The organism is Enterobacter cloacae complex sp. 394F7 (assembly GCF_057320385.1).
The window spans coordinates 1-57,398 of sequence record NZ_JBXWCS010000016.1 but is presented as its reverse complement, the minus strand read 5'-3'; the positions used below and the strand labels follow the sequence as shown (position 1 = coordinate 57,398).

At 55.0% G+C, this 57,398-nt stretch carries 51 protein-coding genes and 1 CRISPR repeat array; of the genes, 31 read left to right on the top strand and 20 right to left on the bottom strand.

The window, feature by feature from the left end:
• Positions 1–83: 83 nt before the first annotated feature.
• The 6 genes from artJ to AC2FAK_RS20095 form a co-directional block, all read right to left on the bottom strand.
• The gene (gene artJ, locus AC2FAK_RS20120; RefSeq protein ID WP_013097364.1) at positions 84–815 is read right to left on the bottom strand and encodes an arginine ABC transporter substrate-binding protein ArtJ; all 732 of its coding nucleotides are present in this window, start codon (positions 813–815) and stop codon (positions 84–86) included.
• Between the two features lie 155 nt (positions 816–970).
• Positions 971–1,639, bottom strand: a complete 669-nt coding sequence (gene artM / locus AC2FAK_RS20115) for an arginine ABC transporter permease ArtM (protein WP_013097363.1) — start codon at positions 1,637–1,639, stop codon at positions 971–973.
• Complete coding sequence (artQ, locus tag AC2FAK_RS20110) at positions 1,639–2,355, bottom strand: arginine ABC transporter permease ArtQ (RefSeq protein ID WP_013097362.1); 717 nt, start codon at positions 2,353–2,355, stop codon at positions 1,639–1,641. Before artQ ends, artM begins: the two co-directional genes overlap by 1 nt.
• A gap of 6 nt (positions 2,356–2,361) precedes the next feature.
• Positions 2,362–3,093: an arginine ABC transporter substrate-binding protein ArtI gene (gene artI, locus AC2FAK_RS20105; RefSeq protein WP_020689903.1), complete on the bottom strand. Its 732-nt coding sequence runs from the start codon at positions 3,091–3,093 to the stop codon at positions 2,362–2,364.
• A 20-nt stretch (positions 3,094–3,113) separates the two neighbouring features.
• Positions 3,114–3,842 carry an arginine ABC transporter ATP-binding protein ArtP gene (artP, locus tag AC2FAK_RS20100; RefSeq protein ID WP_013097360.1) on the bottom strand — a complete coding sequence of 243 codons (729 nt, stop codon included), beginning with the start codon at positions 3,840–3,842 and terminating at the stop codon, positions 3,114–3,116.
• Positions 3,843–4,068: 226 nt separating this feature from the next.
• On the bottom strand, positions 4,069–4,587 hold the full coding sequence (locus AC2FAK_RS20095; RefSeq protein WP_013097359.1) for a lipoprotein: 519 nt from the start codon (positions 4,585–4,587) through the stop codon (positions 4,069–4,071).
• 107 nt (positions 4,588–4,694) lie between these two features.
• On the opposite strand from AC2FAK_RS20095, the gene AC2FAK_RS20090 reads away from it, so the two are divergent.
• The 3 genes from AC2FAK_RS20090 to AC2FAK_RS20080 all read left to right on the top strand — a co-directional run bounded on the left by AC2FAK_RS20090 (position 4,695) and on the right by AC2FAK_RS20080 (position 6,732).
• Positions 4,695–5,018, top strand: coding sequence for a heavy metal-binding domain-containing protein (locus tag AC2FAK_RS20090; protein WP_006174327.1), 324 nt, complete (start codon positions 4,695–4,697; stop codon positions 5,016–5,018).
• Positions 5,015–5,845, top strand: a complete 831-nt coding sequence (locus AC2FAK_RS20085; protein ID WP_095455610.1) for an N-acetylmuramoyl-L-alanine amidase — start codon at positions 5,015–5,017, stop codon at positions 5,843–5,845. Before AC2FAK_RS20090 ends, AC2FAK_RS20085 begins: the two co-directional genes overlap by 4 nt.
• Before the next feature lie 263 nt (positions 5,846–6,108).
• Positions 6,109–6,732 (top strand): helix-turn-helix domain-containing protein, encoded by a 624-nt coding sequence (locus AC2FAK_RS20080; RefSeq protein ID WP_047024618.1) that lies wholly within the window; start codon positions 6,109–6,111, stop codon positions 6,730–6,732.
• Here AC2FAK_RS20080 and AC2FAK_RS20075 read toward each other — a convergent pair.
• Positions 6,729–7,355, bottom strand: a complete 627-nt coding sequence (locus AC2FAK_RS20075; RefSeq protein ID WP_095455609.1) for a hypothetical protein — start codon at positions 7,353–7,355, stop codon at positions 6,729–6,731. The two genes, AC2FAK_RS20080 and AC2FAK_RS20075, sit on opposite strands and share 4 nt — an antisense overlap.
• Complete coding sequence (locus tag AC2FAK_RS20070; protein WP_095455608.1) at positions 7,355–8,908, bottom strand: ExeA family protein; 1,554 nt, start codon at positions 8,906–8,908, stop codon at positions 7,355–7,357. Before AC2FAK_RS20070 ends, AC2FAK_RS20075 begins: the two co-directional genes overlap by 1 nt.
• A 299-nt stretch (positions 8,909–9,207) precedes the next feature.
• Here AC2FAK_RS20070 and gspC point away from each other — a divergent pair, with 299 nt between their 5' ends.
• The 15 genes from gspC to AC2FAK_RS19995 all read left to right on the top strand — a co-directional run bounded on the left by gspC (position 9,208) and on the right by AC2FAK_RS19995 (position 25,462).
• On the top strand, positions 9,208–9,939 hold the full coding sequence (gene gspC, locus AC2FAK_RS20065) for a type II secretion system protein GspC (protein ID WP_029883203.1): 732 nt from the start codon (positions 9,208–9,210) through the stop codon (positions 9,937–9,939).
• Positions 9,940–9,951: 12 nt separating this feature from the next.
• Positions 9,952–11,880, top strand: coding sequence for a type II secretion system secretin GspD (gene gspD, locus AC2FAK_RS20060; protein WP_095455607.1), 1,929 nt, complete (start codon positions 9,952–9,954; stop codon positions 11,878–11,880).
• A gap of 13 nt (positions 11,881–11,893) precedes the next feature.
• Positions 11,894–13,372: a type II secretion system ATPase GspE gene (gene gspE, locus AC2FAK_RS20055; RefSeq protein ID WP_095455606.1), complete on the top strand. Its 1,479-nt coding sequence runs from the start codon at positions 11,894–11,896 to the stop codon at positions 13,370–13,372.
• The gene (gene gspF, locus AC2FAK_RS20050; protein WP_020689910.1) at positions 13,372–14,580 is read left to right on the top strand and encodes a type II secretion system inner membrane protein GspF; all 1,209 of its coding nucleotides are present in this window, start codon (positions 13,372–13,374) and stop codon (positions 14,578–14,580) included. Before gspE ends, gspF begins: the two co-directional genes overlap by 1 nt.
• Positions 14,581–14,582: 2 nt before the next feature.
• Positions 14,583–15,032 (top strand): type II secretion system major pseudopilin GspG, encoded by a 450-nt coding sequence (gene gspG, locus AC2FAK_RS20045; protein ID WP_095455605.1) that lies wholly within the window; start codon positions 14,583–14,585, stop codon positions 15,030–15,032.
• The gene (gene gspH / locus AC2FAK_RS20040) at positions 15,032–15,517 is read left to right on the top strand and encodes a type II secretion system minor pseudopilin GspH (protein ID WP_020689911.1); all 486 of its coding nucleotides are present in this window, start codon (positions 15,032–15,034) and stop codon (positions 15,515–15,517) included. The genes gspG and gspH overlap by 1 nt, the downstream gene beginning before the upstream one ends.
• The gene (gspI, locus tag AC2FAK_RS20035; protein ID WP_014831247.1) at positions 15,510–15,884 is read left to right on the top strand and encodes a type II secretion system minor pseudopilin GspI; all 375 of its coding nucleotides are present in this window, start codon (positions 15,510–15,512) and stop codon (positions 15,882–15,884) included. Before gspH ends, gspI begins: the two co-directional genes overlap by 8 nt.
• Positions 15,881–16,552, top strand: a complete 672-nt coding sequence (gene gspJ, locus AC2FAK_RS20030; protein WP_058681014.1) for a type II secretion system minor pseudopilin GspJ — start codon at positions 15,881–15,883, stop codon at positions 16,550–16,552. The genes gspI and gspJ overlap by 4 nt, the downstream gene beginning before the upstream one ends.
• On the top strand, positions 16,549–17,565 hold the full coding sequence (gene gspK / locus AC2FAK_RS20025; protein WP_095455604.1) for a type II secretion system minor pseudopilin GspK: 1,017 nt from the start codon (positions 16,549–16,551) through the stop codon (positions 17,563–17,565). The genes gspJ and gspK overlap by 4 nt, the downstream gene beginning before the upstream one ends.
• A gap of 15 nt (positions 17,566–17,580) precedes the next feature.
• Positions 17,581–18,711 carry a type II secretion system protein GspL gene (gene gspL / locus AC2FAK_RS20020; protein ID WP_095455603.1) on the top strand — a complete coding sequence of 377 codons (1,131 nt, stop codon included), beginning with the start codon at positions 17,581–17,583 and terminating at the stop codon, positions 18,709–18,711.
• Positions 18,708–19,193 (top strand): type II secretion system protein M, encoded by a 486-nt coding sequence (locus AC2FAK_RS20015; protein WP_095452855.1) that lies wholly within the window; start codon positions 18,708–18,710, stop codon positions 19,191–19,193. The genes gspL and AC2FAK_RS20015 overlap by 4 nt, the downstream gene beginning before the upstream one ends.
• Positions 19,190–19,987 (top strand): prepilin peptidase, encoded by a 798-nt coding sequence (locus tag AC2FAK_RS20010; RefSeq protein ID WP_095455602.1) that lies wholly within the window; start codon positions 19,190–19,192, stop codon positions 19,985–19,987. The genes AC2FAK_RS20015 and AC2FAK_RS20010 overlap by 4 nt, the downstream gene beginning before the upstream one ends.
• Positions 19,988–20,250: 263 nt before the next feature.
• A complete protein-coding gene (locus tag AC2FAK_RS20005) occupies positions 20,251–22,953 on the top strand; it encodes a glycosyl hydrolase family 18 protein (protein WP_038984456.1) in 2,703 nt (900 codons plus the stop codon).
• Positions 22,954–23,091: 138 nt separating this feature from the next.
• Positions 23,092–23,544, top strand: a complete 453-nt coding sequence (gene iagB / locus AC2FAK_RS20000; RefSeq protein WP_013097340.1) for a type III secretion system invasion protein IagB — start codon at positions 23,092–23,094, stop codon at positions 23,542–23,544.
• 136 nt (positions 23,545–23,680) lie between these two features.
• Positions 23,681–25,462 carry a glycoside hydrolase family 19 protein gene (locus AC2FAK_RS19995; RefSeq protein WP_095455601.1) on the top strand — a complete coding sequence of 594 codons (1,782 nt, stop codon included), beginning with the start codon at positions 23,681–23,683 and terminating at the stop codon, positions 25,460–25,462.
• Positions 25,463–25,607: 145 nt separating this feature from the next.
• Here AC2FAK_RS19995 and AC2FAK_RS19990 read toward each other — a convergent pair whose 3' ends face one another.
• The 4 genes from AC2FAK_RS19990 to poxB form a co-directional block, all read right to left on the bottom strand.
• On the bottom strand, positions 25,608–26,621 hold the full coding sequence (locus AC2FAK_RS19990; RefSeq protein ID WP_058682848.1) for an NAD-dependent epimerase/dehydratase family protein: 1,014 nt from the start codon (positions 26,619–26,621) through the stop codon (positions 25,608–25,610).
• 92 nt (positions 26,622–26,713) lie between these two features.
• Positions 26,714–28,150 carry an SDR family oxidoreductase gene (locus tag AC2FAK_RS19985; protein ID WP_095455600.1) on the bottom strand — a complete coding sequence of 479 codons (1,437 nt, stop codon included), beginning with the start codon at positions 28,148–28,150 and terminating at the stop codon, positions 26,714–26,716.
• Positions 28,151–28,160: 10 nt separating this feature from the next.
• Positions 28,161–29,162, bottom strand: coding sequence for a low-specificity L-threonine aldolase (ltaE, locus tag AC2FAK_RS19980; protein WP_020689923.1), 1,002 nt, complete (start codon positions 29,160–29,162; stop codon positions 28,161–28,163).
• Positions 29,163–29,200: 38 nt separating this feature from the next.
• On the bottom strand, positions 29,201–30,919 hold the full coding sequence (poxB, locus tag AC2FAK_RS19975; protein WP_095455599.1) for a ubiquinone-dependent pyruvate dehydrogenase: 1,719 nt from the start codon (positions 30,917–30,919) through the stop codon (positions 29,201–29,203).
• Positions 30,920–31,071: 152 nt separating this feature from the next.
• On the opposite strand from poxB, the gene AC2FAK_RS19970 reads away from it, so the two are divergent.
• A complete protein-coding gene (locus AC2FAK_RS19970; RefSeq protein ID WP_029883004.1) occupies positions 31,072–31,506 on the top strand; it encodes a DoxX family protein in 435 nt (144 codons plus the stop codon).
• Between the two features lie 57 nt (positions 31,507–31,563).
• Here AC2FAK_RS19970 and hcr read toward each other — a convergent pair whose 3' ends face one another.
• The 4 genes from hcr to aqpZ form a co-directional block, all read right to left on the bottom strand.
• Positions 31,564–32,532 carry an NADH oxidoreductase gene (gene hcr / locus AC2FAK_RS19965; protein ID WP_095455598.1) on the bottom strand — a complete coding sequence of 323 codons (969 nt, stop codon included), beginning with the start codon at positions 32,530–32,532 and terminating at the stop codon, positions 31,564–31,566.
• A gap of 10 nt (positions 32,533–32,542) precedes the next feature.
• Positions 32,543–34,195 carry a hydroxylamine reductase gene (hcp, locus tag AC2FAK_RS19960; protein ID WP_095455597.1) on the bottom strand — a complete coding sequence of 551 codons (1,653 nt, stop codon included), beginning with the start codon at positions 34,193–34,195 and terminating at the stop codon, positions 32,543–32,545.
• A 144-nt stretch (positions 34,196–34,339) separates the two neighbouring features.
• Entirely contained in the window at positions 34,340–35,239 is a 900-nt protein-coding gene (locus AC2FAK_RS19955) for a LysO family transporter (protein ID WP_013097331.1), read from the bottom strand.
• A 157-nt stretch (positions 35,240–35,396) separates the two neighbouring features.
• Positions 35,397–36,092 (bottom strand): aquaporin Z, encoded by a 696-nt coding sequence (aqpZ, locus tag AC2FAK_RS19950; protein WP_013097330.1) that lies wholly within the window; start codon positions 36,090–36,092, stop codon positions 35,397–35,399.
• A 371-nt stretch (positions 36,093–36,463) separates the two neighbouring features.
• Here aqpZ and AC2FAK_RS19945 point away from each other — a divergent pair, with 371 nt between their 5' ends.
• Positions 36,464–38,122, top strand: coding sequence for an ATP-dependent endonuclease (locus AC2FAK_RS19945; RefSeq protein WP_013097329.1), 1,659 nt, complete (start codon positions 36,464–36,466; stop codon positions 38,120–38,122).
• Here the strand turns inward: AC2FAK_RS19945 and AC2FAK_RS19940 are convergent.
• Complete coding sequence (locus AC2FAK_RS19940) at positions 38,119–39,075, bottom strand: VirK/YbjX family protein (protein WP_046888142.1); 957 nt, start codon at positions 39,073–39,075, stop codon at positions 38,119–38,121. The two genes, AC2FAK_RS19945 and AC2FAK_RS19940, sit on opposite strands and share 4 nt — an antisense overlap.
• A gap of 159 nt (positions 39,076–39,234) precedes the next feature.
• Between AC2FAK_RS19940 and macA the strand changes: the two genes are divergently transcribed.
• Complete coding sequence (gene macA / locus AC2FAK_RS19935; protein ID WP_014831267.1) at positions 39,235–40,350, top strand: macrolide transporter subunit MacA; 1,116 nt, start codon at positions 39,235–39,237, stop codon at positions 40,348–40,350.
• Entirely contained in the window at positions 40,347–42,287 is a 1,941-nt protein-coding gene (gene macB, locus AC2FAK_RS19930) for a macrolide ABC transporter ATP-binding protein/permease MacB (RefSeq protein ID WP_061771940.1), read from the top strand. Before macA ends, macB begins: the two co-directional genes overlap by 4 nt.
• 70 nt (positions 42,288–42,357) lie before the next feature.
• Here macB and cspD read toward each other — a convergent pair whose 3' ends face one another.
• Positions 42,358–42,579, bottom strand: coding sequence for a cold shock-like protein CspD (gene cspD / locus AC2FAK_RS19925; protein WP_008499993.1), 222 nt, complete (start codon positions 42,577–42,579; stop codon positions 42,358–42,360).
• A gap of 267 nt (positions 42,580–42,846) precedes the next feature.
• Between cspD and clpS the strand changes: the two genes are divergently transcribed.
• The 9 genes from clpS to cas6f all read left to right on the top strand — a co-directional run bounded on the left by clpS (position 42,847) and on the right by cas6f (position 56,169).
• Positions 42,847–43,167, top strand: coding sequence for an ATP-dependent Clp protease adapter ClpS (gene clpS, locus AC2FAK_RS19920; protein WP_006174393.1), 321 nt, complete (start codon positions 42,847–42,849; stop codon positions 43,165–43,167).
• 27 nt (positions 43,168–43,194) lie between these two features.
• On the top strand, positions 43,195–45,474 hold the full coding sequence (clpA, locus tag AC2FAK_RS19915) for an ATP-dependent Clp protease ATP-binding subunit ClpA (RefSeq protein WP_023622164.1): 2,280 nt from the start codon (positions 43,195–43,197) through the stop codon (positions 45,472–45,474).
• A 415-nt stretch (positions 45,475–45,889) separates the two neighbouring features.
• Positions 45,890–46,330 carry a hypothetical protein gene (locus AC2FAK_RS19910; RefSeq protein ID WP_095455596.1) on the top strand — a complete coding sequence of 147 codons (441 nt, stop codon included), beginning with the start codon at positions 45,890–45,892 and terminating at the stop codon, positions 46,328–46,330.
• 175 nt (positions 46,331–46,505) lie between these two features.
• Positions 46,506–47,794: a CRISPR direct-repeat array (repeat unit 28 nt; unit sequence GTTCACTGCCGTACAGGCAGCTTAGAAA).
• A 331-nt stretch (positions 47,795–48,125) separates the two neighbouring features.
• Complete coding sequence (gene cas1f / locus AC2FAK_RS19905; protein WP_095455595.1) at positions 48,126–49,109, top strand: type I-F CRISPR-associated endonuclease Cas1f; 984 nt, start codon at positions 48,126–48,128, stop codon at positions 49,107–49,109.
• Entirely contained in the window at positions 49,106–52,333 is a 3,228-nt protein-coding gene (cas3f, locus tag AC2FAK_RS19900; protein ID WP_095455594.1) for a type I-F CRISPR-associated helicase Cas3f, read from the top strand. Before cas1f ends, cas3f begins: the two co-directional genes overlap by 4 nt.
• Before the next feature lie 16 nt (positions 52,334–52,349).
• Positions 52,350–53,660 carry a type I-F CRISPR-associated protein Csy1 gene (gene csy1 / locus AC2FAK_RS19895; RefSeq protein WP_095455593.1) on the top strand — a complete coding sequence of 437 codons (1,311 nt, stop codon included), beginning with the start codon at positions 52,350–52,352 and terminating at the stop codon, positions 53,658–53,660.
• A complete protein-coding gene (gene csy2 / locus AC2FAK_RS19890; RefSeq protein WP_095455592.1) occupies positions 53,657–54,592 on the top strand; it encodes a type I-F CRISPR-associated protein Csy2 in 936 nt (311 codons plus the stop codon). The genes csy1 and csy2 overlap by 4 nt, the downstream gene beginning before the upstream one ends.
• Positions 54,593–54,605: 13 nt before the next feature.
• Positions 54,606–55,604, top strand: coding sequence for a type I-F CRISPR-associated protein Csy3 (gene csy3, locus AC2FAK_RS19885; protein WP_095455591.1), 999 nt, complete (start codon positions 54,606–54,608; stop codon positions 55,602–55,604).
• A 10-nt stretch (positions 55,605–55,614) separates the two neighbouring features.
• Entirely contained in the window at positions 55,615–56,169 is a 555-nt protein-coding gene (cas6f, locus tag AC2FAK_RS19880) for a type I-F CRISPR-associated endoribonuclease Cas6/Csy4 (RefSeq protein ID WP_095455590.1), read from the top strand.
• 22 nt (positions 56,170–56,191) lie between these two features.
• Here cas6f and AC2FAK_RS19875 read toward each other — a convergent pair whose 3' ends face one another.
• A complete protein-coding gene (locus AC2FAK_RS19875) occupies positions 56,192–56,665 on the bottom strand; it encodes an RES family NAD+ phosphorylase (RefSeq protein WP_040022898.1) in 474 nt (157 codons plus the stop codon).
• Positions 56,662–57,105 carry a type II RES/Xre toxin-antitoxin system antitoxin gene (gene parS, locus AC2FAK_RS19870; protein WP_038981400.1) on the bottom strand — a complete coding sequence of 148 codons (444 nt, stop codon included), beginning with the start codon at positions 57,103–57,105 and terminating at the stop codon, positions 56,662–56,664. The genes AC2FAK_RS19875 and parS overlap by 4 nt, the downstream gene beginning before the upstream one ends.
• Between the last annotated feature and the right edge of the window lie 293 nt (positions 57,106–57,398).

The window sequence follows — 57,398 nt, the reverse complement described above, 5'->3', positions numbered from 1 at the left end:
GAGTGCCGGGTGGCGCTGCGCTTACCCGGCCTACAACTCCCCCCGTAGGCCGGGTAAGGCGAAGCCGTCACCCGGCAAAAAAGTTACTGCGGGAACCACTGGTCGCTGATTTTCTGATACGTACCGTCAGCTTTAATCGCCTTCAGCGCGCCGTTCAGTTTTGCCAGCAACGCTTTGTTATCCGGACGCACCGCAATGCCCAGACCCGTACCGAAGTACTGCGGATCGGTCACTTTTTCGGTTGCCGTACCGAGCTGCGGGTTGGTTTTCAGCCATTCGTTGACGACCGCGGTGTCACCAAATACGCCATCGATACGGCCATTTTTCAGGTCGATAATCGCGTTCTGATAGCTGTCATACGCCACGGTTTTCACTTCAGGATGTTTGTCCTGCAGGTATTTCTGGTGCGTGGTGCCGTTTTCCATCCCGATGCGTTTGCCTTTCAGCTCATCAAAGGATTTATAAGCCCCTTTCTTCGCAATGACCACCGCCGAGTTGGCGTAGTACGGGTCGGTGAAGGCCACCTGCTTGCTACGCTCTGGCGTGATGTCCATACCGGAGATCACCGCGTCGTATTTTTTAAATTTCAGAGACGGGATCAGGCTATCAAAGGCATGGTTGGTAAAGGTGCAGTCGGCCTGCATCTGTTTGCACAGCGCTTTCGCCAGATCGATATCAAAACCCACGATCTGGTTGCTGGCATCCAGCGATTCAAATGGTGGATACGTGGCAGAAACGCCGAAATTGATTTTATCGGCAGCCGTTGCGCCTGCGGCAAACGTTGCCAGTAATGCGGCCAGAACTAACTTTTTCATTGTAATACTCCCGTCTGTAGGTCTTATGAAAGTACAATGCCATTTAATGAATTTATATTCAATATAAATGATTAAATATTTATTATGGAATAAAAAAAAGCGGATAACCCATCAGGTTACCCGCTTTATCAATACCGTTTTATGCATTAACGTGATTAATTTCTGCGCTCAAATGCCAGCGCTTTACGCTCGATCAGGCGCATCATCAGCGTCAACAGTCCGTTAACTACCAGATACACCACGCCTGCCGCGCCAAACACCATCACATCGTAGGTGCGTCCATACAGCAGTTGCCCGTGGCCCATCACTTCCATCAGGGTGATGGTGTAGGCCAGCGAGGTACTCTTGAACACCAGCACCACTTCGTTGGAGTAAGAGGAGAGGGCACGCTTAAAGGCGTACGGCAGCAAAATGGCCAGCGTATCTTTTTTGCTCATGCCGAGCGCGCCGCAGGACTGCCATTGTCCTTCCGGAATGGCGCGGATCGCTCCGTAGAACAGCTGAGTGGTGTAGGCAGCGCTGTTCAGTGAAAGGGCGATCAGGGCACACAACCACGGCTCAGAGAGCAGATGCCAGATAACCGGATACTCCTGCAGCGACGGGAACTGGCCCGGGCCGTAGTAAATCAGGAAGATCTGCACCAGCAGCGGCGTACCGGTAAAAAGGGTGATATAGCCGCGCACAATCCACACCAGCACCGGCGTTTTCAGCGTCAGGATGATGGTAAAGATCAGCGCCAGGATCAGCGCCACGATGATGGACGCCACGGTCAACGTCAGGCTGGTGTGCAGCCCTTTCATCAGCTCGGGTAAATAGTCCAGCATCAGCCTGGTCTCCGTTCAAAGCGCGTCGCACGCAGGTCAATACGCTTAAGGATGTACTGACTCAGCAACGTGATCACCAGGTAGATAGCCGCCGCCACAATGTACCAGGTAAACGGCTCCTGGGTGCGGGTAGCGATGCTTTTGGTTTGCAGCATTAAATCGTTAACGCTTATCAGGCTCACCAGCGCGGTATCTTTCAGCAGCACCAGCCACTGGTTCCCTAAACCCGGCAGGGCATGACGCCACATCTGCGGCATCACCAGACGGAAGAAGATCGCCGCTTTCGACATCCCCAGCGCCTGGCCAGATTCCCATTGTCCTTGCGGTACCGCTTTCAGCGCACCGCGCAGGGTTTGCGACGCGTACGCAGAATAGAGCAGGGAAAGGGCAATGACGCCACAGAGGAACGGGCTGACGTCGAAGTTTTCAATCTGCATCTGCACCGGGATCTGCACGACGCCAAGATTGAGGGTAAAGCCGTCCGACAGCGTGAGCAGCAGCTGTGAGGAACCGAAATAGATAAACAGGACCACCAGAATCTCCGGTAGCCCACGCAGCACGGTGACCAGCGCGGAGCCGGTCCAGGCGACAGGGAACCACTTTGCAGATTCCCATACCGCAAAGAACATCGCCAGCACCAGGCCGATAATCAGTGCGCAAACGGCAAGGCCGACGGTCATCCCGGCGGCGCTTGCTAAAGGAAGAATTTCATTCATCAGGAATTACTTCTGGAACCATTTTTTATAGATGGTTTCGTAGGTGCCGTCTTTCTTCACTTTTTCCAGCGCAGCGTTGAATTTCTGCTGCAGCTCAGTGTTGCCCTGACGAACGGCAATCCCCAGACCTGTGCCGAAGTAGTCCTTATCGGTCACTTTGTCGCCCACTGGCGCGAGTTTATCGTTGGCTTTCAGCCATTCGGTTACTACCGCGGTGTCACCAAACACGCCATCGATACGGCCGTTCTGCAGATCCAGCTTCGCGTTCTGGTAGCTGTCGTAAGGCACGGTGGTGATTTCCGGATGTTTATCCATGATGAATTTCTGGTGCGTGGTGCCGTTCTGTACGCCCACTTTTTTGCCTTTCAGCTGGTCAACAGAGGTAAATTTCCCTTTCTGACCAATAAACAGGGCGGAGTTGTCATAGTACGGCGTGGTGAACAGCACCTGCTTTTCACGCTCTGGCGTGATGTCCATACCGGCCATCACGGCGTCGATACGGCGGAACTTCAGGCTTGGGATCAGGCTGTCAAACGCCTGGTTGCTGAAGGTACAGGTCGCGTCGATCTCTTTACACAGCGCGTTAGCCAGATCGACATCGAAGCCCACAATCTTGTTGTTGGCGTCGATAGATTCAAACGGAGGATAGGACGCTTCGGTGGCGAAACGGATGGTCTGGGCTGCGGTAGCGGAAAGGCTGACGCTAGCGAGCAGCGCGGCAATCAATACTTTTTTCATTATCATTTTCCCTGGCACTCTCAGTGAGATAAGTAGTTTTTGAAGGCATCGGTTTGCGGGTTGGTAAAGCAACTCGCATCACCTTGCTCAACGATATACCCGTTTTCCATGTAGACCACACGGCTGGCGGTTTTACGCGCCACTTCCACTTCATGGGTGACGATGACCTGAGTAATGTTGGTTTCCGCCAGCTCACGAATGATGCTCACGATCTGGGCGGTGATTTCCGGGTCCAGCGCGGCGGTTGGCTCATCAAACAGCAGTACCGCTGGCTCCATCATCAGCGCACGGGCAATCGCCACACGCTGTTGCTGACCCCCGGAGAGGTGCAGCGGATAACGATCGCTGTAGGGCTTAAGGCGCAGACGCTCCAGCAGCTTTTCAGCACGCGCCATCGCCTGATCCTTGCTCAAACCGAGAACGCGGCAGGGCGCTTCAATCAGGTTTTGCAGGACGGTCAGATGCGGCCAGAGGTTGTATTGCTGGAAGACCATGCCAACGTTTTGACGCAGTTCACGAATCGCTTTATCGGACGGCGTTTTCGCAAAATCAAAGTGGTTACCGGCGATAGCCAGCGTTCCTGAACGGGGCATTTCAAGCAGATTAAGGACACGCAAAAGAGAACTTTTACCCGCGCCACTTGGACCAAGCAAAACCAGCGTTTCGCCTTCCGGGCACTCCAGCGTGATGTCGAACAGCGCCTGGTGTGCGCCGTAGAAGCAGTTAATGCCGTTTAGTTTAATACTCATCGGGGCAGTCTTTACTCATCCAGGCAATCTATAGCAATTGAGGCCGCAGATAGTACCGTTGACAGAATAGTTATGCAATATTTCTGCGTTAAAAGTTAAATATAACCCGTAATACCCCTTAAACATAGCACAAAATAGCGAAGCCCAAGGTCGGCGAGTATAAATGTCGGCATTCCGCATGAAATGCCGCACATTTTTCGGGGTTTACAATTCTGAAACAGTGAGTTTAGCGATTCTCAATCGACTGGCGCAGCGTGCCTGCCGGGGCATGAACGCTCCCGCCGATATAGCGTACGTCATCCACCGCCCAGCACTGGCCTTCGCGGATCATCAGCACTTCATCCTGCCAGGTTTGGGTGCCCTGGGTCAGCTTCACGCGCAGGGGGATGTTACGCGCATCGGTGTTCGGAATGGTCGAGGCGCTGGCCACTTCGGCACTGTCCGGCAACGTCGTGCGGCTGGAGAACGGATCGGATTTCAGCAGCGCGTTGTGCTGCGGATCGCGCGTGGCATCGTTCAGCAGTTTTGCCAGCCCATCGCTCAGATACGGACGCAGGCCGGTGAGATCGTTGCTGCGGTGTTGAATGCGATAATCATAGAACTGTTGCGCCACGGTATCCGGGCCGCCCTCTATACAGGGGCCGCTGCGGGTACCGATATCCTTAAAGGCTGGCGTGACCGTGGTGGTACACGCGCTGAGCACCAGCGCGCAGGGCACCAAAAGCGTTAAAGCAGAGTAGCGCATGTTGATTTCCTTATTTATTAACTATCCTTTCAATCATAGCGTAACGAACCGATAATGCTGGTGAAGTTATGGGCTAAGGCATTGAACGCTAAAGAAGGAGAGAAACCATGCAGTTTTCAACAACGCCAACCCTGGAAGGGCAGCCGATTACCGAGTATTGCGGTGTGGTCACGGGAGAAGCCATTCTGGGGGCCAACATTTTTCGCGATTTCTTTGCCGGTATCCGCGATATCGTCGGCGGCCGCTCTGGCGCTTATGAAAAAGAGCTGCGTAAAGCCCGGGAAATCGCCTTCAAAGAGCTGGGCGAACAGGCCAAAGCACTGGGGGCGGATGCGGTTGTGGGGATTGATATCGACTACGAAACCGTCGGTAAAGATGCCAGCATGCTGATGGTGAGTGTAAGCGGTACGGCGGTGAAAACCCGTCGATGAAACGCGCGTTTTCAACACTCCTGCTGGCGCTGTTGCTGGCAGGGTGCGCCACGGAAAAAGGCATTGTGGATAAAGGCGCCTATGAACTGGATACCCGCCACCAGGCGCAGGCGGCCTATCCGCGCATCAAGGTGCTGGTTATCCACTATACGGCGGATGACTTTGACAGTTCGCTGGCCACGCTGACGGACAAGAACGTCAGCTCCCACTATTTGATCCCGGCGAAGCCGCCCGCACCGGACGGTAAACCGCGCATCTGGCAGCTGGTTCCCGAGAACGAACTGGCCTGGCATGCGGGCATCAGCTTCTGGCGCGGCACCAACCGCATTAATGATACGTCGGTTGGCATTGAGCTTGAGAATCGCGGCTGGCAAAAAACGGCCGGGGTAAAACACTTTTCGCCATTCGAACCCGCGCAAATTGCGGCCCTGGTGCCGCTCGCAAAAGACATTATCGCCCGCTATCAGATTAAACCCGAGAACGTGGTGGCCCATGCGGATATCGCGCCTCAGCGCAAGGACGATCCCGGTCCGCTGTTCCCGTGGCGCGAGCTTGCAGCGCAGGGGATTGGCGCCTGGCCCGACGCGTCCCGGGTGGCGTTCTATATGAACGGGCGGCCACGGTATCAGGCCGTGGAGACCGCAGCGTTACTCGATTTGCTCGCGCGTTACGGTTACGAGGTTCCCGACAACAGCACCCCCGCTCAGCAGAAGCGCATCATTATGGTCTTCCAGATGCACTTCAGGCCGCAGCTGTGGAACGGCGTGGCAGATGTGGAAACGATGGCCATTGCCGAAGCACTTTTAGAGAAATACGGGCAGGGGTAATCCTTCGGGATTAACCCGAATGCCTCGTTTTTGTGAGCATGATCATAAGATTAATCTTAAGTACATTCTCAATTCATTTTAAGTAAATTGATTTAAAATCGCCCTCAACTAAGATTGATTCATCGATTCACAGCATGAATCAAATTAAAGAAACAGTCCTCTTTTGGTTTTTTTAATTTCAAAAAGAATACCAACACATTTTACGGCAACGTAACACCTTGCCGGACAATTTTCTTATTTAAACATCTTAATTGGGTATAATAATGTTAAGCATTTTTGGTAAAAAAACACGTCCCCATCATGAAATGGAAGCCATTATTTCTGCAACGGCCGGGTATGAAGAAAAAACGTTAAGAAAATGGCAAAAAATATCAACCTGCAACTCCGATAATATTCACATTATCGTCAGCGGAGAAGTCGAGTTCCGCCGCAGTTCTGATGACTTATGTATGTTTACGCTACAGGGACAATGTATTTTTGGTCTCTCCGCTATTTTCTACAACTCTACGCATATGCAGGGCGTGGTACGCAGTAATACCGTGGTTCGTACCATACATAAGGACGAATTCCAGCAGTTAATGACTCAGCACGGGCTGTGGCCTGAACTGACTAAAGTGCTGGCATGGTATGTCTGTTTGCTCAGCAAGCGGGATGATGTTTTAGTTGCCCGCAGCGCATATTCCGTCGTCCGTGAATTCCTGATAGAAATTAACGAACTGATTGTTGTTCATCAGCGAGATATTAACATTTATGATTATATTCAGGAATACACTAACCTGGCACGCAGCACCATAATTAAAATTCTCTCCGACCTGAAAAAAGGTCAATATATTGTGGTCGAAAAAGGGCGACTGATTAGCCTGACCACTCTGCCGGAAAAATATTAATCCCCTCCCGCGTCTCCTTTTATCACCGAAGGAGACGCATTTTGCGTTTCGTCAACCGGTGGTGCGGGCATTTTTCCCTTCGCCATATCATCCTGCTGCTGTTTTAGCGCCTGCATAAATAACGTTTTTAATGAATTGTCTTCATCCGGCTGCGTTGCCTGCGCGTGTTTCATCGCCTGTTCGTGCGCTTCGGTGCCGGGTAAGGTATCGCGCGAGGTATCATGCGTGACGGGGCTGTCCGGCAATGCGCCATCAGGTGCCTGCTGCCACTCATTTTCGTCGCTATTAATGGGCATATTGTCCATCGGCGGTAAATCTTCCTGCACTTTTACCGACTGCGGCTTTGGCTGCGGGTGCGGGAACGGTTTGGTGATATACACGTAATGCATATCAGAAAGGGTGGTGTCTGGCTTCGCGACGCTCACCTTTTTTATCACCGGCGCCGGGTGGCGCAGGTTCCAGTACACGTGCGCATACAGGCCAGCGACGATCAGCGCGCACAGCGCCAGACACCAGAGCGTCACCACGCTGATAATTTTACTGAATGACGGCAAACGCCATGAGAACCAGACCGGTTCCCCGGTGGTATAGCTGCGCTGGGCAGCGAGGCAGATGGTAGACATTATGCGTGCTTCTCTTGCGTAGTCGGGTTAGCCTGGGTTGTCTGGATCAACACGCTCGGCGTGGTATGGGTTTCGCGCATCAGCTGCATCAGGGTGTCTTCACCCGGAATACCGTCGACGCGGAGGTGCATTTTTTCCTGGAATTCGCGGGTGCGCTTCATCAGCTCCGCCGTCCAGTTTTTATCGTGCGTTTCGTTTTCGCCCAGCGCCACGCTCAGCTGCTGATCCAGCCACTCAAGATCTTTACTGTCGCTGGCGGCGGTGATTTCGTCTTTGCCTGACGGGGTCAGGCGGTGCAGAAGGGTGTAATTGCCCGTTGCGTGCTGGTTATACCACGTGCGGCTCACCTGCCAGGTGCGGTTGTTCATCAGCAGGTCGAGGGAATTTTTCCCGGCACGCGCCACGACGGCGTAATTAATGTGATCGCCTGTTTTAATCTCGCTCACCCACGGGTAACCGTCATTCGCCAGCGTGTCCAGGGAGGCATTACCCTGTTTGCACATCAGGTTCACTTTTGCGGCATTCTGGCACAGGGCATCGTCGGCAGAGGCGTCATAGCCCCACATGGCGTAAAGCTGGTGCATGGCATCGGGCTGATTCACCACCTCATGTTCGATGACCGGCAATACCGGCGCGTCTGGCGTTTTTACCTGCTGTTTCCAGCTGGCTGGTACCGGCAGCGCCACCGGCAGTTTTGCCGTAATGGACGAGGTCATCATCCAGCCGCAGGCGGCGAACAGGACGGACGCGAACAACCCGACGGAGGCCAGCGTTTTACCACGCTTAGGCGCTGGCAGGGCTTCACCGGTGGCGAGACGCAAATGACGCGGTCCAACGTTTGGCGCCCGTTCGGTCCAGGCGGCCAGCATGGAAAGATGAGCCAGTTCGTTTAGCTTGCTGATGTTGCCTTTAGTCAGGGCGTGGATTTTTTTCACGCGAGCGGGCGTCAGCGGAGAGACATCCGCGCCGTGCTCGTGGCACTGGGCGTCAACGTAGCTCAGGAACTCGCGGCAGGTCAGGTTGCGCAGGGTGTGGCAGGTCAGCACATATTCCTGCAGGGCAGAGGCTTTCAGCATCACTTCCTGGTCGGCCGTACCCATCAGCACAATCGACAGGCGAACATCCAGCTCCTGCGCACGGGTAAGCAGTATGCCCAGGACGTCGTAGCCGCTGGCCTTCATCGCCTGCGCCTGGGAAATGACCAGCACCTTGTGGGTCGACTTCGCATCGCGCCACTGGCGAATAATGGCGTCAACCGCCTGGAGCTTGTTCTTCTCTTTCGCTACCGGGTTGAGTTTGAAGAGCAGGCTACTGGCGCTCAGCTTCGGAAAGGCATTAATGCAGAGCACCGACTTGCTGCTGGCTTTGAGGGCATCGCTGAACTGCCCCAGCAGTTCGCTGTCGTGGTAAAAGAGCCCGGTGATCCCTGCCTGCTGGCTTTTCTCTTTCAGAAGATTAAACACATCCTGATGATAAGGCACCAGAAAATCGCCCGACTTGCGGGTGATATTTCTGAACGGCGGGGTACTGAATTTAAAATGGCTCTGATACATAACGACTTACCGTCTCTTCTCTTTAATAGCAATGGGCGAAAAGTACGGTAAGCCTCTGTCATGGTCAATTTAACACCAGAGTAAAAATAACCTGTCAGGCCGCATCTAACATTCCCTTTTTTTCCGGTCAATCATTTTCTTCATTAAAGTTAATAGCGAAGCCGGTGGTTTGCACTGGTCACGCTTATTACTATTTGCTCACTAAGTTATGCAGCATACCGCTGCGAATTCCTGCTTTGCTAAAAGGCCCGATAATAATGAGGAACGCATTCCTTTCCAGGCTAATGACGCCCTGCATAATGCTAGTCATGCTAATTTTTTGCAGCCAGCAGGGTTATGTCGTTTTTAAAGATTATAAAAAGGTTACGAATAAGTTAGCGAATGCTGATAAAGCGCCGCTAAAACCGCGTAACAGTGACAAAACGTTTGGTCTTTTTACGGCTGCAGTCCGTCAGGCCGACGTTCCGGCGGCGGTAAAAGCGCCGCTGTCTGCAGAAATTGAAGGCATCATCCGCAGCGATGAGTCGTGGCTGTCGTTCGCCGTGATTAAGACCCCCGCCGGGCAGCAGAGCTACCGGGAAGGGGAGCCGCTGGTGGGGTTCGACGATGCGTATGTGGATGAAATTAATAAAGATAACGTGGTTGTTCAGTACGAAGGCACGAAGCAAACGCTCGCCCTCAAACAGCCGCCTTATTTTAAGGGCGATGCAGGCAATAGCCCGGTGACGAAATCGAAAAAAGATGCCGGCGCGGACAGTCTGCATCTCGATGATTATCTGGTGTTAAAGCCGTTAATCGATAAAGGCCAACTGGAAGGCTTTAACATTAATCCACGCAATGCGTCGCCTTTTTACAGTGAAACAGGACTGAAACAGGGTGATGTGGTGGTGAAAGTGAATGACGTCGATATGACGAAAGAAGCGCAGGCGAAAAATATTATCGCCAACTGGTCGAAAATGAAAGAAGCGGAGGTCGTCGTCAGACGGCACGCTCACCTTGAAAATATTCGGGTTAATGTTCTAAACAATTAACAAGTGTAAATCATGAAGAAATTTCCATGGGCGTGCGTGGCGCTGACCGCATTGTCGTTATATTCCGGTTCGCTGTTTGCAGCCAACTTTAGCGCCAGTTTTAAAAATACCGATATTCGCGAATTTATCGATACGGTAAGTCGCAATCTGAATAAAACGATTCTCGTCGATCCGTCCGTTCAGGGCACGGTGTCGGTGAGAACCTATAACGTGCTGTCAGAAGATGAATATTATCAGTTCTTCCTGAGCGTGCTGGATCTCTACGGTCTGTCGGTGATCCCAATGGATAACGGCATGATCAAAGTGGTGCGTTCCAGCGTGGCGCGTACCGCCGGGGTGCCGGTGGCCGACAGCAAAAACCCGGGCAAAGGGGATGAGATCATCACCCGCGTAGTGCGCATGGAGAACGTGCCGGTACGCGAGCTGGCCCCGCTGCTGCGCCAGCTGAACGATGCCTCGGGGATCGGCAACGTGGTCCATTTTGAACCCTCTAACGTGCTGCTGTTAACCGGGAAAGCCTCGGTGGTGAACCGCCTGGTGGATCTGGTTGAGCGCGTGGATCGTTCCGGTATGCAGCGTCGTGAAATCGTACCGTTGCGCTATGCCTCGGCGAAAGAGCTCTCCGATATGTTGAACAACCTCAACAATGAAGAGCAGAAAGGGCAGAACGCCCCACAGCTGGCGACCAAAGTGGTGGCCGATGATGAAACCAACAGCCTGGTGATCAGCGGCACCGAAGATGCCCGCGCGCGTACCCGCTCGCTGATTGGCCAGCTCGACCGCGAACAGAACAACGAGGGCAATACCCGCGTCTTCTACCTGAAATACGCCAACGCCTCGAAAGTGGTGCCGGTGCTGACCGGTATTGGTGAGCAGCTGAAAGACAAAGCCGGAGCCGCGAAAAGCAAAACCGCCACAACCAATAGCGAGCTGAATATCACCGCCGATGAGTCCACCAACTCGCTGGTGATCACCGCTCAGCCAAACGTCATGAACTCGCTGGAGAAGGTGATCGACAAGCTGGATATTCGTCGTCCGCAGGTGCTGGTGGAAGCCATCATTGCGGAAGTGCAGGACGGTAACGGCATGGATCTCGGCGTGCAGTGGACCGGCAAACACGGCGGCGTGCAGTTCGGTTCAACCGGTCTGCCTATTAGCCAGGTCAAAAACGGCACGATCAAAGGGGCCTCCTTTACTGGCCTGGCGACCGGTTTCTTCAACGGTGACTATGGCGCACTGCTGACCGCGCTCTCCACCAGCGGCAAGAACGATATTCTCTCCACGCCAAGTGTGGTGACGCTGGATAACAAAGAGGCGTCATTCAACGTGGGTCAGGATGTGCCGGTGCTGTCGGGTTCTCAGACCACCAGCGGCGACAACGTCTTTAACTCGGTTGAGCGTAAAACCGTCGGTACCAAGCTGAAGATTGTTCCGCAGATCAACGACGGGGACATGATCCACCTGAAGATTGAACAGGAGGTCTCCAGCGTCGATGCCAGCGCCACCGAAGACGCCAGCCTCGGCCCAACCTTCAACACCCGTACCATCAACAACGAAGTGATGGTCCACAGTGGCCAGACGGTGGTGCTGGGCGGTCTGATGGAAAACGTCAGCAAACAGAACGTGTCGAAAGTGCCGCTGCTCGGCGATCTGCCGCTGGTGGGACAGCTGTTCCGCTATACCTCGGAGGATACGTCGAAGCGCAACCTGATGGTCTTTATCCATACCACCGTCCTGCGTGATGACGACAACTACAGCGCGGCGACGAAGGAGAAATACGACCAGATCCGCGCCCGTCAACAGCAGCGTCTGGAGGAGAAAAAGCTCGGCATTGTTGAGAACACCGATAACGCCGTCCTGCCTGCCTATCCAAAGCAGGATCACTCCATGCCGGTCGGCGTGAGCGCACCTGCCACCACGCGCAACCCCTTCAAAGAGTAAGGGGAGGTGACGCGTGGATGAACTGACGAAACAGCTTTGCACCAGCGGCTTTGCGAAGGAGAACGGCATCCTTTTCTGGAACGACACGGTCTATATCCGTGACGATGTCCCCGCGTTTGCGATACTGGAGATGCGCCGGGTACTGGGGCGCGCCTTTGTGCCCCAGACGCTGAGCGCGGAGGCGTTTGATGAGATGCTGGCCAAAATCTGGCAGCAGAACAGCGGCGTTTCGCAGCAGCTGGTGGACGATATGGATGCGGATATCGATCTGATGGCGTTAACCGAGGAGATCCCGGACAACGAAGATCTGCTGGATAACGACGAAAACTCGCCGGTGATCCGCCTGATCAACGCCATTCTCGGCGAAGCGGTGAAAGACGGTGCATCGGATATCCATATCGAAACCTTTGAGCGCACGCTGAGCATCCGTTTTCGCGTTGACGGCGTGCTGCGCCCGGTGCTCCAGCCCGCACGTAAACTGGCCCCGCTGCTGGTCTCGCGTATTAAGGTCATGTCGAAACTCGACATCGCCGAAAAACGTCTGCCGCAGGATGGCCGTATCTCCCTGCGCATTGGCCGCAAGGCGATTGACGTGCGTGTCTCGACCATTCCGTCGCAGTACGGCGAGCGCGTGGTCATGCGTCTGCTCGACAAGAGCAACCTGAAACCGGATATCAACAAGCTCGGACTCATTGATGAAGAGCTGGAAAAACTGAAAGGGCTGATTAACCGCCCGCACGGCATCATCCTGGTCACCGGGCCGACAGGATCCGGTAAAAGTACCACCCTGTATGCCATTCTGTCGGCCCTGAACGGACATGAACGCAACATTCTGACCGTCGAAGATCCGATTGAGTACGAGTTGGAAGGGGTGGGGCAGACGCAGGTCAACCCGCGCGTGGACATGACCTTTGCCCGCGGCCTGCGCGCCATTTTGCGTCAGGATCCGGACGTGGTGATGATCGGGGAAATTCGTGACGGTGAAACCGCGCAAATCGCGGTGCAGGCGTCGCTCACCGGTCACCTGGTCATGTCTACGCTGCACACCAACAGTGCGGCGGGGGCCATCACCCGTCTGCGGGATATGGGGCTGGAGTCCTTTTTAATTGGTTCGTCGCTACTCGGCGTCATTGCCCAGCGTCTGGTGCGTCGGCTGTGTCCGCACTGCCGTACCACCAGTCCGCTGGATGACAATGAAAAAGCGCTGTTTAGCTTTATGGATAAGCCACCAAAGGCCATCTATCGCGCCGTTGGTTGCGACCAGTGCCGCCAGAGCGGGTATCAGGGACGCGCGGGCATTCACGAGTTTCTGGTGGTCGACAGCGCCATGCGCCGCGCCATTCATGAAGACAAAGATGAGATGTCCATTGAGACCGAGCTGTTCAAACAGGCCTACAGCCTGCGCGAAAACGGGCTGATGAAGGTCATCAGTGGTATCACGTCCCTTGAAGAGGTGATGCGCGTGACCGCCGAGCGTGGAGGCGATGAATAATGGCTTTCTACGCGTGGACCGCGACCGATGCCGCCGGAAAAACCCAGCGCGGCACGCTGCAGGCGGAAGGACCTAAGCAGGTGCGCCAGTCGCTGCGTGAGCAGAAGCTGATGCCGCTCACCATCACCGAAACCCGTGAAAATGCGGCCAGCGCTAAAGCCAAAACCGGCGCCAGACTCTCTGTGCCGGTGCTGTCGATGTTCACCCGTCAGCTGTCAACGCTGGTTAACGCGTCGCTGCCGCTGGAAAGCGCCCTGAAGGCCATTTCAAAGCAGACGGAAGACAAAAAGCTGGCGGCTATGGTGACGGAGATCCGCGAGAAAGTGGTGGAAGGCCATACGCTGTTTGATGCCTTCAGCCAGTTCCCGCGCACCTTTGACAAGCTGTACTGCACGCTGGTGATGGCCGGGGAAAAAACCGGCCACCTCGGCGATGTGCTGGAGAAGCTGGCGGAGTACAACGAGCAGCGCCAGAAGATGAAAAGCAAGCTGACGCAGGCGATGGTCTACCCGATCACCCTGACGGTGGTTGCCGTGGCGGTGATCAGCATCCTGCTGGTGGCGGTGGTGCCGCAGGTCATCGAGCAGTTCGTGCACATGAAACAGCAGCTGCCGATCACCACCCGCACGCTGATTGCGGTGAGCGATTTTCTGCAGGCGTACGGGATCTACATTGCCGGGGGGCTGTTCGGCGCAATCGTGGGCTTTAAGACGTGGGTGAAGAAAACCACAAACCGCTTTCGCTGGCACAGCTGGCTGGTGAATGGCTCGCCGATTAAAAAGCTGGTTTGCGCCATCAACAGCGCCCGCTATATCCGTACGCTCAGCATTCTGCAGGCCAGTAGCGTCCCGCTGCTGGAGGGGATGTATATCGCGATGGACGGGATCGAAAACCTCTATGCCCGGCAGGTGCTGGAGCAGGCGGCGGATACCGTACGTCAGGGCGCTTCTCTGTATAACGCGCTGGACCAGGCGAAGCTCTTTCCGCCGACCATGCTGTACATGATTGCCTCCGGCGAAGAGAGCGGGGAATTAGGTTCATTAATGGATCGCGCCGCGGAAAACCAGGAATCGGCATTACAGCATCGAATTACGTTAACGCTGTCGGTATTTGAACCGGCACTGGTGGTGACAATGGCGACAGTGGTTTTATTTATCGTGCTGTCAATATTACAACCGCTTCTTCAGCTCAATAATATGGTGGGTTAAATATGTCTTTAAAACGAAATAGCCTGAAAGGTCAGGCCGGCTTTACCTTGCTCGAATTAATGGTGGTGATCGTTATTCTCGGTGTGCTTGCCAGTATGGTGGTACCAAATTTAATGGGGAATAAAGAAAAAGCTGATGCCCAGAAAGCAACCACCGATATTGTGGCGCTGGAAGGTTCGCTGGATATGTACAAGCTGGATAACCACCGTTACCCCACGACGGAGCAGGGGTTGCAGGCGCTGGTCACCAAACCTGATATCGCGCCTATCCCGAAAAACTACCGTGATGATGGCTATATTCGCCGCCTGCCGGAAGATCCGTGGGGCAATGATTATATTCTGGTCAGCCCGGGTGAACATGGCGCAGTGGATGTTTTCTCTGCGGGCCCGGATGCCGAAGCGAATACCGCGGATGATATTACCAACTGGTCTTTAGATAAAAAAGAGAAGTAATGAATAAGCAACGTGGGTTTACCTTACTGGAAATTATTCTGGCGCTGGTGATATTTGCCTCCTGCGCCATGATGGTGGTGTCGACAATCCCCTCGCGCAGCGGCGCGGATATTTTCGGTCAGCAGTTAAAAGCCCTCGTTGAATATGGTTCAGACCGTGCGGTAATGGACGGAAATATCGTTGGGCTGGTGATCACCACCTCAGAATATCAGCTGGTGACCTGGGCCGAAAAAGAGGGCGAACGACACTGGGAACCCTTAACCGCCGGGCGCATTGTCACCCACGGCCAGTTCCCGGAAGAGATGCACGTGTCGCTGTCACCGCAGCGCATTGCTGCCACAACCGACGCCACGCCGCAGATTGTCTTTTTGCCGGACGGGGAGATAAGCCGCTTCACGCTGTCCCTGCAGAGTTTCGATAAAAAGCAGCGCTTTCGCGTGGTGTCGCAGGGGGCATCACCGGTTTCGGTAGAGAACGATGACTAAACGCAAAGAACAGGGGATGACCCTGCTGGAAGTGATGGTCGCTCTGGTCATCTTCTCCACCGCCGCGCTGGCGCTGATGAACTCCGTCTCGCTGAACGTGCGCTTTACCCATGGCCTGGGCGATTCGCTGCAGGCGAGCTGGGTGGCGGAAAACCAGCTGGCGGAAGCAAAGCTGAGCAACACGCCGTTCCCGGATGCCCTGCAGACAGGGACAGAAATCATGGGGGGGCGAAGCTGGATCTGGCGCAAGCAGCGGGTGAAAACCGCCGAAAATCGCTTTGCCGATGAAGTGCAGGTGTACGCCGAGGATGATGAAGACAAACCGGTGTTGACCCTGCAGATACCGGAACCCGGAGAGGTGAAATGAGCAAGCACATTCAGCGTCAGCAGGGCTTTACGCTGCTGGAGATCATGATTGCGCTGACCATCTTCGCGGTTATCAGCACGCTTGCCTGGCAAATCCTGGACGGGGCGATGCGCACCTCGAACGCCACCGACGTGGCTGCGACTCAACTCAACCAGCTTCAGCGCGCCTATAACCTGCTGGAGCGGGATTTCTTTCAGCTTCAGGCACGCGCGCCACGCAACGAGCCTGACGTATTTGTCCAGCACGACGATGCGCTGGAGTTGACCACGCTGAACGGCGTGAGCGGTCAGGTCCAGCTGGAGCGCGTGCGCTGGCGGCTTGAGGACAAAAAACTGTGGCGCGATATCTGGCCGGTTATCGACAGCCCTGCCGATGTGAAGCCGGAAGAGGTGCCGATCCTCAGCGATGTCAAAGAAATGACGTGGCGCTTCTGGAAAGAGGGCTGGCAGAACAAATGGACCGACACGGCGCATCAGCCGGACGGCGTAGAGCTTCTGCTGACCATGGAGAATGGCGATACCTGGCGCTGGGTATTTACCACGCCGGGTGATATGCCGGTCGCCCCGGCGGCACCAACAGAACAAACGCCTGCGCCATCGGGGGATGCGGCCACGCCAACGCAGCCACAACCGCAGCCGGTGCCCGCTCCGTCAGGAGAGAACAAATGAGCGGAAAATCGGTTCGAAAACAGCGCGGTGTCGCGCTGCTGGTGGTGCTAATTTTGCTGGTCATGATGTCGGCGCTGGCGGCCAAAATCAGCCAGCAGTTCTGCCGCAATCTGCAGAAAACCCGTTATCAGGTGAGTCAGCAGCAGCTGCGCTGGGCCATTCAGAGTCAGCAAAAAACCATAGAAGGTCTGCTTCAGACCTACGCCAGCGGTGACAGCCAGGGGCTGTCGCCCAAAGGGGAGTGGATAGAGCCGGTGGAGACAGAGGGTGAACACTACACCGTGGTGAGCCAGATTGAGGATGCCCAGACCTGCTTTAACGTCAATAACCTGCTGGCGGCCGATCCGACCCCCGCGGTACAGACCGCAGGGGCGCTGCCGGAAAAACCGGTCAAAGCGCGCATCGTTGAGCAGCTTCTGACCGACAGCGGCATTTCCGCCGGTGACGCAGAAGAGATTTACCTGCAACTAATGGACTATCTCGACGGTGATACCACAACGGCCAAAGAGGGGCTGGAGACAGATGCCTGGGCCGGCGTTGAGCCCGCACGGCTGCCTGCGAATCAGATGATGCGCACCCCGGGCGAGCTAAAGCTGCTGCCTGCGTTTCCGGTGGCGGCCTACGGCAAGGTCAGTAAAGTGCTGTGCGCCTTACCCGACACCGCCAGCAAGGTGGATGTCAACACCCTGACCGAAGAACAGGCACCGCTGCTGGCAGCCCTGTTTATCGGCTCGCTGAGCGAGGACGAGGCCGCCCGTCTGATCGCCTCCCGCCCGGAAGAGGGCTGGGAGTCGATGGAGGCATTCCAGAAAGAGCTTGAGACAAATTATCCGCAGACCAAAGACGCCCTCAAGCAGGTTCAGGCGTTTCTTGCGGTGAACAGTCACTATTTCCGGGTCAACAGTACCGGCAATACCGATGATTTAACGCTGCGCGTCGTCAGCCAGCTTCATGTTGATAATGAAGCCGGGAAGGTGATTACCTGGCAACGTCGCTACCGAATGGTTGAATAACACAAGACGAATTCTATGAAACAGGTGCTTTTTATTCGTCCCGACACGCATGAGGACGGGAACATAATGTGGTGCGAGTCCGGTAGCGACCAGGTGGAACAGCGTCAGGGCGGGGCGTCACTGGCGGCGCTTGCCGGTCACGCGTTAGCCGCACGCGTCTGCCTGCTACTGCCGGCCAGCGAAATGATCTTCCGTCGCTTCACGTTGCCCAAAAAAGGCAGCGTTGAGTTCTCCTGGCTGGCAGAAGAGACGCTGATTGGCGATGTGGACACGCTTCACTGGACGGTGCTCAACCGGAAAGGGCGGGAAGTGGACGCGGTGGCCATTGATGCGGCGCGTTTGCAGTACTGGCTGGAACGCTGTGCCGATGCCGGGCTGACGGTGGTGCAGGTGCTGCCCGATGCGATCCTTCTGCCGGTAACCGAAGGCGGCAGCACGCTGGTCTCCACCGACAGCGGCTACTGGATGCGCTATTCGCCGTTTGGCGCCTGTGAAACCGACGCCGCCCTGTTGCCGCTGCTGTTGAGCCAGCAGTGCGCCGGTAACCTCGTCTGTTACGGCGATGCGCCAGCGGACGTGCAGGTGGATGAGCAACGGGCCTGGCAGCATCCGCTGGTGCTGATCCAGCCGCAGTGGAAAAGCTGCAAAGCAAACCTGCTGCACGGCGTTTTTTGCGCCACGGGTGCACAGACCGGTTTCCGTTATGCGAAACCGGCCCTTGCCGCCATGGCGGTGCTGAGTCTCGGGCTGCTGGTTGGCCCTCGCATCGGCATGGCCTGGATGCTCTCTGACCAGGAAAACCTGGCCCAGCAGCAGATGGTGGAATTGGCCCAGCACTATTTCCCCACGCTGCGCCAGACCACCAACCTGAAGTACCACTTCGGGCAGAACATCAAGAAAGAGAAGAAAGGGATCTTTCTTCAACTGGACGCACTGGAGCAGATCAAGCAATCGCTCCCGGCGGTCGAACTGAGTGAAGTGGGATACGACGACACCCAGAATCAGCTCACGCTGAACATCCGTTCGATGGATCCCACGGCGTTGCAGGCGTTCGTCAATAAGGCGAGTGATACCTTCGACTTTACGCTGCAGCCGGTCTCCAGTGAAGCGCCTTATACCGCTATCATCACAGGGAAATATAAATGAAAGAGAAAATTGGACAATTAAAAGCACGCTATTTGCGTTACAGCCCGCGCGAACGAACGCTGATTAAAATCTGTGGTTCGGCGCTCTGTTGCGCCATTATCTGGTACGGTGTAATGACCCCGCTGGATAATATTATTAAAAATGAGAAAAGCACGCTGCAAAAACAGAAACAGACCCTGAACTGGATGCGTGCAGAAATTAATAAAAATCACCTTCAGGCGAAAGTATTAAAAACCAGTAACCCGAGAAGCGTGGTGGAAGAGAGTGCCAAAGAGATCCACGTTGCGCTGAGTAATATCCAGCAGGACGGGCAAACCCTGACGTTTAATATTGATCGGGTCAACGTCTATGAACTGAAAAACTGGCTTCGGGAGGTGAATTTAACCACCGGGGTTCGTCTGGAGAAAATGGATCTCACGCCGGTTGATCACCTTAGCGATGTAAAGGCCCAGATTAAGCTCTCCTGGGCGAAAGTGGCATGAACTCGCTGACGCTGCTTCAGGGGAGCCAGATGCCCGCCCTTTGCCTGCTCAGCGGCACGCTTGGCGGCATTATCGGCAGCTTTCTGGGGGTGGTGGTCGAACGCATTCCCCCGCTCATTAAAGAGGAGGAGGGGGCCGGAAACCTGCTGTTTCCGGCCTCCCACTGTCCCGCATGCTCCCACACGCTCGCCTGGTGGGAAAATATCCCGGTTCTGAGCTGGTGTTGCCTGCGTGGGCGCTGCCGCTGCTGCCAGACTGCGATCCCGCTGCGTCTGCTGTTGCTTGAACTTTCCAGCGCCCTGTTCTTTGCCCTGACGGCGGCGTATGCCCCGTCTGCGGCTGCATTGATGTCGCTATGGGTGCTCTGGTGTGGACTGCTGCCGCTGGCGGCGATAGACGCAAAACACATGCTGCTGCCGGACTGCCTGACGCAGCCGCTGCTGTGGGCGGGCCTGCTGAATCATGCGCTTTTTCATACCATACCTTTGTCGGATGCCCTGTTTGGCGCGGCGGCGGGCTACCTGTCGCTGTGGCTTCTCTACTGGGCCTTTCGCCTGACAACAGGACGCGAGGGATTGGGCTACGGTGATTTTAAGCTGCTGGCTGCGCTGGGCGCGTGGTGCGGCTGGCAGGCGTTACCTTCGTTATTGCTCGCGGCGGCATTAAGCGGTATCGCATTGTATTTTGTTTTTTATAAAGCGGTTAAAGAAAATAGCGTTATTCCGTTTGGCCCTCTGTTGTCACTCGCCGGTTTGGTTATTTTTATTCTGCAGACCTTGCAATTCACATTCTGATTTATGTGGTCAAGTTTTTTTTGAAATTATTTCGCTGAGGGAATAAAAGGACATCAATTAATTCCCGGAGTATTGTAAGAAACATAAGCTGTAAGGATTGCCGCTCATGTCTTTTTATGGAGGGTATATTAGCACTATACATGGTTAGTAAAATTAAATTGGGTTTGTGGTTTTAATTAAATAGCTTATTCAGTACTCGCCCATGTTATATGGAATACATGGTCCTTTTCATTTATCAAAAATAAGATTATCAGGAATTAATAATGAAATTTATGAAGCCAACCTATCTGGCACTCTTTGTCGCAGCCGTTTCCGGCTCTGCGTTCGCCGCAGCGCCAGGTACGCCTTCAATCAGCAGCGGTAACGATAAATTTGCCATCGTTGAAGTGGACCAGGCCGTAGTGGACTACGGTAATCTTGTTAAGGTTCATAACGACGGTGTCGACGTAAAAGTCGAGTGGAATGTCTGGAGCGGCGACGCGCCGACCTCCGGTAAAGTGCTGCTGGATGGCAAGACTGTCTGGTCCGGTGCTGCCGGTGCATCCGGTTCTGCCACCTTTAAAGTGAAAAAAGGCGGTCGCTACCAGGAGCAGGTTGAACTCTGTAACAACAGCGGCTGTACCAAAAGCGCAAGCAAGCTGATCATCGTGGCTGATACTGACGGTAGCCACCTCCTGCCGCTGAATGCGCCTCTGCAGGAAAACAACAAAACCTTCGCAAAACATACCGATAAAGTGGTTGCCGCCTACTTCCCCGAGTGGGGCGTTTATGGCCGTAACTTCCCGGTCGATAAAATCCCTGCCGCTAACCTGAACCACATCCTGTACGGCTTCATTCCAATCTGTGGCGGCGACGGCATCAACGACGGTCTGAAAACCGTTGAAAACGGCAACAGCTTCGCCAACCTGCAGAAGGCCTGTGCTGGCCGTCCTGACTACACCGTGGCGATCCACGACCCGTGGGCTGCGCTGCAAAAACCACAGTCCGGCGTATCTAACTGGGACGACCCGTACAAAGGTAACTTCGGCCAGCTGATGGCGCTGAAAAAAGCCCATCCTGACCTGAAAATTCTGCCATCCATTGGCGGCTGGACCATGTCCGATCCGTTCTATCACATGAACGATTCCGCGATCCGTGCACGTTTCGTGGCCTCTGTTAAAGACTTCCTGAAAACCTGGAAATTCTTCGACGGTGTGGATATCGACTGGGAATTCCCGGGCGGCGGCGGTGTGAACGAATCACTGGGTAACCCGCAGCAGGATAAGGCTACTTATACTGCCGTGATTCGCGATCTGCGTACCATGCTGAACGAACTGTCAGCTGAAACCGGGCGCACCTATGAACTGACCAGCGCTATCGGTGCCGGTAAAGATAAGATCGAAGACGTGGATTACACCACGGCGCAGCAGTATCTCGATCACATCTTCCTGATGAGCTACGACTTCTACGGCGCGTGGAGCATGACCGATCTGGGCCACCAGGCTGCGCTGCATGCACCAGCATGGCGTCCGGACACCAACTACACCACCGAAAATGGCGTTAACGCGCTGCTGGAGCAGGGCGTACAGCCAGGCAAAATCGTGGTGGGTACCGGCATGTACGGTCGTGGCTGGACTGGCGTTCACGGCTATACCGGCAACAACCCGTTCACCGGTACGGCGACAGACGGCGTGAAAGGCACCTGGGAACCAGGCGTTGTTGACTATCGTCAGATTGTGAACGAGTACAAAGGCAAGCCAGGCTGGGAATATGGCTACGACGCAGACGCTGAAGCGCCATACGTCTTCAACAAATCCACCGGCGAGCTGATCTCTTATGAAGATGCCCGTTCTGCAACCGCAAAAGGTAAGTACGTTCTGGCGAAAAACCTGGGCGGCCTGTTCGCGTGGTCTATCGACTCCGATAACGGCGACATCCTGAACGCGATGAACGAAAGCCTGCTGGGCAGCTCCACGCCAGATCCGGTAGTGACCAACCATGCGCCGGTTGCTTCTGCGGCGGATCAAACCGTGACCGGTCCTGCGACCGTGACTCTGGATGGCTCTGCCTCCACCGATCCTGATGGCGATGCGCTGACCTACAAATGGACCCAGATCTCTGGCCCAAGCGTTACCCTGACCAACAGCACCAAAGCGAAAGCGACCTTCTCTGTTGGCGCTGTGACCAGCAACCAGACCCTGGCATTCCGTCTGACCGTGACCGATCCAAAAGGTCTGAGCAGCACCGCTGACGTACAGGTTCTGAACAAAGCGCCGAAAGCCAACCAGGCCCCTGTGGTTAACCAGATGCAGAACGTCACTCTGGAAGCCGGTCAGACCTACGCCCTGAACGTGCAGGCAGCGGATCCAGACGGTGATGCACTGACCTACGCCTGGAGCGTACCATCTGATATGCACGCGACCGGTACTGATACCTCCAGCGTACAGATCACCGCGCCGGACGTTACAACTGACTCTACCTACACCCTGAGCGTTGTCGTAAGCGACGGCAAAACCAGCGTACAGTCTAACGTACAGGTTACCGTAACGCCGAAAGCCACTCCGGTTGTGCCTGATGAAGACAATACCCCGTCTGACGAAGGCAACACGCCATCCGATGAAGGTAACACGCCATCGGATGAAGGCACTGCAACCGGCAGCTGCGATAACCCGGTAGATGCCAATGCCAGCAAATACGCGGCATGGGAATCCAGCAAAATCTACAACAACGGCGACATGGTCAGCTCCGATAATCTGGTATGGAAAGCGAAGTACTGGACTCAGGGCAACAAACCTGGCTTTAACGCCGATGCATGGGAACTGGTCAGCCAGGTGAAAATGAACTGGCGCTCCGACATGGTCTACAACGGTGGTGACAAGACAACCTATCAAGGTTTCGAGTACCGCGCGAAATGGTGGACAAAAGGTGACAAACCAGGCAACAGCGATGTATGGGTGAAAGAAGGCGCGTCAGCAGACTGCAAATAATCTTCTGAGCTTGAAATTGTGGGTGTGATATCGGCCCACAATCACTGGTCACACCCCGCTTCGGGTGTGGCCAGTACCTTCCACTAATTTAACAGGACGTGTTTGAGGAGAATAAAAAAACGGCCACGCAGGTGAAGAATGAAAAGGTTTCTGTTTTTGTTATTGATATTAAGTCATAGCGCATTTGCAAATTGCTGGAATAAAGCGGCGCATTATTATCATATTGATCCGTTTTTACTTTATGCCATCGCGAATGTGGAATCGGGAATGAACCCGTACGCCATTGGCATCAATCATGACGGAACGCGCGATGTCGGATTAATGCAAATCAACAGCTCGCACTTTCCTGAACTTGAACGCAAAGGCATTAATGAAAACCGTCTGATGACAGAGCCCTGCACCTCCATTATGGTCGGCGCCTCTATTTTGTCAGGCATGATTAAGGTTTATGGATACAACTGGGAAGCGGTAGGTGCGTATAACGCCGGGCTTAAAAAAGAAAATTACCCTAAGCGCATGGTCTATGCCCATAAGGTCTGGAAAAAGTATCAGCAGTTAAAATTAGCCGCCCGCGACAAAACCAACTGGTGAGTTTTTTGTTTTTTGAAGAGTACCCACCCGTATTCTTCAGAAAATGAAAAGCAGCTGTCTGAAGTTTATTTATTAACGGATTAATAAATGAATTTAGATTTATTTAACTTTATCGAAATTAACAGGAATAACCGAGATGAATAAAAGGACATTACTGAGCGTGCTTATTGCCGGTGCCTGCGTAGCGCCGGTGATTGCTCAGGCCACCATGCTGAAGGCGGAAAGCAGTGTGCCTTACACCATGAAAGCCAGCGATCTGGCTAAAAAGGAAAAAGAGCTCACCGATTTCCCACTGATGAAATCCGTGAAGGATACCATCCGTACGCTGGACAACGCTCAGGTCGAGCAGATTGAGCCAGGCCGTGCAGCCAACCCGGTAAACGTGAAACGCGTTGAAGGGATCCTTAAAGAGAGCGACTGGGAATACCTGTTCCCGCTGCGCGCGAAGGATTACAGCTACAGTAACTTCCTGAAAGCCGTGGGTAAATTCCCGGCGCTGTGTGATACCTACAACGATGGCCGCGACAGCGAAGCTATCTGCCGTAAAGAGCTGGCAACCATGTTTGCTCACTTCGCACAGGAAACCGGCGGCCACGAAAGCTGGCGTCCGGAGCCGGAATGGCGTCAGGCGCTGGTCTATGTGCGTGAGATGGGCTGGAGCGAAGGCCAGAAGGGCGGCTATAACGGGGAGTGTAACCCGGATGTCTGGCAGGGTCAGACCTGGCCGTGCGGTAAAGACAAAGATGGCGACTTCCTGAGCTACTTTGGCCGCGGCGCTAAGCAGTTGTCCTACAACTACAACTACGGTCCATTCTCTGAAGCAATGTACGGCGATGTCCGCACGCTGCTCGACAAACCTGAGCTGGTGGCCGATACCTGGCTGAACCTGGCGAGCGCCATCTTCTTCTTCGCCTATCCACAGCCGCCAAAACCAAGCATGCTTCAGGTTATCGACGGCACCTGGCAGCCGAACGACCACGATAAAGCCAACGGTCTTGTCCCTGGCTTTGGCGTGACCACCCAGATCATCAACGGCGGCGTAGAGTGCGGTGGCCCGACTGAAATTGCCCAGTCTCAGAACCGTATCAAATACTACAAAGAGTTCGCTAACTACCTGAAAGTCCCTGTACCGGCTGACGAAGTGCTTGGCTGTGCCAACATGAAGCAGTTCGATGAAGGTGGCGCAGGCGCCCTGAAGATCTACTGGGAACAGGACTGGGGATGGAGCGCGGATACCCCAGATGGCAAGACCTACGCTTGCCAGCTGGTGGGTTACCAGACGCCATTCAGCGCGTTCAAAGACGGCGACTACACCAAGTGTGTACAGAAGTTCTTTAACGTGAACATCGTGAACGATGATGGCTCAGCTGTCACCCCTGACGAAAACGTCACGCCAACGCCGGATGAAGACACCGTTCCGGTTCCTGCAAATCACGCACCAGTTGCGCAAATTGCGGGCCCGATTGGCGCGGTTGAAGCCGGTGCGCAGGTCTCCCTGAGCGCAGAAGGCTCTACCGACGAAGACGGCAACAAGCTGACCTACACCTGGCGTTCCCAGGACGGCCAGACCGTTACCGGCGACGATAAAGCGGTAGTGACCTTCAACGCGCCTGAAGCCGCGACGGCGCAGCAGTATGAAATCAGCCTGACCGTCAGCGACGGCGAGCTGAGCAGCACCACCACATACCTGCTGAACGTAAAAGCCAAAGCAGCCACCCCGTCTCAGGACGAAGGCACTTCCGGCTCTTACCCGGCGTGGAGCGCGAACAGCAAGTACAGCGCAGGCGATATCGTGAACAACCACGGTAAACTGTTCCAGTGCAAACCGTTCCCGTACAGCGGCTGGTGTAACAATGCACCAATGTACTATGAACCAGGCGCAGGTCTGGCATGGTCTGAGGCCTGGACGGCATTATAAACAGCAAACGGCAACCGAAAGGTTGCCGTTTTTATCTTTACTCCCTCTCCCTGTGGGAGAGGGCTGGGGTGAGGGCATCAGGCCGCAGAGTTCTGTTTTTAGCCGGGTGGCGCTGCGCTTACCCGGCCTACATGGGGCAAGGCGCTTACCTGTGCAACTTCCCATGGTCCCGCAGCCACGCCGCGGTGCGCACAATCCCTTCATCCAGGGTCACAATCGGCTTATACCCCAGCTCGTTCTCCGCGCGCGAAATATCCAGCGTGAAATCAAAATTCAGCTTCGACACACCGTAATGCGTCAGCGCAGGCTCTTTGGCGGTTTTGCTGCCAAAACGCTCCATGCTACGGGCAATCATATCCAGCATAGGATAAGGCACCGAGCGAATGCGGCAGTCGATGTGCAGCTCGTCGATCAGGCGCTGCACAATGGTGCGAAGGCGGCAGGGTTCGCCGTTGGTGATGTTATACGCGCGACCGGACACTAGTTTATCGCTGTCCGGCTGGCTCGCCAGCCACATGGCGTACACGGCATTTTCGTAGTAAGTCATGTCCACCAGCGCATCGCCGCCGCGCGGCAGCAGCACGCTGCCGTAGTGGTGCATCATTTGCGCCAGGCGCGGAATAAACACTTTGTCATGCGGCCCGAACAGGCTTTGTGGACGCAGTATCGTAAAGCGCGTATGCGGGTTCGACTGCGCCAGCAGGTCGATCACCTCTTCGCTGGCCGCCTTGCTGCGGGCAAACTCACAGGCAAAACGGGCCGGACGGAACGTTTCCTGGATATCCCGGTGGTGGTGATAGTCGAAGTAGAGCGACGGAGAGGAGATATGAATAAAGTTACGCACGCCCCAGGCAACGGCCCACTCGCCCAGACGGCGCGTGGCGCGCACGTTGGCGAGATCAAAGGCTTCCTGGGTTCCCCACGGAGAGGTAAAACTGGAGCAGTGCCACAGGGTGTCGATTCCGGCGAGCATCACTTTCGCCTGAGAGGAGACCAGCTCCGTCAGGTCGGCATGGACAAACTCTGCGCCCATTTTTTGCAGCAGCTTACCCATCGCCTCGTTGCGACCGGTAGCCCTGACGCTAATGCCTTTGTTGCGCAGAAATTCGACCGCATTTCGGCCTAAGCCGCTGGTCGCCCCGGTAACCAGTACCTTCATAACAATCCACTGTGTTGAAAAGAATTTCGTGCGCATTCTTTCGTGAATTACGGCGGGTTGCAATGGGAAAGGTGAAAGAAAGCGAGTTTTATTTAGTTCTTTTTCGTTTTTTGTTCTGCCAGTTGCGCAATCCGTTTTGCCATCCCGCGGAAGATAAACAGATGTGCGGGGATCATCAGTAACCAGTAGAACAGACCGGGCATCCCATGTGGGTGCCACCAGGCGCGGACGTCCAGTTCACGGCAATCGCCTTTGTCTTTCAGCGTGAAGCAGAGCCGTCCCAGCCCTGGCGCTTTCATGCCGAACAGCAGCGCCAGCTGTTTTTCCGGTTCGACGATGATGACTTTCCAGCTGTCGACCGTATCACCCACTTTAAGATACGGCTGCGCAGGGCGGCCTTTCGCCAGCCGGTGGCCCACCAGCAGATCCATCGCTCCGCGTGTCTGCCAGAGAATATTGCCGAAGAAATAACGCTCTTTGCCGCCGATCTGGTTCACCACCTCCCACAGCGATGCCAGGCTGGCCGAGGTTTTCACCGTGCAGCCCGCCTGTTTCGGATAATAACCGTACTCCGGCCGCCAGCGGGCAAACGCCTGCGCGTCGTAGCCCCAGTCGCTGGAGTTCACCAGCTTCTCTTCTTCTTTCAGGGTATGGCGCACCGCGTCGTCAAAACGGATCAGCGTCTGTGGAATTAATGCGCGCAGTTCGCCATCGTCCGCCAGCAGATCGTGCTTCAGCCCCTGGATCAGCGCTTTCGCTGTCGTCGGCGGCACCGAGGTAATAACGTTTAAAAACCACACGGAGATCCAGCGGGTCGGAAAGGGAACGGGGATGAGCCAGCGTCGGCGGCCGCTGACGCGCATAAAATGCTCGAACTGTTCCTGATAGCTCAACACCTCCGGCCCCGCGGCCTCAAGCACGCGGTGCTGTTCGGCGGGATGGTCCAGCAGGGCCACCAGGTAATGCAGCAGGTTTTCCAGGGCAATCGGCGTGGTGCGCGACCGCACCCAGCGCGGTGGGGTGAGCACCGGCAGGTTGTAGACCATATCGCGCATCACTTCGAAGGCGGCAGAGCCCGCGCCGACGATGATCCCCGCCCGCAGTTCGGTGATGGGGATATCCGTGCTGCGCAAGGTGTCCGCGGTAAGCTGACGGGCGCGCAGGTGGTCCGACTGCTCATTTTCGGGCGCCTGGAGCGAGCTTAAAAAAATCACCTGCTTAACCGGCGTTTGCCGCAGGGCATCGCGGACGTTCAGGGCCACCTGACGTTCGTGGGCGATAAAATCGCCGCCTTCGCCCATGCTGTGCACCAGGTAATACAGCGTGTCGACCCCTTCCAGCAGCACGGGCAGCGACTCTGGCCAGTTAAGGTCGACGTTGTGGCAGGTGACGCCTGGCAGGTTCAGTTTTTGCAGGCGTTCCGTGTTGCGTGCCGCCGCCAGCACCTGATGCCCTTGCTGGCTTAACGCCGTGGTCAGATGCTGACCGATATACCCGCTGGCACCAAGCACCAGAATACGTTGCGGCACGTTCTGCTCCTTAACGCTGTAAAAACGCCTGCCAGTGTTTTACGACGTCCAATAGCTGCTCGCGGCTGACGTCGAGATGCATCACCAGACGCACAACAGGTGACGCGTTGATCAGTACGCCACGCGCTTTCATGAACTCCCCAAGCGCAGCGGCGTGCTCATCACCCACGCGAACAAACAGCATGTTGGTGTCGTGTCGCATCACGTCGGCGCCAATTTCACGCAGTTGCCCGGCCATCCACGCGGCGTTGTCGTGATCGTCCTGCAGGCGTGCCACGTTGTTTTTAAGGGCATACAGACCCGCTGCGGCAAGAATACCGGCCTGGCGCATGCCGCCGCCGGTCATCTTGCGCCAGCGGTTGGCGCGTTTGATGTAGTCCGCATCGCCCACCAGCAGAGAACCCACGGGGGTGCCCAGCCCTTTTGAGAGGCAGATGGTGAACGAGTCACAATACTGCGTAATCTCGTTCAGCTCGCAGCCGTAGGCCACCACGGCGTTAAAGATTCGTGCGCCGTCCACGTGCAGGCCGAGCCTGCGCTCGCGGGTAAATTCCCACGCCGCTTTGAGGTACTCGCGCGGCAGGACTTTGCCGTTGTGGGTGTTTTCAAGGCTGAGTAATTTGGTGCGGGCGAAGTGGATGTCGTCGGCTTTGATTTTTGCGGCGACCTTGTCGAGCGGGAGAGTGCCGTCCGGTGCGGCGTCGATCGGCTGCGGCTGAATGCTGCCGAGCACCGCCGCGCCGCCCGCTTCGTACAGGTAGTTATGCGCTCCCTGGCCGACGATGTACTCTTCACCGCGTTCGCAGTGGCTGAGCAGCGCCACCAGGTTGGCCTGCGTTCCGGTGGGCAGGAACAGGGCGGCCTCTTTACCGCTGAGTTCTGCGGCATAGCGCTGCAGTTCGTTGACCGTTGGATCGTCACCGTAGACGTCGTCCCCGACCGGGGCGGCCATCATCTCTTCGAGCATGGCGCGACTCGGACGGGTAACGGTATCACTGCGTAAATCAATCATTTCACATCCCTTTATTTTAAGAGGTCATGCGAAATGTTTTACCTGAGCCAGTTAGTTTTTGCCAGTTCGATCACTTCATCGCCGCGGCCGCTGATGATCGCCCGCAGCATGTAGAGGCTGAAGCCTTTGGCCTGCTCCAGCTTGATCTGCGGCGGGATGGCCAGCTCCTCTTTGGCGACCACCACATCCACCAGCACCGGGCCGTCGATGGAAAACGCCCGTTGCAGGGCTTCATCCACCTCGGAGGCTTTCTCCACGCGGATACCGGTTATGCCGCAGGCTTCGGCAATGCGGGCAAAGTTGGTGTCGTGCAGCTCGGTGCCGTCCGTCAGATAGCCCCCGGCCTTCATCTCCATCGCCACAAAGCCCAGCACGCTGTTATTGAAGACCACGATTTTCAGCGGCAACTTCATCTGCACCACCGACAGGAAATCGCCCATCAGCATGCTGAATCCGCCGTCACCGCACATCGCCACCACCTGACGCTCCGGGGCGGTGGCTTTGGCACCCAGCGCCTGTGGCATGGCGTTGGCCATTGAGCCGTGGTTGAACGAGCCGAGCAGGCGGCGTTTGCCGTTCATCTTCAGGTAGCGTGCCGCCCAGACGGTTGGCGTGCCGACGTCGCAGGTAAAGATGGCATCGTCGTCCGCGAAGTGGCTGATCTGCTGCGCGAGATACTGCGGGTGGATCGCTTTGTCGCTCGGTTTGGCGAGTTCGTCCAGCCCCTTACGCGCATCGCGGTAATCGCTCAGGGCTTTGTCGAGGAATTTACGATCCGTTTTCTCTTCCAGCAGCGGCAGCAGGGCGGCAAGGGTGGATTTAATGTCGCCCACCAGCGCCATATCGACCTTGCTGTGTGCACCGATGCTGGCCGGGTTAATATCGATCTGAATGATTTTGGCATCCGTCGGGTAGAACGCGCGATAGGGGAACTGGGTACCGAGCAGGATCAGCGTGTCGGCATTCATCATGGTATGGAAGCCGGACGAAAAACCGATCAGCCCGGTCATGCCCACGTCGTAAGGGTTATCGTACTCAACGTGCTCTTTGCCGCGCAGGGCATGAACAATTGGGGCTTTTAGCTTACCTGCAAATTCAAGGAGTTCCTTGTGCGCGCCAGCACAGCCGCTGCCGCACATCAGGGCGATATTGCTGGCGTAACGCAGCAGTTGCGCCAGCTTTTTCAGCTCCTCTTCGGCAGGGGTAATGACCGGCTGAGGGGCGTGATACCAGTGGGTGCTGGCCCCTTCGGGCGCAGCCTTGAGCGCCACATCCCCCGGGATCACGACCACAGAAACACCCCGGTTCAGCACCGCCTTGCGCATGGCTATCGCCAGAACCTGCGGGATCTGCTCCGGCGAGGACACCAGCTCGCAATAGTGGCTGCATTCACGGAACAGCTCCTGCGGATGCGTCTCCTGAAAATAGCCACTGCCGATTTCAGATGAGGGAATATGGGCGGCAATTGCCAGTACCGGCACGTGATTGCGGTGACAGTCGAACAGCCCGTTAATCAGGTGCAGGTTCCCTGGGCCACACGACCCGGCGCAGACGGCCAGCTCCCCGGTGAGCTGTGCTTCGGCCCCGGCGGCAAAGGCGGCGACCTCCTCATGACGGGTCGGCATCCATTCAATGGTTTTCATCTTGTTGAGGCTGTCGCTCAGCCCGTTCAGTGAATCGCCGGTTACGCCCCAGATACGTTTTACACCTGCCTGTTCAAGGGTCTTCGCTATGTATGCAGCCACGGTTTGTTTCATGGTTGTCCGTCTCCTTTTTGTGATATCGCTTACAAGCTTAGAAGAAAGTCACTGTATTGCCTGCACAATACCCCTCATTTCAGGGTGGTTTTCACCGGCAATGATTCGGCATAATCTGGCGACAGATTGGGTGAAAACGGGAATCATTTCAGATGGTTAAATCATTGTTAATTGCTGTAAACGAAAAGCTAACGTGTGACGATCTCGGCAAACTCTTGTTACGACTTGCCGTCGGTGGGCTGATGCTGTTTCACGGATTACACAAGTTATTTGGCGGTGTGGGCTTCATCAGCGGCCTGCTGGTGGAAAAAGGGCTGCCGGGGTTTATTGCGTACGGCGTATTGATTGGCGAAGTGGTGGCACCGATCCTGATCATTGTCGGTCTCTTCACGCGTCCGGCGGCGCTGGTACTGGCGTTTACCATGATTGTGGCATGGCTGATGGTGGGCACGGGCAAAACCTTTGCACTCGATGCCGTTGGTGCGTGGGCCATTGAGAGCCTGGTGTATTTCTTTATCGGCTCGCTGGCGGTGGCGTTTTTAGGGGCAGGGCGGTACGCGGTAGGGAAAGGTCCTGCGTGGCGATAGGGCAAAAAAAGCCCGGTGGCGCTGGCGCTTACCGGGCCTACAATGACACGTTAACGATTACGCGAGCACAAGATCGCCCTGCGGATGACATGAGCACGCCAGCACATAACCTTCAGCAATTTCTGCATCGGTCAGCGTCATGGTGCTGGTCACGCTGTACTCCCCGGAGACTACCTTCGTTTTACAGCATCCGCATACGCCCGCGCGACAGGCAGCTACCACCGGCACCTTATTGCTTTCCAGCGCCTCCAGCAGCGTGGTGCCCACGCGGCCAAAGAAGGTTTGCGCCGGTTGCAGTTTGGTGAACTGAATCCCGCTGGTTGCCGCTTCCGCCACCGGCGTGAAGAACTGCTCTTTGAAGAAGCGGGTTACGCCCAGGGCTTTCACTTCCTGTTCCACAATCTCCATATACGGTGCCGGGCCGCAGGTCATCACCGTACGGTTCGTTATATCGGGCACGCTTTGCAGCAGCTCGCGGCTCAGACGTCCCTCGACAAAACCGTGCGTCGCGTTGTGCTCTGCCACCAGCGTCACCGGGTAGTTGCGCCACTCATCGGCAAAGATCACATCGTCCGGCGAACGCACGCTGTAGATCACCTGCACGTCGGCCTGCGGGCGGTTTTTGGCCAGCCAGCGACGCATTGACATGATCGGCGTGACGCCACAGCCCGCGGCCAGCAGCAGGAATTTATCTTCGCTTTTGTCGTCACAGGTAAATTCCCCCTGAGCGTCAGACAGCCAGATGTAATCCCCGCGCTTGACGTCACGCGTGAGCCACTGCGAGCCTGCACCGTCATCGATGCGGCGGACAGTGAGCGTAATGTATTCGCTCACGCCCGGCGTCGAGGAGATCGTATAGGCGCGCAATGTGTCCGCGGAGTTGCGGACGCTGACCAGCGCATACTGACCGGCACGGTACGGGTAGTAGTCATGGCACAGCAGCGACAGCGTCCACACATCCGGCGTCTCCTGATGGATGTGATGAACCTGCATCCGCCACGGACATTGTGAGGTTGGCATGGTCATGAAATACTCCTTACGCGCTCAGCAGTTGCTGCATATCTTCTTCTACGGTGGTCACAGAACGCAGACCGAATTTCTCGTTCAGCACGGCCAGCAGGTCCGGCGTCAGGAAGCCTGGCGCGGTTGGGCCGGTGACGATATTGGTTACGCCCAGAGAGAGCAGGGTCAGCAGGATCACAATCGCTTTCTGCTCGAACCAGGAGAGCACCAGCGACAGCGGCAGATCGTTCACGCCGCAGCCCAGTTTCTCCGCCAGCGTGACCGCCAGAATGATGGCTGAATAGGCATCGTTACACTGACCAGCATCCACCAGACGCGGCAGCCCTTCAATGTTACCGAAGTCCAGCTTGTTGAAACGGTATTTACCGCAGGCCAGCGTCAGGATCAGGCAATCTTCCGGCACGCGGGTGGCGAAATCGGTGAAGTAGTTACGCTCACCGCGCGCGCCGTCACAGCCGCCAATCAGGAAGATGTGGCGCAGTTTTTCACGGCTGACGAGGTCAATCAGCGAGTCTGCGGCGCCGAGCAGCGTTTCGCGACCAAAACCGACAGTGATCAGGTGCGGAATTTCGCTGTACGGGAAGCCCGCCATCTGCTGCGCCTGGGCGATCACCGGACCGAAATCGTCACCTTCAAGGTGGCTCACGCCAGGCCAGCCGACGATGCTGCGGGTCCAGATGCGGTCATCATACGCGCCGACGGTCGGGTCGATGATGCAGTTAGAGGTCATCACAATTGGGCCCGGGAAGCGGGCGAACTCAACCTGCTGATTCTGCCAGCCGCTGCCGTAGTTCCCGATCAGATGTTTGAATTTACGCAGTTCCGGGTAGCCGTGTGCGGGCAGCATTTCGCCGTGGGTATAGACGTTAACGCCGGTGCCTTCGGTCTGCTTCAGCAGGTTGTAGAGATCTTTCAGGTCGTGGCCGGAGATGAGAATACATTTGCCTTCGGTCGCTTTCACATTGACCTGCGTTGGCGTTGGATGACCGTAGGTGCTGGTTTCACCGGCATCCAGAATGCTCATCACTTTGAAGTTCATCTGGCCGATTTCCATAGAGCACTCAAGCAGCGCATTCATATCGGCAGGCCAGGAGCCCAGCCACGCCATGATTTTGTGGTACTGCGCGTAGATGTCGTTATCGTACTGGCCAAGCACGTGCGCGTGCTCCATATAGGCTGCGGCACCTTTCAGGCCGTACAGGCACAGCAGGCGCAGGCCGAGAATGTTCTCGCCAATCGCCGCTTTGTCTTTGTTCGGGGTAAATTCTGCGGCCTGACGCTGTAATTCGCCCAGGTCGTCACTCACCAGCTGCAGTTCTGACATCGGGTTGTCCACGCGGGCGCTGGCATCGGCATTCAGGCACTGCGCTTTCAGCGCTTCGCGCAGGGCAATCGCTTCACGGGCGTACCCGACAATGCGCGGCGAATCAAAGTTAACGTTAGTCAGCGTGGAGAAAAAGGCGCGCGGCGCAAAGCTGTCTACGTAGTGGTCGACAATACCGTACTCGCGGGCTTTGAATGCCCAGGCGGAAAGCCCCTGCAGGGCAGCAATCAGTAGATCCTGCAGGTCTGATGTTTCTGCGGTTTTACCGCACATACCCTGCGCGTAAGAACAGCCATTGCCTGCCGGGGTACGGATAGTTTGTTCACATTGCACACAAAACATAATCACACCTGTTAAAGTTATATTTGAACTACATGTTTAAGGTTATGCCTGTGTCCGGGCGGTGAAAAGGGCTTTTTTTGACAAAGTAGAGGGAGATTGATTTATCGCAATTTTGGCGGCAGGAACCCTACCGCCAGAGAGGTATCAGGCGGAGAAAAAGGCCATCAGAACAGGCACCAGCAGGCTCAGAATAAAGCCGTGTACGATGGCGGCGGGCACCATTTCCAGCCCGCCAGAGCGTTGTAATACCGGCAGGGTAAAGTCCATTGACGTCGCCCCGCTCAGACCCAGCGCGGTAGAGCGGCTGCGGCGAACCAGACCCGGGATCAGCATGATGGCGATTAACTCCCGCGCCAGGTCGTTAAAGAAGGCGGCGCTGCCAATAACAGGGCCAAACGACTCGGTTAGCAGAATACCGGAGAGGGAATACCAGCCAAATCCGGAGGCCATGGCCAGGCCGGTTTTGAGCGGCAGGTCGAGAATCAAGGCGTTAATGACGCCTGCCACCATTGAACTGGCGACCACAATAACGGCAACAATCATTCCCCGACGATTCAGGACAATCTGTTTCAGGGTCATGCCATTATTGCGTAGCTGGATACCAATAAGGAACAGCAGGAAGATCAGGGTATATTCGCTGGCTTCGGTGGCGTGCTGCAAAAAAGGCCATCCGGTGAGTCCAAGGACAAAACCGAGCACCACGACGCCGCACAGTTTTAATGATTCCAGCGCCATCGCAATTCGGGAAGGCAGTTTTTCCTGATGGTGATGGTTTTTCCACGGAATAGTGCGTTCAAGCCAGAATAAGGCGGCGATATTGCAGAGCAAAATAACCACAACAGTGACCGCAGAATAATGCAGGATGGAAAGCAGATTGGTCGCCAGGTTATCCAGAAAGGCCAGGCTAATCCCCATAAAGAACAGAATGACGTAAACAATCCAGCTGAGAAAACGGTTGATAAGCCGTAATGCCGATGCCTGATGCAGCGGGATAAGATAGCCCACAATCAGGGGCAGCAAAATAATGAGGAGTCCTGAGAACATGAACAACCGGTCCTTGTGAGTAGCTGTTGAGCGCCAGAGACACTACCCAATAAAGGCTGTTCAGTAAAGCGGCAAAAGAAAGCCGGGTGGCGGCTGCGCCTTACCCGGCCTGTTGCCCTCACCCTGGCCCTCTCCCACAGGGAGAGGGAGGGAAAGATTAATCGCGTTTTTCCAGCAGGGTGCGATACAGCACGCCGCCCAGAATACCGCCGACGATCGGCATTACCCAGAACAGCCACAGCTGCTCAAGTGCCCAACCGCCCTGGAAGATGGCGACGGCGGTGCTGCGCGCCGGGTTCACCGAGGTGTTGGTCACCGGAATGGAGATCAGGTGAATAAGCGTCAGTGCCAGACCAATGGCGATAGGCGCGAAGCCCGCAGGGGCGTATTTGTCGGTCGCGCCGTGGATCACCAGCAGGAAGCCGGCGGTCAGTACAATTTCAATCACAATGGCAGAGAGCATAGAGTAGCCGCCAGGCGAGTGCTCACCGAAGCCGTTGGAAGCAAAACCGCTGGCTGCGGCGTCAAAGCCGGCTTTACCGCTGGCAATCACGTACAGCACCGCGGCAGCAATAATACCGCCCACAACCTGAGCGACAATATAGCCAATGACCTCTTTAGCCGGGAAGCGACCACCAGCCCATAAGCCTAATGTCACGGCCGGGTTAAAATGACCACCGGAAATATGTCCCACGGCGAAGGCCATGGTTAATACCGTTAAACCAAATGCCAGCGCGACGCCGACAAAACCAATGCCGAGTTCCGGAAATGCTGCTGCCAGAACGGCACTACCGCAGCCACCAAACACCAGCCAGAATGTACCAAAGCATTCTGCTGCTAATTTTCTGAACATAACCACCTCAATTAACTACCGCACGCTTTCCCGCGCGCGGGATATATCGCCATAAAGGGATGACGACTCAAAGAGCCATTATTTTAGAAACCAACAACACCCCTTCGCCACTTAAATAAATTCGGATAATTTGATTTAAGGCAATGTGATGTCAATCCTTGTTCAAACTGGAGGTGAATAGATCATAGTCCAATTTGCGGGCAATAGTTTGTGGTGCTATTGAGACTATTTCAAATGAAACCTTGCACGTAAATTCTGAATTTTTCGTGCTGAGACAAAATAATCAGGAGGCCTGACAGTGTTCTGCGCGGCATCCTCCCGCTATACTGCTGATAACTTAAAGGAAAAAGTGATCATTTCTCGGGGGATGTATGCTTCTCGAACGTGTGGAAATTGTCGGGTTTCGCGGTATAAACCGTCTGTCACTCCAGCTGGAGCAGAATAACGTCCTCATCGGCGAGAACGCCTGGGGTAAGTCCAGCCTGCTGGATGCGCTGACGCTGCTGCTTTCGCCCGAAGGCGATTTGTATCACTTCGTTCATGATGATTTCTGGTTTCCACCCGGCGATGTCAACGGCCGTGAGAAGCATCTCCATATCATTCTGACTTTCCGCGAATCCGAGCCGGGGCGTCACCGGGTGCGTCGCTTCCGCCCGATGTCACCGTGCTGGGTTCAGAGCGATGATGGCTTCCACCGTATTTTTTATCGTCTGGAAGGCGAGATGTCCGAGAATGAAGGGGTGCTGACCCTGCGTGAATTTCTCGACCAGAAAGGCAACCCCATCCCGCTGGACAATATCGACGAGCTGGCCCGGCATCTGATTCGTTTGATGCCGGTGCTACGCTTGCGCGATGCGCGTTTTATGCGGCGTATCCGTAACGGTACCGTGCCGCATATGCCGGAAGTAGAAGTCACCGCCCGCGAGCTTGATTTCCTGGCACGCGAGCTGGTTTCGCGTCCGCAAAATCTCACCGATGGGCAAATCCGCCAGGGGCTCTCTGCCATGGTGCAACTGCTGGAGCACTATTTTTCCGAGCAGGGGACGTCACAATCGCGCCATCGTCTGATGCGCCGCCGTTCCCACGATGAGCAGCGAAGCTGGCGTTATCTCGACATCATTAACCGGATGATCGACCGGCCCGGTGGGCGCACCCATCGGGTGATTTTACTGGGGCTGTTTTCCACGCTTCTGCAGGCCAAAGGAACCGTTCGTCTGGATCGCGATGCGCGTCCGCTGCTGCTGGTGGAAGACCCGGAAACACGTCTGCACCCGATCATGCTCTCCGTTGCCTGGCACCTGCTGAATCTGCTGCCGCTTCAGCGCATTACCACCACCAATTCCGGCGAACTGTTGTCTCTGACGCCGGTCGAGTATGTTTGCCGCCTGGTGCGTGAATCATCGCGCGTTTCTGCTTACCGGCTGGGGCCGGGAGGGATGAATGCCGAGGATGGTCGCCGTATCGCGTTTCATATCCGCTTTAATCGTGCCTCGTCGCTGTTTGCCCGCTGCTGGCTCCTGGTGGAGGGGGAAACCGAGACCTGGGTCATCAACGAGCTGGCGCGCCAGTGCGGCCACCATTTTGATGCGGAGGGGATTAAGGTCATCGAGTTTGCGCAGTCAGGGTTAAAGCCGCTGATCAAATTCGCCCGGCGGATGGGCATAGAATGGCACGTGCTGGTCGACGGCGATGAGGCAGGTAAAAAATACGCATCCACCGTGCGCAGCCTGTTGAACGATGAGCGAGAAGAAGAGCGGGATCATTTAACCATGCTGCCCGCCATGGACATGGAGCACTTTATGTACCGCCAGGGGTTCGATGACGTGTTCCACAGGATAGCGATGGTGCCGGTTGATGTGCCGATGAACATGCGGCGCGTGATCGCCAAAGCGATCCACCGCTCTTCAAAACCGGATTTAGCCATTGAAGTGGCAACAGAAGCAGGGCGGAGAGGGATCGAATCGGTGCCTACGCTGCTGCGTAAAATGTTCTCCCGCGTCCTGTGGCTGGCACGCGGGAAAGCCGATTAACGCCGGGTTGCCTGGGTGACCTGCTCCGTCAGGCTATCCAGCAGCTCATAGCGGCGGCGGTATTCAGCCCGTTTTTTACTGGCAATCTCTTCCATGGACTTACGCGGCATGGCAAGCGGTAGCACGAAGTTACCGTTATCCTGTTTGTGTCCGCCGAGGGAGATCCAGAAGCTGTCGTAATCCGCCAGCAGTTTCCCCTCTTTTTTCTTCCGGTAACGCCAGCTGCGATAGATGTGGGTGGCATTACTCACCGCGACAATCTGTTCCACCGGGAAAGCTCCGCCAAGCGTCATCGCGGTTTCAACCAGCAGACGTTTCGGGAACAGGCCATGGCACGCCTTGGTTGCTTTCTGGATCAGCTCATGCGGAACGTGGGCTTTCGCCCCCTGCAGGCCGCCGATAAAGAGCGTGCTTTTGCCTTCAAACGGGCACAGCGTAAACGTTATTTCCGCCAGCACGGTATCCTGATGATCACAGAAGACGAGGGTCGCTTCTCCTTCTTTATCCAGGAACGCATCGGCGCATAACCGAACGGTAAATTGCTGTTCATCCTTACCGGTTAAAGTCAGGAGCGTCACGCCCTGTTTAGAAAGATAGCCTTTGAGCAGCGCGGCCGGCAGGTGGTTGCTCATGGTCTGGTAGTGCCAGTTCAGGGCTTCCAGCGCATGCGGGCGATCCATATTCACGGTCAGCCACGGGCGGTGCAGGCGGCACGGCAGACCGGGCTGAACCTGCAGTATTTGCATCAGACGAGGCTGCTTTGCCAGGCTTGAGAGCAGGCGCGCGGTGCTGAGGGGCGTCGCCAGGGTGCGAAGCGCAAACTTACGTCGATAAGCAGGGTTTTGCCATGCCAGACCCGGCGTAATGGCACCGGTGACCAGGTTTTTAAACAGCTGCCAGCCGGATTTTGGCTGTGACGGAGTGGAATACGGTGTATCGACGATGGAAGACATGTGAGATCCTGCTTCTTATGGAATAACGATATTTCAGCAGGCCCTTTGTCAACGTCGTGTCAACAAATCCAGGCATTTCCCGAAATCAGGGGTTTCGTTGAGGAGTGGTTTAGATAGAATCAACGTTGATGAAAGCCAGAACAATTATTTGGAATATTTATGAACCTTAAGGGAAAACGCAGAAAGTGGTTTCTGCTGCTGGCGATAGTGGTGGTAGCGGGTGGGTACTGGTTGTGGCAAGTGCTCAACGCGCCTGTTCCGCAGTATCAAACACTGATCGTCCGTCCGGGCGAACTGCAGCAAAACGTGCTCGCCACAGGCAAACTCGATGCCCTGCGCAAGGTGGACGTGGGGGCGCAGGTGAGCGGACAGTTAAAAACGCTGTCCGTTGAGATTGGCGATAAGGTGAAAAAGGGTCAGTTGCTCGGCGTTATCGATCCTGAGCAGGCCGAGAACCAGATCCGGGAAGTGGAAGCTACGCTGATGGAGCTGCGCGCGCAGCGTGCGCAGGCGCTGGCGGAGCGAAACCTCGCCCAGGTGACCCTGACGCGCCAGCAGGCGCTGGCCAAAACGCAGGCGATCTCGAAACAGGATCTCGACACGGCCGCCACCGAACTGGCGGTGAAACAGGCGCAGATTGGCACCATTGACGCGCAAATCAAGCGCAATCAGGCTTCGCTGGATACGGCGAAAACCAACCTCGACTATACGAAGATCGTGGCGCCCATGGCCGGGGAAGTGACCCAGATCACCACGCTACAGGGTCAGACGGTGATTGCCGCCCAACAGGCGCCGAACATTCTGACGCTGGCGGACATGAGCACAATGCTGGTGAAAGCGCAGGTTTCCGAGGCGGATGTAATCCATCTGAAGCCGGGGCAGAACGCCTGGTTTACCGTGCTGGGCGATCCGCAGACGCGCTATGAAGGCGTGCTGAAGGACATTCTGCCCACGCCGGAAAAAGTGAACGATGCGATCTTCTACTATGCCCGTTTTGAAGTCCCTAACCCGCAGGGCGTGCTGCGTCTGGATATGACCGCGCAGGTCCATATTCAGCTTACGGGCGTTAAAAACGTGCTGACCGTCCCGCTCTCTGCGCTGGGGGAATCCGCCGGGGATAACCGCTATAAGGTGAAGGTGCTACGCAACGGCGAAACGCGCGAGCGTGAAGTGGTGATTGGCGCACGCAACGATACCGACGTGGTGGTGGTGAAAGGGCTGGAAGAGGGTGACGAGGTAGTCACCAGCGAAACCCTGCCCGGAGCGGCGAAATGACGGCGTTGCTTGAACTGACTGACATTCGTCGCAGCTATCCGTCGGGCGATGGTCCGGTGGAGGTGCTGAAGGGCATCTCCCTGCGCGTGGAAGCGGGCGAGATGGTGGCGATTGTCGGTGCGTCCGGCTCCGGTAAATCGACGCTGATGAACATTCTTGGCTGTCTGGATAAACCGACCAGCGGCACCTATCGCGTGGCCGGAACGGACGTTTCCACTCTGGACGGCGACGCGCTGGCGAAGCTGCGCCGGGAGCACTTCGGTTTTATCTTTCAGCGTTACCATTTGCTCTCTCACCTGAGTGCGGCGCAGAACGTGGAAGTGCCGGCGGTGTACGCGGGCGTGGAGCGCAAGAAACGCCTCGCGCGGGCGCAGGCGCTGTTAACGCGTCTTGGCCTGGCGGAGCGGGTAGATTATCAGCCCTCGCAGCTTTCTGGCGGTCAGCAGCAGCGCGTGAGTATTGCCCGTGCGCTGATGAACGGCGGGCAGGTGATCCTCGCCGATGAGCCCACCGGTGCGCTCGACAGCCATTCCGGCGAAGAGGTGATGGCGATCCTCCATCAGCTTCGCGATCAAGGGCACACGGTCATTATCGTGACTCACGATCCGCAGGTGGCGGCGCAGGCTGAACGCATTATCGAGATCCACGACGGCGAGCTGGTGAGCAACCCGCCGCCGCGGCACGTCAGGGCGGCAGCACCGAAAGAAGCCTTGCCTGCTGCAACCGGCTGGGGACAGTTTTCCAGCGGTTTTCGTGAGGCGCTGACCATGGCCTGGCTGGCGATGGCGGCCAATAAAATGCGCACCCTGCTGACCATGCTCGGGATCATCATCGGTATTGCATCGGTGGTGTCGATTGTGGTGGTGGGCGATGCCGCCAAACAGCTGGTGCTGGCGGATATCCGCGCTATCGGGACCAACACCATTGACGTTTATCCCGGGAAAGACTTTGGTGACGACGAACCGCAGTATCAGCAGGCGTTGAAATACGACGACCTGGCGGCCATTCAGAAACAGCCGTGGGTCAATTCGGCGACGCCTGCCGTGTCGCAAAACCTTCGCCTGCGCGTGGGTAACGTGGACGTTGCCGCCAGCGCGAACGGCGTCAGCGGAGATTATTTCAACGTCTACGGCATGACCTTCAGCGAAGGGGCGACTTTCAACGCCGAACAGCTGGCGGGCAGGGCGCAGGTGGTGGTACTGGACGCGAACTCGCGCAGACAGCTCTTCCCCAATAAAACCAACGTCGTGGGCGAAGTGATCCTCGTAGGGAACATGCCAGCCACCGTGATTGGCGTGGCGGAAGAGAAGCAGTCCATGTTTGGCAGCAGCAAGATCCTGCGCGTCTGGCTACCGTACAGCACCATTTCCGGGCGGATTATGGGGCAGTCATGGCTGAACTCTATCACCGTGCGCGTCAAGGAGGGTTATGACAGCGCGCTGGCCGAACAGCAGCTTGAGCGGCTGTTAACCCTGCGTCACGGGAAGAAGGATTTCTTCACCTGGAATATGGACGGCCTCTTGAAAACGGCGGAAAAGACCACACGTACTCTTCAGCTGTTCCTCACGCTGGTGGCGGTGATTTCGCTGGTCGTTGGCGGTATCGGGGTAATGAATATCATGCTGGTCTCGGTAACGGAACGTACCCGGGAAATTGGTATTCGCATGGCGGTCGGGGCCAGAGCCAGCGACGTGCTGCAGCAATTTTTGATTGAAGCGGTGCTGGTGTGTCTGGTGGGCGGCGCCATGGGGATTGCGCTGTCGATGATGATCGCCTTTGCTCTGCAGATTTTCTTACCCGGCTGGGAGATTGGGTTTTCACCGGTGGCCATTCTTACCGCATTTTTATGCTCGACCTTTACCGGCATCTTGTTTGGCTGGCTGCCGGCCCGCAACGCGGCGCGGCTGGATCCGGTGGATGCGCTGGCTCGGGAATAACCCGAAAATAAAAATGCCAGCCGATCGGGCTGGCATTTTGACGGCGGGATGTACACAATAAAACAGAGAGCTATGCAACCGTTTCTGCTTCAATCGGTACGATAAGGCTTGCGTGATTGCCTTTAGGTCCCTGATGTACATCGAACCGGACGGATTGCCCGGCTTTGAGCGTTCTGTAACCATCCATCTGAATGGTGGAATAGTGAGCGAAGATATCCTCGCCGCCGCCTTCGGGGCAGATGAAGCCAAACCCTTTGGCGTTGTTGAACCACTTAACAGTACCCATTTCCATGCTTCGACATCCTTCGTAAATCTTATAAGTTAAGATGGAATGAACCGGTGGTGGAGTGGGGGCTGTTCAAAACCTCGCCATCTCACGCTTGTACAATTTAGAGAATCGAAAGAAACCGTCAAGCGTTTGGCGCTGGAGATGGGACAATAATCAACCAAAGTTTGAAGCAGTTAACGCTATTGCAACAGTTTGTGACAGACATCGCGGATGACAGTAATAGATGATTGTTATCTAACATCTGAGGTAGATTCAAAGTGGTTATGCAAAATGGGTAAGACCAACGACTGGCTGGATTTTGACCAGCTGGCGGAAGACAAAGTGCGTGACGCGCTAAAACCGCCATCTATGTATAAAGTTATGTTAATGAACGATGATTACACGCCGATGGAATTTGTTATTGACGTGCTACAAAAGTTCTTTTCTTATGATGTAGAACGTGCAACGCAACTGATGCTTACCGTTCATTATCGTGGCAAAGCTATCTGCGGCATCTTTACCGCCGAGGTGGCGGAAACCAAAGTGGCGATGGTGAACGACTATGCGAGGGAGAACGAGCATCCGTTGCTGTGTACGCTGGAAAAGGCCTGATAAGGCATAAAATTGGGGGAGGTGCCTATGCTCAATCAAGAACTGGAACTCAGTTTAAACATGGCTTTCGCCAGAGCGCGTGAGCACCGACATGAGTTTATGACCGTCGAGCATTTACTGCTCGCACTGCTTAGCAACCCATCTGCCCGCGAAGCGCTGGAAGCCTGCTCCGTGGATCTGGTGGCGCTACGTCAGGAACTCGAAGCCTTCATCGAACAAACCACACCGGTGCTGCCAGCCAGTGAAGAAGAGCGCGACACGCAGCCGACGCTCAGCTTCCAGCGTGTGCTGCAGCGCGCGGTTTTCCACGTCCAGTCTTCCGGACGAAGCGAAGTGACTGGCGCAAACGTCTTAGTCGCCATCTTCAGCGAGCAGGAGTCACAGGCTGCCTACCTGCTGCGCAAACACGAAGTCAGCCGACTCGACGTGGTTAACTTTATTTCCCACGGCACGCGCAAAGACGAGCCTAACCAGGCATCGGATCCCAGCAATCAGGTCAATAACAATGAAGAGCAAGCAGGCGGGGAGGATCGTATGGAAAACTTCACCACCAACCTTAATCAGCTTGCTCGCGTTGGCGGTATCGACCCGCTGATTGGTCGCGATAAAGAGCTGGAGCGCGCGATTCAGGTGCTGTGCCGTCGCCGCAAAAATAACCCGCTGCTGGTGGGGGAATCGGGCGTGGGTAAAACCGCGATTGCCGAAGGTCTCGCCTGGCGCATTGTGCAGGGCGACGTACCGGAAGTAATTGCCGATTGCACCATCTACTCGCTGGATATCGGCTCTTTGCTGGCGGGCACCAAATACCGTGGTGATTTTGAAAAACGCTTCAAGGCGCTGTTAAAACAGCTGGAGCAGGATACCAACAGCATCCTGTTTATCGATGAAATTCATACCATCATCGGTGCGGGTGCCGCTTCGGGTGGGCAGGTGGACGCCGCTAACCTGATCAAACCGCTGCTCTCCAGCGGCAAGATCCGGGTGATTGGCTCGACCACTTACCAGGAGTTCAGCAACATCTTTGAGAAGGATCGTGCCCTGGCGCGTCGCTTCCAGAAAATCGATGTCACTGAACCGTCCGTCGAGGAAACGGTGCAGATCATCAACGGCCTGAAACCGAAGTATGAAGCGCACCACGACGTGCGTTACACCGCGAAAGCGGTGCGTGCGGCGGTGGAGCTGGCGGTGAAATACATCAACGATCGTCATCTGCCAGATAAGGCGATTGACGTGATTGACGAGGCAGGGGCGCGTGCGCGTCTGATGCCAGCCAGCAAGCGTAAGAAAACCGTCAACGTGGCGGATATTGAGTCCGTAGTGGCTCGTATCGCGCGCATTCCTGAGAAAAGCGTTTCTCAGAGCGATCGCGACACGCTGCGTACCCTTGGCAATCGTCTGAAGATGCTGGTCTTTGGTCAGGATAAAGCCATCGAGGCCTTAACCGAAGCGATCAAGATGGCCCGTGCTGGACTGGGGCATGAGCATAAGCCTGTCGGTTCGTTCCTCTTCGCCGGTCCAACCGGTGTCGGGAAAACCGAGGTAACGGTGCAGCTTTCCAAAGCGCTGGGTATTGAACTGCTGCGCTTTGATATGTCCGAGTATATGGAGCGTCACACCGTCAGCCGTCTGATTGGTGCGCCTCCGGGCTATGTGGGCTTTGACCAGGGTGGCCTGCTTACCGACGCGGTGATCAAGCATCCACACGCGGTACTGCTGCTCGATGAAATCGAGAAAGCGCACCCGGACGTGTTCAACATCCTGCTGCAGGTGATGGACAACGGGACGCTGACCGACAACAACGGGCGCAAGGCGGACTTCCGTAACGTGGTGTTGGTGATGACCACCAACGCCGGTGTCCGTGAAACCGAGCGTAAATCCATCGGCCTGATCCACCAGGATAACAGCACTGATGCGATGGAAGAGATCAAGAAGATCTTTACGCCGGAGTTCCGCAACCGTCTGGACAACATTATCTGGTTCGATCACCTGTCTACCGAGGTGATCCATCAGGTGGTGGACAAGTTCATTGTCGAACTGCAGGTTCAGCTTGATCAGAAAGGCGTGTCGCTGGAAGTGAGCCAGGAGGCCCGCAACTGGCTGGCTGAGAAAGGCTACGACCGAGCGATGGGTGCCCGTCCGATGGCGCGTGTGATTCAGGACAACCTGAAGAAACCGCTGGCGAACGAACTGCTGTTTGGCTCGCTGGTGGACGGCGGCCAGGTGACAGTGGCACTGGATCAGGCGAAGAACGAACTGACGTACGATTTCCAGAGTGCGGCGAAGCACAAGCCGGAAGCGGCTCACTGAGTGTAATATGTGTGTTAAAAACCGGGCATCAGCCCGGTTTTTTTATGCCTGCCTTTCTCCCTCTCCCTGTGGGAGAGGGCTGGGGTGAGGGCATCATGCCGCAGAGAAATTTTGCGAGGCGCTTTCCAGATTCTTTCGAAGTCAGTTGCTGGATAAATCCACAGTAATAAAATGGCGGCGCACCTGCAAAATCAGGTGTCAGGATTGGCGTCCTGAAAGTGTGTGAGCAGCAGTGATGCTGCAGGCTTCGTTCGCCCTATGGAAAGGGGTATAATCTGCATCTGGCGGGCGAATCGGAAGCTTCTTTTGAAGCGCCAGTAGCACACACACTGGTACGCCAATTCCTTTTCGTCCGCCGCCAGCGAATTGGCGTTTCCTGCGGTGGTAAATTCAAAGTGTGTGAAGGAATTACCCAATGAATACAGAAAACAATTTCGCCCATTTATACAGTGAACTCTCCCTCAGCCCCGATCTCCCAACCCTCGCCAAACGCTGCAAACTGCTCACCGAAATTCTCCTCGACTGCAAGTCACTCCCACAAACGCAGCCCGTATGCCGCTGTCTCGGAGCATATCTGGAAGAAGTGAAAACCGGCCTCATAGAATCAATGCGTGATTTTCAGGTAGTGGAATTTGAGGACGACGCGGAGCAACCGCGACAAAAAGAGTGGTTGCTGGAGGATACCGAAACGAAATGCGACTACTGCCGGGCATTAAACCATGTGTTGCTGGTGTCGCATGTTGACCGCGATATGTTGCCGCACCTGACGGGGTTGCTGCATGACATTACGCATTCAATGGCGGCAGATGTCTTTGCACCTCAACATTCAGAAAAGATAATGCACATTATTTCCTGAGTGCGCTCTGAGGCATCGGGGAAGCTCCTCTGACGCCAATGGTTTAACCCTTTTTTTGATGTGCACGTAATTCATTGATTTATATGGTTCGGATTTACGTTTCAGAAAAAAGGGTTTTATGTGCAAAAGTTGATTATTTTCTTTTCTAACAATAAGATGGCGTTGTTTCCTTTCAGTTCACTGCCGTACAGGCAGCTTAGAAAGAGCTGATGGACGCATACAACCAGATGAAGGCGTTCACTGCCGTACAGGCAGCTTAGAAAATAACTGGCACTTCCTCTGTCACGACAACGGCGTTCACTGCCGTACAGGCAGCTTAGAAAACAACGTTTCATACCTTCAGCAAAATATTGATGTTCACTGCCGTACAGGCAGCTTAGAAAAAGGGAACAGCAGCACAGAAAACCGCTCGTTCGTTCACTGCCGTACAGGCAGCTTAGAAAGGATTTTCTACAACTCGTTTATAGACGTTGATGTTCACTGCCGTACAGGCAGCTTAGAAATGAAATAAGAAAAGATTCAATAGTAGCAATAGGTTCACTGCCGTATAGGCAGCTTAGAAATTGGGCCGCTCTCCGCTTTCCCCCGCTGACTAGTTCACTGCCGTACAGGCAGCTTAGAAAAGCCCGGCGTCACGCTTAGCGCCGCTGCCGGTGTTCACTGCCGTACAGGCAGCTTAGAAAATCAGAACTTCTGAACAGTAAGCGACCGCTTTGTTCACTGCCGTACAGGCAGCTTAGAAATTTCAACACAGCCTGGACAGCCTGGTACTCTTGTTCACTGCCGTACAGGCAGCTTAGAAATGATTGACGACACGGAGCTTGACGGAATTATCGTTCACTGCCGTACAGGCAGCTTAGAAAGCTCATCATGGGTGATAGCTCCCCCCGCCTCTGTTCACTGCCGTACAGGCAGCTTAGAAATGCTGAATGCGCTGGTTTACTTTATTCCACATGTTCACTGCCGTACAGGCAGCTTAGAAAAGCATGTCGGTCGGGTGAACGACGTTTGTCCGGTTCACTGCCGTACAGGCAGCTTAGAAACGACCAACCAGACCCGGCCAGCGCGCCGGGTTGTTCACTGCCGTACAGGCAGCTTAGAAAGTAACGACATCGGCTTCTATGGATATAACAACGTTCACTGCCGTACAGGCAGCTTAGAAATGCAAGCTGCCGCCGCTGCGCGCTCGATTGGTGTTCAATGCCGTACAGGCAGCTTAGAAATGTGATGTATCCCTGCTGCTGGTTGCTGTCGTGTTCACTGCCGTACAGGCAGCTTAGAAATATGTGTGGACGTTTTGCACAAGCCCAAACCCGCTCACTGCCGTACAGGTAGCTTAGAAAGGATAAAGAACGCCCGCATTTAAGCGGGCTTTGCTCACTGCCGTACAGGCAGCTTAGAAAGACGTGTTCGGCTCAGGCGTCATGCCGGTGTATGCTCGCTGCCGCACAGGCAGCTTAGAAAGTTCAGCGGAGTCAGTAAGTCGGGGGTGGAAGTTAACTGCCGCACAGGCAGTACAAGTCAAACCTCCTCACAAATATTCATCCTATCTATTTAAATGTTAAATAGCATCACATTTATGCTCTCTATTTTTCAGATTAAATAAACAACCTATTCACCTGTAAATCATATTACTGCCAACATATTATTCATAAATATAATATATCAAAGTGAAAAGTATTTTTTACTTAATTATCACTGCAATTACTTTTCATTTGATACCCATCACATTTGTTTTCATCTTATCTACGATAACATGTCGTGTATTCAATGTATTGAAATAAAAGCCCTCGCCATGCCCGTCAACAGCATCACTCCAACAGATTTAAAAACTATTCTCCATTCTAAGCGCGCCAATATTTATTACCTGGAAAAATGTCGTATTCAGGTGAATGGTGGGCGCGTTGAATATGTCACTCAGGAAGGCAAAGAATCGTTTTACTGGAATATTCCCATCGCCAATACCACGGCAGTGATGCTGGGTATGGGAACATCCGTTACGCAAATGGCAATGCGGGAGTTCGCGCGAGCAGGCGTGATGGTTGGTTTTTGTGGAACGGACGGCACGCCGCTTTATTCCGCGAACGAGGTGGATATTGACGTCTCATGGCTTTGCCCACAAAGCGAATACCGCCCGACGGGCTATTTACAAAACTGGGTCTCATTCTGGTTTGATGAAGAGAAACGTCTGCTGGCGGCAAAGCAGTTTCAGTTTATTCGTTTACAGCAAATAGAAAAACAGTGGGCAGGGCTGCGGATGCAGCGAGAAACGTCATTTCAGCCCGGTCGGGACGCGCTGGAAACTATTCTGGAGCGTGCAAGGCGGGGTATGGAAAACGCGCAGGATCATACGTCGCTGATGCTCCAGGAAGCACAGCTTACAAAATCGCTCTACAAACTGGTAAGCCAGACGGTGGGCTATGGCTGTTTTACCCGCGCCAAACGGGGCGGTGGTGCAGATATGGCGAACCGTTTTCTCGATCAGGGCAATTATCTGGCATACGGACTGGCTGCGGTTGCGGCATGGGTGACGGGCATTCCTCATGGTCTGGCGGTTATGCACGGTAAAACCCGTCGCGGTGGGCTGGTTTTTGATATTGCCGATTTAATAAAAGATGCCCTCGTTATGCCGCAGGCATTTATTGCGGCTATGGAAGGTGAGGATAATCAACAGTTTCGTCAGCGCTGCATTAACGCGTTTCAGCAGTCCGATGCGCTGGATGTGATGATCGCCACCTTGCAGGAAACCTCGCACTCGCTGGCGGGCGTCGCAAAATGAATGTGCTGATTATCTCTCGGTGTACCAAACGTGCGCGCGAGCAAAGCTGCCAGATTATCGATCAGTTCGCTGAGCGTACGGGTGACGCGGCGTGGCAGACGACGATGACTATGGAAGGCGCTATTACGCTGCGCAAGCTGCTGCGTAAAACGGCACGTCGTAACACCGCCGTGGCCTGCCACTGGCTGAAAAAAAACGGTCAAAGTGAACTGTTGTGGATTGTCGGGAATTTGCGTCGCTTTAACGCGCAAGGGCGCGTGCCAACAAACCGCACAACCCTGCAAATTATCCGGAACGACAGTGAACACCGCTGGCACAGCGCGGAAAGCATCGCCTTGCTGGCAGCGATTGCCGGGCTGTTTCATGATTTTGGTAAAGCGGGGATGTGCTTCCAGCAGACGCTTAAGGGGGAAAGTAAGCACATTTGCCAGCCGTATCGTCATGAGTGGATCTCGGTTCGTCTGTTCGAGGCGTTTGTAGGAAAACAAACCGATGAACAGTGGCTGGCATCCCTCACTCAGCTAAAAGCCGCTGACGAAAAGGCCATGTTGAAAGCGTTGAAGATGGACACAGACAAGAACTGCAGCCTTTTGGGGGAGCTCCCGCCTCTGGCTAAAGTGGTGGTATGGCTGATTTTGTCGCATCACCGTTTGCCGCAGTCATATTCGACACGTCCACAGATGATCTACTGCGAAGGCTGGTTTGAGAAACAGCTGAACGCAGACTGGAACTCGCTTAATCATAAATCTACCGAAAAACATCAGTGGAAAGAGCGTGATTTTAAAAATGTCTGGAAATTCCCCTACGGTACGCCGCTAAAAAGTAAAACCTGGCGCGAGAAGGCACGACAGATTGGTAAACGTATCCGGAATCTGCCTGCGCTGCTTCACGCGGGAACGATGGATAATATCTTCATCCTCCATCTCGCCCGCCTGTCGCTAATGCTGGCCGATCACGTTTACTCCTCTCAACCAGCTTATTCCGGATGGCAGGATGATGCCATACAGGCGTGGGCTAACACTCACCACGGAACCGAACTTAACCAAAAACTTGATGAGCACAATGTTGGTGTCGCCCATCATGCGCTGTTGATGGGGCGCTCTCTTCCGGCGTTGCGCCGTTCATTACCCGCCATCGCCCGGCATAAAACGTTTCGGGAAAGGGCGAAAGAAGAGCGTTTTCACTGGCAAAACAAGGCGTGGGACGTTGCGTCTTCTCTGCGCGAGAAGAGTGCTGAGCAGGGCTTTTTCGGCATCAATATGGCCTCGACCGGATGCGGTAAAACCTTTGCCAATGCCCGGATTATGTACGCTCTGGCAGATGAGCAGGCAGGGTGTCGTTTCAGCGTGGCGCTGGGGTTACGCACGCTGACGCTGCAGACGGGTCAGGCTTTGCAGTCGCGCCTGAGGCTGGATGACGACACGCTGGCCGTGGTGACCGGTGCCGCCGCAGTGAAGGAGCTCTATCAGGGGAATGACGCCGAAGTTACCAGCAGTGCCAGCGACGAAACGTTCTTCTCCAGCCATCACTACGTGCATTACGAAGGGGCAACCAGTAGCGGGATCGCTCAGCAGTGGCTGGCGAAAGAACCGGCGCTCAATCGCCTGGTCAGTGCTCCGGTGCTGGTGACAACCCTCGATCACCTGATGCCTGCAACGGAAGGGGTGCGCGGTGGCAAGCAGATCCCCGCTATGCTGCGCCTGCTGACCAGCGATCTGGTGCTTGATGAGCCTGATGATTTTGACGTTGATGATTTACATGCCCTTTGTCGGCTGGTGAACTGGGCGGGAATGCTCGGCTCCCGCGTGCTGCTTTCCTCTGCAACGCTGCCCCCTTCATTAACGGAAGCGCTGTTTGAAGCCTATCGGGAAGGGCGGAGAGTCTGGCAGGCCGCGTGTGGTCAGTCGGACAGACCGATGAGTATCTGCTGCGCCTGGTTTGATGAATATGGCGCGCAGCCGCAGGATGTGGCCGACGATGCTCAATTCCGTAAGGTGCATGGCGATTTTGTCAGGCAGCGGATTAAACGTCTGCCAAAGCAGCCCCAGCTTCGCCTGGGGAAACTGGCCGTCGTGAAGCCTCACTCGTCCTGTACTGCCGACGTTGTCTCTGCGCTGGCGCAGACGTTGCACCAGCAAACAATCGCGCTGCACGGTCATCATCACAGCACACATAAAAGCGGCAAAACCGTGTCATTTGGTCTGGTGAGGATGGCGAATATCAACCCGCTGGTTGCCGTCGCGCAGGCGCTGATGGCATTACCTTCTCCGGACAATTACCGCATTCATTATTGCGTGTACCACAGCCAGCACCCGCTGGCGGTGCGTGCGGCGATTGAAAAACGCCTCGATGCCGCGTTCACACGGCACAAACCGGCGCTGGTCTGGCAGTTGCCTGAAGTTAAGCAAGCGCTGACGTCACCGGAACAGCACCATCTTTTTGTCGTGCTCGGCACATCCGTTCTGGAAGTTGGGCGCGATTTTGATGCCGACTGGGGAATTATCGAGCCGAGTTCGATGCGTTCTCTTATACAGTTTGCGGGGCGTATTCAGCGCCATCGCCAGATCGTTCCGGATACTGAAAACCTGGTGATTCTGGAACGCAACGTGCGTGCGCTCCGTGGAGAAAAGGTGGCTTATTGTAAGCCAGGATTTGAAACCGAACACCATCTTCTGCCTCATCACGATCTCCATGAGCTGCTCAGTGAAGAGGGCTATCGCACACTAAATGCAATACCGCGCATCGTTGAAAATCTGCCCGGCAATGCGCTGGCGATGCTGGAGCATGCCCGGTTGCGCGCCGCGCTGCTGGACGACGGCGATAAATCAGATGTGGTGGCCGCGTCGTGGTGGCGGCTGCCGCTGACGTGGAATTGCGAATTGCAGCGGCGGACGCCGTTTCGCGCCTCATCACCGCAGAAGGCCTTTTATCTGACAATGAAAGAAGAAGACGACGAGCCCGTATTTTGTTTGCTTCAGGAGGATGGTGAACCGAAACCTGCGGGTGGATTTTACGAACAGCTGTTATCAATGGCTCACGGCGTAGAACCGTGGATTGCAATTGATTATGCCGAGGTATTACAGATCCTGGCCGAGACGAAGCAAATGGAGTTGGCCGCGGTGTCGCGACGGTATGGCGAAATCACATTGAGAGTAAGTCGGGAGAAGGAAACAGAGCAGTGGTTGTATCACCCTTTGTTGGGTGTGTTCAGGGAATACCGATAATTGATCAGGAGCGATTATGTCAGTTGAAGCACTAAGCGCTTTCATCGCTAAGTACATTGCCGAACGACGGCAAACCAAGCTGGAAGCATTTGATAAAGAGGCCGCAAAGCACAGCGATATTAATAGCGCAACGCTTGCGGCAGAACGCCGGGAACTGGAGCTTCGTTACAAGCCGAAAGCATGGCTGACGGATGCCGCGAAGCGAGCCGGACAAATTAACCTCGTGACCCATGCGGCGAAGTTTACCCATGGGGATTCAAAAAGTAGCAGTATCTACAGCGAGGCAGTGGCGAAGGAAGGGTATCTCTGCACAGCGACGCTGTCAGGTCTGGAAACGGATGCGGTGGGTAACGCAGCTGCACTGGACGTCGCGAAACTGCTGCAAATAAGGGTTGAAGGCGGAGACTCCCTACTGGCAAGCCTGAAACGTGGCGACCACGCCGCGTTGGCTGCTTTTACCGATGACATGAGCCAACTGAGTGAATGGATTGTGGGATTTTCGCGCGCATTAACACCCGGCGAACCCGCTTCGCACAAGCTGGCGAAACAGAATTATTTTCCGGTTGATGATGATTATCATCTGTTAAGCCCGCTGTTTGCCACCTCACTTGTTCACGCCCTGCATCAGAAAATGATTGCCTTCCGTTTTGGAGACGATGTTAAAGCCATCTGGAAAGCCAGGCGCGAGAAAACCTGGCATCCCACTCCGCTGACGTTATTCCCGGATTCAGCGGAAATACACTTCGGTGGCACGAAACCGCAAAACATTTCCTATCTCAACAGCGTGCGTGGCGGACGTAGCTGGCTGCTTTCCTGCCAGCCGCCGCAGTGGAAAAGGGCAGAAAAGCCGCCAACGAGTTTACGTTCTGTTTTCGCCTGGGGTGGGCAATTTGACCGCCGAGCGAAGAGCCACATTCAGCTGCTTGTTTCCTTGCTGACGAAAGCGGGTGATTACACCAATTTTCGTATTCGTGAAGCCCGCGATGGCTACATCAATATGATTATCGATCTCTTGTTCGAGATCGCATCTGACTTTCAACGTGAAACCGCGCAAAACTGGACGCGCAACTGTCCCGATCTGAAACCCCATCAACAGCTCTGGCTCGATCCCTGGCGTACAAAAACAGATGAAGTCTTTCGTCTTGAGCGAGAAAAAGACGACTGGCAGGACGCTGTGGCCGAAGATTTTTCCCTTTGGCTGAACGCACGTCTGCGAAAGTCGATGCCGGATTTAGGTGCTATGGAAAAACGTGAATGGGAAACCCGCGAGCGCTTACGGGCCAACCTCCGTGAGATGGAAAAAATTATCCAGGAGGCGCTGAAATGAGCTCACTGATTTTACTTCGCCGTGTGAGAGTTGAAAACGCCAACGCGGTTGCTGGCCTGACCTGGGGTTTTCCAGCGATCACCCATTTCATGGGATTTTCTCATGCTTTGTCGCGCAGGTTGACAGAAAAGCATGGGCTGCACATTGATGGCTGTGCTGTCGTGAGCCACGAACACCAGATCCACGCGCATACGTCTGGCCGCGATTATCAGTTCGCCCTGACCCGCAATCCTCTTACCCGTGAAGCGAAAACCGCCTCCTTTAATGAAGAGGGGCGTATGCATTTGACGGTTTCATTGCTGCTGGAGTGTCATGGGGAAATCCCAAACGGTGAATACGGGCAGCGCGACCTCGCCGAATTTCTGTCTCAGATATGCCCGACGCTTCGACTGGCGGGGGGAATCATCGTCGATATCCGGAATATTTCGGTTATGGCGATGCCTGCCAGCGTTCGGGAAATGGGCCGATTACAGTGGCAATTGATGCCGGGCTTTGCCCTGCGCGACCGCAGCAGCTGGCTAGGTGAACATCATCAAACGCTTCTTGAAAACAATCCTGATGCCACGCTACTTGATGCCTGGCTCGATTTTGCTTCGCTGAAACTGCAGGCCGAAATGCCGGACGAGGGCGATATCCAGGAAGGCGATCCGGCCAGTTGGCTCTACGTTCCCAAACCTAAACCCGGGTATCTGGTGCCATTAATGACAGGATACCAGCGCATCTCTGAACTCTACGCACCCGGCGTCGTGGCAAATGCGCGTGATGCAGAAACACCGTTCGCGTTTACCGAAGCCGTATATGGCGTGGGCGAGTGGTGCGGTCTGCACCGGATTCGGTCATTAGAAGACATCTTCTGGCGCTATCGCACGACGGAAACAGGCTACTACTGTCAGGGTGCGAGCGCGCCGGTGACATCTGAACCTCTAAATTAAAAAGGACTTATTTATGGCAAAGGCTCCAACTGCCGTTAAAACGGCATCTGTACTGGCATTTGAACGTAAACTGGCGACCTCGGATGCGGTGATGTATTCAGGATGCTGGGAAGGAGAAACCTGGCAACCGATTCGGATTCAGGAAAAAGCAGTACGCGGCACTATCTCTAACCGTCTAAAAAATGCGCTCACCAACGATCCGGCAAAACTGGATGCTGAGATCCAGAAAGCCAATCTCCAGCGGGTAGATGTGGCGGCACTGCCTGCGGACGCGGATACCTTACAGGTTAAATTTACCCTGCGCGTGTTGGGAAACTTATCGACTCCTTCTGTATGTAATGACCGCGCTTATCAGGAAGAACTCCAGCAGGCTATCGACGTCTACATACATGAACATGGTTTTGCCGAACTGGCGCGTCGTTACGCCAATAACCTGGCGAATGGTCGTTTTTTATGGCGTAACCGCGTTGGTGCAGAAAAAATCGTTGTGAAAGTGACAGGCAGCCAGTCGTGGACGTTTGATGCGTACAGTTATGCGCTGCGTGATTTTACCGCCCGTGACAAGAGCCTCACAGAACTCGCTCAGGAAATAGAAAAGGGGCTCAGTGGAAAAGGATTTGTTCTGCTCAACGTAGAGGCGCAGGTTTTGCTTGGCGCAGGGCAGGAGATCTTCCCGTCGCAGGAGTTAGTACTGGACAGCAACAACAGCAAGAGTCGTCTGCTTTATCAGGTGGATGAAGTCGCTGGCATCCACTCGCAGAAAATCGGTAATGCGATTCGAACTATCGATACCTGGCATCCTAAAGTGGACGAACTTGGTGCGATAGCCGTTGAACCCTATGGATCAGTCACCAGCCGCGGGGTGGCGTGTCGTCAGCCGAAAGAGAAAATGGATTTCTACACGCTTCTCGATAATTGGGTCACCAAAGGCCAGAAGCCGGATGTGGATCAGCAACATTACGTGATGGCCGTATTGATCCGTGGTGGTGTCTTCGGCGAGAAGAGCGAGTAAGGAGCTGTTTATGGATCACTATCTTGAGATCCGTGTGTTGCCAGATCCCGAATTCAGTGAAGAGATGCTAATGGCCGCGCTGGTGGCAAAACTGCATCGCGCATTGGGTCAGAGAGGGCAGGGCGATATTGGTATTAGTTTCCCTGCGTATGCAGTAAAACCTGGCGCTATTCTGCGTTTGCATGGCCACCGGCAGGCACTCAATGAGCTTGAGCGACTGGCCTGGAGAAAAGGGCTGAGTGATTACTGCGACTGTACGGAGATTAAGAATGTGCCAGAGGTAAATCACTGGCGTTGTGTCAGCCGGGTACAGGTCAAAAGTAGTGCGCAGCGGCTCATGCGACGTTCGGTGAAGAAGGGATGGTTAACTGAAGAGGAAGCGCAGCAGCGTATGTTGACGATGACAGAGGCAAGGACTGATTTGCCGTGGCTAAATTTGCGTAGTCTCTCTACGGGTCAATCGTTCAGGCTGTTTATCCGTCATGGTGATTTGCTCTCCGCACCCGTGACGGGAGTATTTTCCACCTACGGGCTAAGCGCTACAGCCACGATCCCCTGGTTTTGAAACGTGACAACCGCATTCGTTCTCAGGATGCGGTTTTTTCTGCTAGCCGGTTATCAAAGCTAAAAGGGAGTTGCTGGACGGTCTCCAGTCTCTGATGAAAATCGGGATGCAGTGGATTCAGTATGGCGTTATTTTCATAAGGAATGATGCAGGACGGTAGAATAAGCGCCAGCGCGCTGCTGGACTGGAGCCAACCGGTTCCCAGATCCATTGTCGACATCGGTGCAGGATCCTCCTGCCAGTCTTTGGGTAGCCATGCTTTATCCAGATACTCAATTTGCTCTTCCGGGATATCAATGCTGAAAAGCTGGTACTGGTTTAACACGGTATCTTTTTTAACGTGAACCAGAATTTCAAGTGATGCCAGCGAGATGGATGTAGAGACGTATACCGCCGGGTGTCCTTTGTGATTCCAGCGGCCGCCATACTGGTTTGCGCCGCTTCCACTCCACGCTTCGCTGGCATATCGTCCTGTCACCAGACGATAAAAAATCATGCGAATACTCCATGTTCCAGGCGACCAATCAAATCGGTCACTTCCAGTGCACCGGTTTCTGTTGCAATCAAATCGACAGGCGCAACATTTCCGAGTCCACGGACCGGTGATTGCAGCCAGTTCCATGCATCATCTTTACTGCCAAAATAATCAACGGCAGCATCTAAAACGCGTACGAAGCGCGCCACGCGCTCACTTTCATCGGGGGTCAACGTACGACCCGCACTTTTACGACGTGCGACATTGCGTTCGTTTATACCGGTGACGCGCAAAATGTCTGCTTTTGACATCGCCGTCCATTCATGAATATTGTCGAGCACGCTAACGGGTAGACCTTGGCTGAGTAACTCGATCAGTTGCATACCTCGATTTGCAGGTAAACCGGCATAGCGCCAAAGTGCGTTATCAGCAGGCTTCTGCGCAGGAACCCATGTTCTCATTTTGACCTCCTGATATGTCATTTGTCATGATTTATTATAGTCATTTGTCTGGCAATGCGAAATGAATATGTTCTGTACAAAAAAAGATAGGGTCAGCCAGATTCTGACCTTAACTGGCGGCGCTACGCTTGCACAGGCCTACAATGAGTTATGTAATTTATTGACATCGACGTAGGCTGGGTAAGCGTAGTGTATGACCGGATACATAGGTGACAGATCAGACCGGGAACATAGGTAACACTTTTAGTCTATCCGGAGCACACTCTCGGTTTTCCGGTCGTAGTACGCAAGCG

What these genes read in the sequence shown, in the direction of transcription:
- artJ (WP_013097364.1), bottom strand. Translation starts at nt 815, where the DNA reads ATGAAAAAGTTAGTTCTGGCCGCATTACTGGCAACGTTTGCCGCAGGC.
- artM (WP_013097363.1), bottom strand. Translation starts at nt 1,639, where the DNA reads ATGCTGGACTATTTACCCGAGCTGATGAAAGGGCTGCACACCAGCCTG.
- artQ (WP_013097362.1), bottom strand. Translation starts at nt 2,355, where the DNA reads ATGAATGAAATTCTTCCTTTAGCAAGCGCCGCCGGGATGACCGTCGGC.
- artI (WP_020689903.1), bottom strand. Translation starts at nt 3,093, where the DNA reads ATGAAAAAAGTATTGATTGCCGCGCTGCTCGCTAGCGTCAGCCTTTCC.
- artP (WP_013097360.1), bottom strand. Translation starts at nt 3,842, where the DNA reads ATGAGTATTAAACTAAACGGCATTAACTGCTTCTACGGCGCACACCAG.
- AC2FAK_RS20095 (WP_013097359.1), bottom strand. Translation starts at nt 4,587, where the DNA reads ATGCGCTACTCTGCTTTAACGCTTTTGGTGCCCTGCGCGCTGGTGCTC.
- AC2FAK_RS20090 (WP_006174327.1), top strand. Translation starts at nt 4,695, where the DNA reads ATGCAGTTTTCAACAACGCCAACCCTGGAAGGGCAGCCGATTACCGAG.
- AC2FAK_RS20085 (WP_095455610.1), top strand. Translation starts at nt 5,015, where the DNA reads ATGAAACGCGCGTTTTCAACACTCCTGCTGGCGCTGTTGCTGGCAGGG.
- AC2FAK_RS20080 (WP_047024618.1), top strand. Translation starts at nt 6,109, where the DNA reads ATGTTAAGCATTTTTGGTAAAAAAACACGTCCCCATCATGAAATGGAA.
- AC2FAK_RS20075 (WP_095455609.1), bottom strand. Translation starts at nt 7,355, where the DNA reads ATGTCTACCATCTGCCTCGCTGCCCAGCGCAGCTATACCACCGGGGAA.
- AC2FAK_RS20070 (WP_095455608.1), bottom strand. Translation starts at nt 8,908, where the DNA reads ATGTATCAGAGCCATTTTAAATTCAGTACCCCGCCGTTCAGAAATATC.
- gspC (WP_029883203.1), top strand. Translation starts at nt 9,208, where the DNA reads ATGCTAGTCATGCTAATTTTTTGCAGCCAGCAGGGTTATGTCGTTTTT.
- gspD (WP_095455607.1), top strand. Translation starts at nt 9,952, where the DNA reads ATGAAGAAATTTCCATGGGCGTGCGTGGCGCTGACCGCATTGTCGTTA.
- gspF (WP_020689910.1), top strand. Translation starts at nt 13,372, where the DNA reads ATGGCTTTCTACGCGTGGACCGCGACCGATGCCGCCGGAAAAACCCAG.
- gspG (WP_095455605.1), top strand. Translation starts at nt 14,583, where the DNA reads ATGTCTTTAAAACGAAATAGCCTGAAAGGTCAGGCCGGCTTTACCTTG.
- gspH (WP_020689911.1), top strand. Translation starts at nt 15,032, where the DNA reads ATGAATAAGCAACGTGGGTTTACCTTACTGGAAATTATTCTGGCGCTG.
- gspI (WP_014831247.1), top strand. Translation starts at nt 15,510, where the DNA reads ATGACTAAACGCAAAGAACAGGGGATGACCCTGCTGGAAGTGATGGTC.
- gspJ (WP_058681014.1), top strand. Translation starts at nt 15,881, where the DNA reads ATGAGCAAGCACATTCAGCGTCAGCAGGGCTTTACGCTGCTGGAGATC.
- gspK (WP_095455604.1), top strand. Translation starts at nt 16,549, where the DNA reads ATGAGCGGAAAATCGGTTCGAAAACAGCGCGGTGTCGCGCTGCTGGTG.
- gspL (WP_095455603.1), top strand. Translation starts at nt 17,581, where the DNA reads ATGAAACAGGTGCTTTTTATTCGTCCCGACACGCATGAGGACGGGAAC.
- AC2FAK_RS20015 (WP_095452855.1), top strand. Translation starts at nt 18,708, where the DNA reads ATGAAAGAGAAAATTGGACAATTAAAAGCACGCTATTTGCGTTACAGC.
- AC2FAK_RS20010 (WP_095455602.1), top strand. Translation starts at nt 19,190, where the DNA reads ATGAACTCGCTGACGCTGCTTCAGGGGAGCCAGATGCCCGCCCTTTGC.
- AC2FAK_RS20005 (WP_038984456.1), top strand. Translation starts at nt 20,251, where the DNA reads ATGAAATTTATGAAGCCAACCTATCTGGCACTCTTTGTCGCAGCCGTT.
- iagB (WP_013097340.1), top strand. Translation starts at nt 23,092, where the DNA reads ATGAAAAGGTTTCTGTTTTTGTTATTGATATTAAGTCATAGCGCATTT.
- AC2FAK_RS19995 (WP_095455601.1), top strand. Translation starts at nt 23,681, where the DNA reads ATGAATAAAAGGACATTACTGAGCGTGCTTATTGCCGGTGCCTGCGTA.
- AC2FAK_RS19990 (WP_058682848.1), bottom strand. Translation starts at nt 26,621, where the DNA reads ATGAAGGTACTGGTTACCGGGGCGACCAGCGGCTTAGGCCGAAATGCG.
- ltaE (WP_020689923.1), bottom strand. Translation starts at nt 29,162, where the DNA reads ATGATTGATTTACGCAGTGATACCGTTACCCGTCCGAGTCGCGCCATG.
- poxB (WP_095455599.1), bottom strand. Translation starts at nt 30,919, where the DNA reads ATGAAACAAACCGTGGCTGCATACATAGCGAAGACCCTTGAACAGGCA.
- AC2FAK_RS19970 (WP_029883004.1), top strand. Translation starts at nt 31,072, where the DNA reads ATGGTTAAATCATTGTTAATTGCTGTAAACGAAAAGCTAACGTGTGAC.
- hcr (WP_095455598.1), bottom strand. Translation starts at nt 32,532, where the DNA reads ATGACCATGCCAACCTCACAATGTCCGTGGCGGATGCAGGTTCATCAC.
- hcp (WP_095455597.1), bottom strand. Translation starts at nt 34,195, where the DNA reads ATGTTTTGTGTGCAATGTGAACAAACTATCCGTACCCCGGCAGGCAAT.
- AC2FAK_RS19955 (WP_013097331.1), bottom strand. Translation starts at nt 35,239, where the DNA reads ATGTTCTCAGGACTCCTCATTATTTTGCTGCCCCTGATTGTGGGCTAT.
- aqpZ (WP_013097330.1), bottom strand. Translation starts at nt 36,092, where the DNA reads ATGTTCAGAAAATTAGCAGCAGAATGCTTTGGTACATTCTGGCTGGTG.
- AC2FAK_RS19945 (WP_013097329.1), top strand. Translation starts at nt 36,464, where the DNA reads ATGCTTCTCGAACGTGTGGAAATTGTCGGGTTTCGCGGTATAAACCGT.
- AC2FAK_RS19940 (WP_046888142.1), bottom strand. Translation starts at nt 39,075, where the DNA reads ATGTCTTCCATCGTCGATACACCGTATTCCACTCCGTCACAGCCAAAA.
- macA (WP_014831267.1), top strand. Translation starts at nt 39,235, where the DNA reads ATGAACCTTAAGGGAAAACGCAGAAAGTGGTTTCTGCTGCTGGCGATA.
- macB (WP_061771940.1), top strand. Translation starts at nt 40,347, where the DNA reads ATGACGGCGTTGCTTGAACTGACTGACATTCGTCGCAGCTATCCGTCG.
- cspD (WP_008499993.1), bottom strand. Translation starts at nt 42,579, where the DNA reads ATGGAAATGGGTACTGTTAAGTGGTTCAACAACGCCAAAGGGTTTGGC.
- clpS (WP_006174393.1), top strand. Translation starts at nt 42,847, where the DNA reads ATGGGTAAGACCAACGACTGGCTGGATTTTGACCAGCTGGCGGAAGAC.
- clpA (WP_023622164.1), top strand. Translation starts at nt 43,195, where the DNA reads ATGCTCAATCAAGAACTGGAACTCAGTTTAAACATGGCTTTCGCCAGA.
- AC2FAK_RS19910 (WP_095455596.1), top strand. Translation starts at nt 45,890, where the DNA reads ATGAATACAGAAAACAATTTCGCCCATTTATACAGTGAACTCTCCCTC.
- cas1f (WP_095455595.1), top strand. Translation starts at nt 48,126, where the DNA reads ATGCCCGTCAACAGCATCACTCCAACAGATTTAAAAACTATTCTCCAT.
- cas3f (WP_095455594.1), top strand. Translation starts at nt 49,106, where the DNA reads ATGAATGTGCTGATTATCTCTCGGTGTACCAAACGTGCGCGCGAGCAA.
- csy1 (WP_095455593.1), top strand. Translation starts at nt 52,350, where the DNA reads ATGTCAGTTGAAGCACTAAGCGCTTTCATCGCTAAGTACATTGCCGAA.
- csy2 (WP_095455592.1), top strand. Translation starts at nt 53,657, where the DNA reads ATGAGCTCACTGATTTTACTTCGCCGTGTGAGAGTTGAAAACGCCAAC.
- csy3 (WP_095455591.1), top strand. Translation starts at nt 54,606, where the DNA reads ATGGCAAAGGCTCCAACTGCCGTTAAAACGGCATCTGTACTGGCATTT.
- cas6f (WP_095455590.1), top strand. Translation starts at nt 55,615, where the DNA reads ATGGATCACTATCTTGAGATCCGTGTGTTGCCAGATCCCGAATTCAGT.
- AC2FAK_RS19875 (WP_040022898.1), bottom strand. Translation starts at nt 56,665, where the DNA reads ATGATTTTTTATCGTCTGGTGACAGGACGATATGCCAGCGAAGCGTGG.
- parS (WP_038981400.1), bottom strand. Translation starts at nt 57,105, where the DNA reads ATGAGAACATGGGTTCCTGCGCAGAAGCCTGCTGATAACGCACTTTGG.